The 56547-nt window shown below is 73.8% G+C and carries 54 protein-coding genes; 32 read left to right on the top strand and 22 right to left on the bottom strand.

Going from position 1 to position 56547, the window contains the following annotated elements; genetic code table 11:
• Positions 1–166: 166 nt before the first annotated feature.
• On the top strand, positions 167–997 hold the full coding sequence (locus tag IQ279_RS09785; RefSeq protein WP_206347986.1) for an NAD-dependent epimerase/dehydratase family protein: 831 nt from the start codon (positions 167–169) through the stop codon (positions 995–997).
• 72 nt (positions 998–1069) lie between these two features.
• Here IQ279_RS09785 and IQ279_RS09780 read toward each other — a convergent pair whose 3' ends face one another.
• The gene (locus IQ279_RS09780) at positions 1070–3982 is read right to left on the bottom strand and encodes a SpoIIE family protein phosphatase (RefSeq protein WP_206347985.1); all 2913 of its coding nucleotides are present in this window, start codon (positions 3980–3982) and stop codon (positions 1070–1072) included.
• Positions 3983–4280: 298 nt separating this feature from the next.
• Here IQ279_RS09780 and IQ279_RS09775 point away from each other — a divergent pair, with 298 nt between their 5' ends.
• Entirely contained in the window at positions 4281–5324 is a 1044-nt protein-coding gene (locus tag IQ279_RS09775) for a S66 family peptidase (RefSeq protein ID WP_206347984.1), read from the top strand.
• Here the strand turns inward: IQ279_RS09775 and IQ279_RS09770 are convergent.
• On the bottom strand, positions 5314–5706 hold the full coding sequence (locus IQ279_RS09770; RefSeq protein WP_206347983.1) for an SCO4225 family membrane protein: 393 nt from the start codon (positions 5704–5706) through the stop codon (positions 5314–5316). The genes IQ279_RS09775 and IQ279_RS09770 overlap by 11 nt on opposite strands.
• Before the next feature lie 158 nt (positions 5707–5864).
• On the opposite strand from IQ279_RS09770, the gene IQ279_RS09765 reads away from it, so the two are divergent.
• The 4 genes from IQ279_RS09765 (at position 5865) to IQ279_RS09750 (ending at position 7523) form a co-directional block, all read left to right on the top strand.
• Positions 5865–6227, top strand: a complete 363-nt coding sequence (locus IQ279_RS09765; RefSeq protein ID WP_206347982.1) for an SCO4225 family membrane protein — start codon at positions 5865–5867, stop codon at positions 6225–6227.
• Between the two features lie 154 nt (positions 6228–6381).
• The gene (locus tag IQ279_RS09760; protein WP_206347981.1) at positions 6382–6801 is read left to right on the top strand and encodes a PPOX class F420-dependent oxidoreductase; all 420 of its coding nucleotides are present in this window, start codon (positions 6382–6384) and stop codon (positions 6799–6801) included.
• Between the two features lie 121 nt (positions 6802–6922).
• Complete coding sequence (locus tag IQ279_RS09755) at positions 6923–7120, top strand: hypothetical protein (protein ID WP_206347980.1); 198 nt, start codon at positions 6923–6925, stop codon at positions 7118–7120.
• 88 nt (positions 7121–7208) lie between these two features.
• Entirely contained in the window at positions 7209–7523 is a 315-nt protein-coding gene (locus IQ279_RS09750) for a hypothetical protein (protein WP_206347979.1), read from the top strand.
• A 33-nt stretch (positions 7524–7556) separates the two neighbouring features.
• Here IQ279_RS09750 and IQ279_RS09745 read toward each other — a convergent pair whose 3' ends face one another.
• Both IQ279_RS09745 and IQ279_RS09740 read right to left on the bottom strand, forming a co-directional pair.
• On the bottom strand, positions 7557–7778 hold the full coding sequence (locus IQ279_RS09745; RefSeq protein ID WP_307792285.1) for a hypothetical protein: 222 nt from the start codon (positions 7776–7778) through the stop codon (positions 7557–7559).
• Between the two features lie 75 nt (positions 7779–7853).
• Positions 7854–8306 (bottom strand): NUDIX domain-containing protein, encoded by a 453-nt coding sequence (locus IQ279_RS09740; RefSeq protein WP_307792284.1) that lies wholly within the window; start codon positions 8304–8306, stop codon positions 7854–7856.
• Between the two features lie 265 nt (positions 8307–8571).
• Here IQ279_RS09740 and IQ279_RS09735 point away from each other — a divergent pair, with 265 nt between their 5' ends.
• The 3 genes from IQ279_RS09735 to IQ279_RS09725 are packed head-to-tail and all read left to right on the top strand — an operon-like array spanning position 8572 to position 10461.
• A complete protein-coding gene (locus tag IQ279_RS09735; protein ID WP_206347977.1) occupies positions 8572–8979 on the top strand; it encodes a hypothetical protein in 408 nt (135 codons plus the stop codon).
• A 5-nt stretch (positions 8980–8984) separates the two neighbouring features.
• Positions 8985–9536: a thiol-disulfide oxidoreductase DCC family protein gene (locus IQ279_RS09730; protein WP_206347976.1), complete on the top strand. Its 552-nt coding sequence runs from the start codon at positions 8985–8987 to the stop codon at positions 9534–9536.
• 10 nt (positions 9537–9546) lie between these two features.
• Complete coding sequence (locus tag IQ279_RS09725) at positions 9547–10461, top strand: TetR/AcrR family transcriptional regulator (RefSeq protein WP_206347975.1); 915 nt, start codon at positions 9547–9549, stop codon at positions 10459–10461.
• Positions 10462–10544: 83 nt separating this feature from the next.
• On the opposite strand, the gene IQ279_RS09720 is transcribed toward IQ279_RS09725, so the two are convergent.
• Entirely contained in the window at positions 10545–11309 is a 765-nt protein-coding gene (locus IQ279_RS09720) for an NADPH-dependent F420 reductase (RefSeq protein WP_206347974.1), read from the bottom strand.
• Positions 11310–11453: 144 nt separating this feature from the next.
• Here IQ279_RS09720 and IQ279_RS09715 point away from each other — a divergent pair, with 144 nt between their 5' ends.
• The 7 genes from IQ279_RS09715 (at position 11454) to IQ279_RS09685 (ending at position 20454) form a co-directional block, all read left to right on the top strand.
• Entirely contained in the window at positions 11454–12311 is an 858-nt protein-coding gene (locus IQ279_RS09715; RefSeq protein WP_206347973.1) for a TIGR03084 family metal-binding protein, read from the top strand.
• Positions 12308–14044 carry an acyclic terpene utilization AtuA family protein gene (locus tag IQ279_RS09710; RefSeq protein ID WP_206347972.1) on the top strand — a complete coding sequence of 579 codons (1737 nt, stop codon included), beginning with the start codon at positions 12308–12310 and terminating at the stop codon, positions 14042–14044. Before IQ279_RS09715 ends, IQ279_RS09710 begins: the two co-directional genes overlap by 4 nt.
• Complete coding sequence (locus IQ279_RS09705; RefSeq protein ID WP_206347971.1) at positions 14041–15645, top strand: acyl-CoA carboxylase subunit beta; 1605 nt, start codon at positions 14041–14043, stop codon at positions 15643–15645. Before IQ279_RS09710 ends, IQ279_RS09705 begins: the two co-directional genes overlap by 4 nt.
• Positions 15646–15654: 9 nt before the next feature.
• Positions 15655–17745, top strand: a complete 2091-nt coding sequence (locus IQ279_RS09700; RefSeq protein WP_372445111.1) for an ATP-binding protein — start codon at positions 15655–15657, stop codon at positions 17743–17745.
• Positions 17742–18932: an acyl-CoA dehydrogenase family protein gene (locus IQ279_RS09695; protein WP_206347970.1), complete on the top strand. Its 1191-nt coding sequence runs from the start codon at positions 17742–17744 to the stop codon at positions 18930–18932. Before IQ279_RS09700 ends, IQ279_RS09695 begins: the two co-directional genes overlap by 4 nt.
• 134 nt (positions 18933–19066) lie before the next feature.
• A complete protein-coding gene (locus IQ279_RS09690) occupies positions 19067–19870 on the top strand; it encodes an enoyl-CoA hydratase family protein (protein WP_206347969.1) in 804 nt (267 codons plus the stop codon).
• Positions 19855–20454: a TetR/AcrR family transcriptional regulator gene (locus IQ279_RS09685; RefSeq protein ID WP_206347968.1), complete on the top strand. Its 600-nt coding sequence runs from the start codon at positions 19855–19857 to the stop codon at positions 20452–20454. The genes IQ279_RS09690 and IQ279_RS09685 overlap by 16 nt, the downstream gene beginning before the upstream one ends.
• A 64-nt stretch (positions 20455–20518) precedes the next feature.
• On the opposite strand, the gene IQ279_RS09680 is transcribed toward IQ279_RS09685, so the two are convergent.
• Positions 20519–22552: an NADPH-dependent 2,4-dienoyl-CoA reductase gene (locus IQ279_RS09680; RefSeq protein ID WP_206347967.1), complete on the bottom strand. Its 2034-nt coding sequence runs from the start codon at positions 22550–22552 to the stop codon at positions 20519–20521.
• Positions 22553–22644: 92 nt separating this feature from the next.
• Positions 22645–23037 carry a nuclear transport factor 2 family protein gene (locus IQ279_RS09675; RefSeq protein WP_206347966.1) on the bottom strand — a complete coding sequence of 131 codons (393 nt, stop codon included), beginning with the start codon at positions 23035–23037 and terminating at the stop codon, positions 22645–22647.
• A gap of 170 nt (positions 23038–23207) precedes the next feature.
• Between IQ279_RS09675 and IQ279_RS09670 the strand changes: the two genes are divergently transcribed.
• Entirely contained in the window at positions 23208–23825 is a 618-nt protein-coding gene (locus IQ279_RS09670; RefSeq protein WP_206347965.1) for a PadR family transcriptional regulator, read from the top strand.
• 31 nt (positions 23826–23856) lie between these two features.
• Here the strand turns inward: IQ279_RS09670 and IQ279_RS09665 are convergent, their stop codons facing one another.
• From IQ279_RS09665 to IQ279_RS09620, 10 genes are all read right to left on the bottom strand, one after another.
• Positions 23857–24228 (bottom strand): MmcQ/YjbR family DNA-binding protein, encoded by a 372-nt coding sequence (locus tag IQ279_RS09665; RefSeq protein ID WP_206347964.1) that lies wholly within the window; start codon positions 24226–24228, stop codon positions 23857–23859.
• Between the two features lie 59 nt (positions 24229–24287).
• A complete protein-coding gene (locus tag IQ279_RS09660) occupies positions 24288–24926 on the bottom strand; it encodes a GNAT family N-acetyltransferase (RefSeq protein ID WP_206347963.1) in 639 nt (212 codons plus the stop codon).
• On the bottom strand, positions 24923–27142 hold the full coding sequence (locus IQ279_RS09655; RefSeq protein ID WP_206347962.1) for a penicillin acylase family protein: 2220 nt from the start codon (positions 27140–27142) through the stop codon (positions 24923–24925). Before IQ279_RS09655 ends, IQ279_RS09660 begins: the two co-directional genes overlap by 4 nt.
• Positions 27143–27144: 2 nt before the next feature.
• The gene (locus tag IQ279_RS09650) at positions 27145–28689 is read right to left on the bottom strand and encodes a DHA2 family efflux MFS transporter permease subunit (RefSeq protein ID WP_206348094.1); all 1545 of its coding nucleotides are present in this window, start codon (positions 28687–28689) and stop codon (positions 27145–27147) included.
• A 9-nt stretch (positions 28690–28698) separates the two neighbouring features.
• On the bottom strand, positions 28699–30522 hold the full coding sequence (locus tag IQ279_RS09645; RefSeq protein ID WP_206348093.1) for an IucA/IucC family protein: 1824 nt from the start codon (positions 30520–30522) through the stop codon (positions 28699–28701).
• A gap of 20 nt (positions 30523–30542) precedes the next feature.
• Positions 30543–31115 (bottom strand): GNAT family N-acetyltransferase, encoded by a 573-nt coding sequence (locus IQ279_RS09640; RefSeq protein ID WP_206347961.1) that lies wholly within the window; start codon positions 31113–31115, stop codon positions 30543–30545.
• Positions 31112–32413 (bottom strand): lysine N(6)-hydroxylase/L-ornithine N(5)-oxygenase family protein, encoded by a 1302-nt coding sequence (locus IQ279_RS09635; protein WP_206347960.1) that lies wholly within the window; start codon positions 32411–32413, stop codon positions 31112–31114. The genes IQ279_RS09640 and IQ279_RS09635 overlap by 4 nt, the downstream gene beginning before the upstream one ends.
• Positions 32414–32444: 31 nt before the next feature.
• The gene (locus IQ279_RS09630) at positions 32445–33941 is read right to left on the bottom strand and encodes a pyridoxal phosphate-dependent decarboxylase family protein (RefSeq protein ID WP_241027891.1); all 1497 of its coding nucleotides are present in this window, start codon (positions 33939–33941) and stop codon (positions 32445–32447) included.
• 211 nt (positions 33942–34152) lie between these two features.
• Positions 34153–35073 carry a siderophore-interacting protein gene (locus tag IQ279_RS09625; protein WP_206347958.1) on the bottom strand — a complete coding sequence of 307 codons (921 nt, stop codon included), beginning with the start codon at positions 35071–35073 and terminating at the stop codon, positions 34153–34155.
• Between the two features lie 96 nt (positions 35074–35169).
• Positions 35170–36207, bottom strand: a complete 1038-nt coding sequence (locus tag IQ279_RS09620) for an ABC transporter substrate-binding protein (protein ID WP_206347957.1) — start codon at positions 36205–36207, stop codon at positions 35170–35172.
• 138 nt (positions 36208–36345) lie between these two features.
• On the opposite strand from IQ279_RS09620, the gene IQ279_RS09615 reads away from it, so the two are divergent.
• The 3 genes from IQ279_RS09615 to IQ279_RS09605 all read left to right on the top strand — a co-directional run bounded on the left by IQ279_RS09615 (position 36346) and on the right by IQ279_RS09605 (position 39568).
• Positions 36346–37416, top strand: coding sequence for a FecCD family ABC transporter permease (locus tag IQ279_RS09615; protein ID WP_206347956.1), 1071 nt, complete (start codon positions 36346–36348; stop codon positions 37414–37416).
• Positions 37413–38525 (top strand): FecCD family ABC transporter permease, encoded by a 1113-nt coding sequence (locus IQ279_RS09610; RefSeq protein ID WP_206347955.1) that lies wholly within the window; start codon positions 37413–37415, stop codon positions 38523–38525. The genes IQ279_RS09615 and IQ279_RS09610 overlap by 4 nt, the downstream gene beginning before the upstream one ends.
• Positions 38526–38626: 101 nt before the next feature.
• The gene (locus IQ279_RS09605) at positions 38627–39568 is read left to right on the top strand and encodes an ABC transporter ATP-binding protein (RefSeq protein WP_206348092.1); all 942 of its coding nucleotides are present in this window, start codon (positions 38627–38629) and stop codon (positions 39566–39568) included.
• Here the strand turns inward: IQ279_RS09605 and IQ279_RS09600 are convergent.
• Positions 39483–40895: an AMP-binding protein gene (locus tag IQ279_RS09600; RefSeq protein ID WP_206347954.1), complete on the bottom strand. Its 1413-nt coding sequence runs from the start codon at positions 40893–40895 to the stop codon at positions 39483–39485. The two genes, IQ279_RS09605 and IQ279_RS09600, sit on opposite strands and share 86 nt — an antisense overlap.
• A gap of 328 nt (positions 40896–41223) precedes the next feature.
• On the opposite strand from IQ279_RS09600, the gene IQ279_RS09595 reads away from it, so the two are divergent.
• Together IQ279_RS09595 and IQ279_RS09590 are read left to right on the top strand one after the other, a co-directional pair.
• Positions 41224–42501 (top strand): PucR family transcriptional regulator, encoded by a 1278-nt coding sequence (locus tag IQ279_RS09595; protein ID WP_206347953.1) that lies wholly within the window; start codon positions 41224–41226, stop codon positions 42499–42501.
• 203 nt (positions 42502–42704) lie between these two features.
• The gene (locus IQ279_RS09590; protein WP_206347952.1) at positions 42705–43409 is read left to right on the top strand and encodes a ribonuclease H family protein; all 705 of its coding nucleotides are present in this window, start codon (positions 42705–42707) and stop codon (positions 43407–43409) included.
• Positions 43410–43461: 52 nt separating this feature from the next.
• Here the strand turns inward: IQ279_RS09590 and IQ279_RS09585 are convergent, their stop codons facing one another.
• A complete protein-coding gene (locus tag IQ279_RS09585) occupies positions 43462–44223 on the bottom strand; it encodes a CAP domain-containing protein (RefSeq protein ID WP_206347951.1) in 762 nt (253 codons plus the stop codon).
• Between the two features lie 513 nt (positions 44224–44736).
• Between IQ279_RS09585 and IQ279_RS09580 the strand changes: the two genes are divergently transcribed.
• The 3 genes from IQ279_RS09580 (at position 44737) to IQ279_RS09570 (ending at position 48071) form a co-directional block, all read left to right on the top strand.
• Complete coding sequence (locus IQ279_RS09580) at positions 44737–45252, top strand: LysE family transporter (RefSeq protein ID WP_241027875.1); 516 nt, start codon at positions 44737–44739, stop codon at positions 45250–45252.
• Positions 45253–45368: 116 nt separating this feature from the next.
• Complete coding sequence (locus tag IQ279_RS09575; protein ID WP_206347950.1) at positions 45369–46325, top strand: AurF N-oxygenase family protein; 957 nt, start codon at positions 45369–45371, stop codon at positions 46323–46325.
• An 18-nt stretch (positions 46326–46343) separates the two neighbouring features.
• Complete coding sequence (locus IQ279_RS09570; RefSeq protein WP_206347949.1) at positions 46344–48071, top strand: FAD-dependent oxidoreductase; 1728 nt, start codon at positions 46344–46346, stop codon at positions 48069–48071.
• Between the two features lie 119 nt (positions 48072–48190).
• Here the strand turns inward: IQ279_RS09570 and IQ279_RS09565 are convergent, their stop codons facing one another.
• The gene (locus tag IQ279_RS09565) at positions 48191–49126 is read right to left on the bottom strand and encodes an NAD(P)-dependent oxidoreductase (RefSeq protein WP_277402531.1); all 936 of its coding nucleotides are present in this window, start codon (positions 49124–49126) and stop codon (positions 48191–48193) included.
• A gap of 200 nt (positions 49127–49326) precedes the next feature.
• Between IQ279_RS09565 and IQ279_RS09560 the strand changes: the two genes are divergently transcribed.
• Together IQ279_RS09560 and IQ279_RS09555 are read left to right on the top strand one after the other, a co-directional pair.
• Complete coding sequence (locus IQ279_RS09560; RefSeq protein ID WP_443742654.1) at positions 49327–49923, top strand: TetR/AcrR family transcriptional regulator; 597 nt, start codon at positions 49327–49329, stop codon at positions 49921–49923.
• Positions 49924–50027: 104 nt separating this feature from the next.
• Complete coding sequence (locus IQ279_RS09555) at positions 50028–51440, top strand: FAD-dependent oxidoreductase (protein ID WP_206347947.1); 1413 nt, start codon at positions 50028–50030, stop codon at positions 51438–51440.
• A gap of 75 nt (positions 51441–51515) precedes the next feature.
• Here the strand turns inward: IQ279_RS09555 and IQ279_RS09550 are convergent, their stop codons facing one another.
• Positions 51516–51740: a hypothetical protein gene (locus IQ279_RS09550; RefSeq protein WP_206347946.1), complete on the bottom strand. Its 225-nt coding sequence runs from the start codon at positions 51738–51740 to the stop codon at positions 51516–51518.
• A gap of 159 nt (positions 51741–51899) precedes the next feature.
• On the opposite strand from IQ279_RS09550, the gene IQ279_RS09545 reads away from it, so the two are divergent.
• Together IQ279_RS09545 and IQ279_RS09540 are read left to right on the top strand one after the other, a co-directional pair.
• Positions 51900–52784: a septum formation family protein gene (locus IQ279_RS09545; protein WP_206347945.1), complete on the top strand. Its 885-nt coding sequence runs from the start codon at positions 51900–51902 to the stop codon at positions 52782–52784.
• A 183-nt stretch (positions 52785–52967) separates the two neighbouring features.
• Positions 52968–53537 (top strand): snapalysin family zinc-dependent metalloprotease, encoded by a 570-nt coding sequence (locus tag IQ279_RS09540; protein WP_206347944.1) that lies wholly within the window; start codon positions 52968–52970, stop codon positions 53535–53537.
• Positions 53538–53676: 139 nt separating this feature from the next.
• Here IQ279_RS09540 and IQ279_RS09535 read toward each other — a convergent pair whose 3' ends face one another.
• Entirely contained in the window at positions 53677–53991 is a 315-nt protein-coding gene (locus IQ279_RS09535; RefSeq protein WP_241027873.1) for a hypothetical protein, read from the bottom strand.
• Between the two features lie 370 nt (positions 53992–54361).
• On the opposite strand from IQ279_RS09535, the gene IQ279_RS09530 reads away from it, so the two are divergent.
• From IQ279_RS09530 to IQ279_RS09520, 3 genes are all read left to right on the top strand, one after another.
• Entirely contained in the window at positions 54362–55309 is a 948-nt protein-coding gene (locus IQ279_RS09530; RefSeq protein ID WP_307792281.1) for an ATP-binding protein, read from the top strand.
• Positions 55306–55860 (top strand): hypothetical protein, encoded by a 555-nt coding sequence (locus IQ279_RS09525; protein ID WP_206347942.1) that lies wholly within the window; start codon positions 55306–55308, stop codon positions 55858–55860. Before IQ279_RS09530 ends, IQ279_RS09525 begins: the two co-directional genes overlap by 4 nt.
• 78 nt (positions 55861–55938) lie before the next feature.
• Positions 55939–56421, top strand: a complete 483-nt coding sequence (locus IQ279_RS09520) for a single-stranded DNA-binding protein (RefSeq protein ID WP_206347941.1) — start codon at positions 55939–55941, stop codon at positions 56419–56421.
• The last annotated feature ends 126 nt before the right edge of the window (positions 56422–56547 follow it).

Here is a 56547-nt window from a genome sequence, read left to right as displayed (position 1 = left end):
AAGTGCCCGGAGGAAAGCCGAGAAAGCGCTTTCCCTTACACTTGACGATGCCGAAGTGAGCTCCTACCGTCTCCACAGTTGTGAATGACGTTCGGTGAATCGCTCCCTCGACGACCCCGCCCGGCGTGTACGCGCCGACCTCCCCACCGCACCGAGGAGACAGCCCATGCCCGCCCCCAGAACCGTCCTGCTCACCGGTGCCGCGGGCGGCCTCGGCACCCTGATGCGGGGACTGCTCCCCTCCTACGGCTACACCCTCCGGCTCCTCGACGTCGCCCCCGTCGAGCCGCTTCCCGGAGCGGAGGGGCGGGCCGAGGAGGCGATCACCGCCGACCTCGCGGACCGGGCGGCACTGCGCGAGGCGGTGCGGGGCGTGGACGCCGTCGTCCACCTCGCCGGGATCTCTCTGGAGGCCCCCTTCGAGAAAATCGTGCGAGCGAACATCGAGGGCACCTACAACCTCTACGAGGCGGTTCGCGAGGAGGGCGTCGGACGCGTCGTCTTCGCCTCTTCCAACCACGCCGTCGGCTACACCCCCCGTCCACGCGAGGGCGATCCGCTGATCGGTGTGGACACCCCGCACCGCCCCGACACCTTCTACGGGCTGTCGAAGTGCTTCGGCGAGGACCTGGCCCAGCTCTACTGGGACCGGCACGGCATCGAGACCGTCTCCATCCGCATCGGCTCCTGCTTCCCCGAGCCCACGACGGTGCGGATGCTCTCGGTCTGGATGAGCCCCTCCGACGGTGCCCGGCTGCTGCACGCAGCCCTGACCGCCGAGGGCGTCGGGCACACCGTCGTCCACGGCTCCTCCGCCAACACCCGGCTGTGGTGGGACCTCTCCTCGGCGCGGGCGCTGGGATACGAGCCGCAGGACGACTCCGAGCCGTACGCGGCCGAGCTCATCGCCGAACAGGGCGAACTCGACCCGGACCGGCCGGAACACGGCTGCCTGGGAGGCCACTTCACCACCGAACCGCCGATCTGGACGCACTGACACGTACCGACCCGCTGCTTCACGGTCCCGCCGGCCCGGTGAGCCGCCGGAGCGGCGGCTCACCGGGCCGCCTCAGCCCAGGTCGTCGAACATGGCCAGCAGGGCCTGCTCGTCCGCCTCCTTTGGGACGGGCTCCTCCCGGCGGCCGGAGTCCCCGGGGTGCGGCACCTGCTCGGCCCACACCGTCTTCCCCCGCGGCATGTAGCGCACCCCCCAGTTCCTGGTGAACTGCGCCACCAGGAACAGGCCGCGCCCGCCCTCCTCGGTCACCCCGGCACGCCGGATGCGGGGAGAGGAGTTGCTGCGGTCGGAGACCTCGCAGAGCAGGGACGCGCCGCGCAGCAGCCGCAGCCGCACAGGCCCCCCGCCGCCGTACCGCACGGCGTTGGTGACCAGCTCGCTCACCACCAGGCCGGTGCCGTACTCCAGTTCCGGCAGGCTCCACTCGTCCAGCTGACGCCGGGCCAGAGCCCTGGCGTCGGACACCACCGACGGGTCGGCGGGCAGCTCCCAGGACGCCACCCGGTCGGCGGGCAGCGCGTGCACACGGGCCAGCAACAGGGCCACGTCGTCCCGGGGGCCGCCGGGCAGCAGGGTACCGGTGACCCGGTCGCAGATCCGCTCCAGGGACGGCTCCGGGGACGGCCCCGGCGGTGAACCCGCCGGCGAATCCGGCGAGGAGTCCCGCGGCGGTTCCGGGCCGCGCAGCGCGGAGGTGAGCAGCCCCATGCGCGCCTCGGCGTCGCCGTAGCCGCGGTCCTCCTTGAACAGGCCGTCGGTGTACAGCGCCAGCAGGCTGCCCGCGGGCAGTTCCACGGTGGCCGACTCGTAGGGCTGGAGCCCGCCGAGCCCGAGCGGCGGGCCGGACGGCAGGTCCAGCGTCCGGGCCCTGCCGCCGGGAAGCACGGCGACGGGCGGCGGATGCCCGGCCCGGGCGGCCGTACAGCGGCAGGTCACCGGGTCGTACACGGCGTACAGGCAGGTCGCGGCCGTGGCCGGGTCGTCAGGAGCGCGACCGACCAGGTCGTCCAGATGGGCCAGCACCTCCTCCGGCGGCATGTCCAGATCGGCCAGGGTGCGCACCGCCGTGCGCAGCCGGCCCATGGTGGCCGCCGCCTCCAGTCCGTGGCCCGCCACGTCCCCGACGACCAGCGCCGAACGCATCCCGGACAGCGGGATCGCGTCGAACCAGTCGCCGCCCACCCCGCTCCTGGCGTCGGCGGGCAGATAGCGGTGGGCGAGGTCGACCGCGGCCAGCCGCGGTGTGTCACGTGGCAGCAGGCTGCGCTGCAGGGTCAGGGCGGCGTCGCGCTCCCGGCTGAAACGGCGGGCGTTGTCCACGCTGATCGCGGTGCGGGCCGCGAGCTCGCCCGCCAGGGCCAGGTCGTCCTCCTCGTAGGGGTGCGCCCTGCCGCGCCGGTAGAAACCGGCCAGACCCAGGACGGCGCCCCCGGCACGCAGTGGCGCGGCCAGATACGAGTGCTCTCCCTCGCCGAGCAGATCGCGCAGCAGTTCGCCGGGGTGGGCGCCGCTCAGGGAGGGCGCCGTGAGGATCTCGGTCCGCACCGAGTCCGCGACCGGCCGTCCGGCTTCCAGGCACCGGGCCTGCGGTGTGCCGGGTGCGTAGCCGACCCGGGCGTCCGTGCCTCCGGTTCGCCCGCCCTCCGCGTCCTCGCCGCCCCGCACGGTCACCCGGCGCAGCGCCGTCGCGGCGCCAGGGGTTCCCGGGCGGGGCTCCTCGCCGGCCAGGACGTTCTCGGTCAGGTCCACCACGACGATGTCGGCGAACCTCGGAACGGCGATCTCCGCCAGCTCCCGCGCCGTGCGCCGGATGTCCAGCGTGGTGCCGATCCGGGTGCCCGCCTCGTTCAGCAGCGACAGCCGCCGACGGGCCTCGACGGCCAGACGGCCGACGCCCGGCTCGCCCACCATCAGCAGCCACGCGTCGGGGCCGCCGCCCTCCGTCCCGCCGGGCCGCCGCTCCGATTCCGCCTCCCGCGGTCCTTCGGTCTCCTCCCGGGCGCCGTCCGGCGCGCCCGGCTCCTTCCGAGCCCCTGCGGGCCGCTCTGCGGGGGACGGCGGAAGCAGCAGCGGCACCCGCCGGCCGTCCGGGCCGCCTGCCACGGCCGCGGGCGCTCCCGGTGCGGTGGCGGCGGGACGGCCCTCCCGGAAACTGATCTCGACGGCGGCGCCCTCCGCGTCGCCGTGGTGCAGGAGTTTGCGCCGCAGTGTCGCCACCCGCCCACCCGTCAGCGGCACCTCGGCGAACGTCTCGCCACCGGAGGAGATCAGCTCGGTGGCGGCCTCCAGCAGCGCCAGTTCCTCCCGCGGGACCAGCCGGGGCGCCGCCTCGCCGCGCCGGGCCGGCGTCCCCGAGGCGGGGTCGATCTCGGCGTGCTCGCCGCGCCGCCTGGCCCGCAGGAAGGACTCCATCAGGCCGCGTTCCCGGGCCGATCCCATCTCCAGCAGCCGCTGGCCGATGCGGTCGGTGGCCTTCTGGAGCGTCAGAGCCATCCCGGACCTGGCCAGCTCCATGGGGACGGAGAGGTTCACCGCGCCCTGCACGGTGCCGCCCACCGGGTCGCGCACCGGGGCGGCCATGCAGGTCAGCGTCTTGAGGCTGTGAAGGAAGTGCTCGTGTCCGACGACCACGAACGGGGCACGGGTGCTCAGCACCATGCTGACGCTGCTGGTGCCCATGAACCGTTCGTCGACATTGGCGCCCGGGACGAGGGAGGCGGCATCCATCAGATCCAGCCCCCCGGTCTCCCCGAGCCGGTCGACGATGTTGGCCCGCGAGTCGGTCAGGACCACGGTGACGGGCATTCCGGAGAACCGCTCGTACAGCCGCCGCAGCACCGGCATGGCCGCCCTGACCAGCCGGGAGTCGGGGTCCAGGTCGCTCTCGACGGGTAGCGCGGGGTTCTCCTGGTCGACGCCGAGCAGGCGCGAGCGCTGCCAGGAGGCGAGGATCTCCGCACGCACCTGGGGGGAGGGCGGCCGGTCGGCGGGGCCGTCCCTCTCGGATACCGGGAAATCCGAGAAAAAATTCACTAGAACGGAATAATAGGACAAAAGGGGTGTCTGTTCATGTCGGTGCGCGGAACGGCCGGGGAGCCCCGATAAGCGGCGCGGGCTCGCCCCCTCGTCCGGTCCCCGGGGGAGCGCCTCAGCCCCTCGGCCGCGGACAGCGGGGCTGAGGAGGGGAGGGAGCGAGTCCTGCCGGGACGGGCCCTGCGATATTCGCTGCGGCGACGGGCCCGCCGACTTCTATGATCGGCGGATGACGGATCCCGTGTACCCGGCGAAACCCCGGCCCGGTGACATGGTCGCGGTGCTGTCCCCCTCGTCCGGCCTTCCCGGCGTCTTCCCCATGCCGTACGAGCTGGGCCTGCGCAGACTGCAAGAGGAATTCGGGCTGAAGACGGTGGAGTACCCGGCCTCCAGGAAGATGGGGTCGACGCCCGAGGAGCGGGCCGCGGACATCCACGCGGCCTTCGCGGACCCCCGCATCAAGGCCGTGTTCGCCAGCATCGGCGGTGACGACCAGATCACCGTCCTGCCCCACCTCGACCGCGACCTCCTCCGCGCCAACCCCAAGCCCTTCTTCGGCTACAGCGACAACACCAACCTGCTGCTCCTGCTGCGGAACCTGGGCATCGTCGGCTACCACGGCAGCACGGTGATGGTCGAGCTCGGACGCCCCGGCGCGATGCACCCGCTGACCGCCGACTCGCTCAGGGCGGCGCTGTTCACCTCCGGCGAGTACGAACTCACCGCGGCGGACGCCTACGGGGACGTCAGCCGCCCCTGGGACGACCCGCGCACCTTCGACTCCGAACCGCGGATGGAACCCGCCGACGGCTGGTCCTGGCACAACGGCGACCGGGTGGTCGAAGGGATCGGCTGGGGCGGCGAACTGGAGATCGTCTCCTGGCTGCTGATGGCCGACCGCGAGGTCCTTCCGGTCGACTCCTACGCCGGCGGCGTGCTCTTCCTGGAGACGTCCGAGGAGATGCCGCGCGCCGAACAGGTCTACCGGATCCTGCGCAACATGGGCGAACGCGGTCTGCTCAGGCAGTTCCCCGCGCTGCTGATGGGCAGGGCGAGGAGCTGGTCGTTCGAGAACCGGTTCACCGCCCCGGAGAAGGCACGGTTCCGCCGGGACCAGCGAGAGGCCGTCCTGCGGGCCCTTCGGCAGTACGCCCCCGACACCATGGCGGTGTTCGACGTCGATCTCGGTCACACCGACCCTCAGTTCGTCGTCCCCGTCGGAGGACGGATCCGGGTGGACGGCCCCGCGCGCCGTATCACGGTCACCTACTGAGCCGGTCCCCCCGGCCACCGGGGTACCGGTCCCGGGCGGGGCGCCGGCTCAACGGGTGCCACCAGTGCTCCGCCCGGCCCGCCCCGGCACGGACGCACCAGTTGACCAGGGCGGCGTTCGCCAGGGCGCTCACGACGACGACCGACACATAGGCGAAGATCCCCTTCCAGGGCACCAGGAGAAGCAGCACACTCAGCGGCACGGTGGCCGGCAGAGGAAGGACCCCCGCCATGGAGGCGTCCTCGTGGCTCACGAGGAAGGCGTCCGCCGACCCCCATATCAGCAGGGCGCCGCACACCGCCAGATAGGCGCGGGCGGCCCGCGTCCCGGCCAAGGCCGAGGCGACGCGCCGCACACGCCGCCGGTGTCCTGCGCGGTCCATACGCCCCACCCCCCCCGTATGCCCGCCCCCGTGTCCCGTTCCCGCCGCTCCGCCTTCGGCACAGCGGCCCACCGGCCGCCGGGCGCCGCGAACCCTCGTGGAACGCGCGGCACGAGGGCGGCGGACGACGAGCGGGACGGAAGAGACAGGTGAGCGAAATGGCCGTGCACGATGGCACGCGGGGCGACGGGGACGGGAGCGGCAGGGGGCGGATCCCCGCACGGATCTCGGGCATCGCGGACAACCGGCCCGCCCGGATCTATCTGGCGGTGTGCGCCGCGCTGGTGCTGTGGGCCGCGCTGGACGCGGCGTTCGTCCCGCACGAGGACGCCTCGCTGGCAGGGGTGTGGCCCGTGGCGGCCACCGCCCCGACCAGCCTGCTCGCCCTCGCCGTGCCGCTGCCGGACGGTCCCGTGGGAGCGGTGCTCCTGCTCGGCCTGGTCTGCCTGGCCGCCGTGGTCAACGCCGGGGTCCTCAGCGCCGTGCTGCGCCGCTTCCGCACCCGCGCCGCCCGGGCCTGAGGCGCCCCGCGGGCGGTGGCGCGACGCCGCCCGCGCGGAGTGCGTGCTCCCGCGTTCGGCGCCGGCGGTGTGTGATGCTGGGCGGAGACATGCCGGTCGAATGACGTACGACGGCGTACAGCGACGTGCAGCGATGTGCCGAGGAGTGCCACCCATGTCGAAGCCACCGCTCCCCGAAGCGGCCGTGACCATGCTGAAGAAGGCCAACCCGGCCGTCATCACGACCCTGCGGCCGGACGGCCAGCCGGTGTCCACCGCCACCTGGTACCTGTGGGAGGACGGCCGGGTGCTGGTCAACATGGACGAGGCCCGCAAACGGCTGCGGCACGTGCGCGACGATCCCCGTGTCACCCTCACCGTGCTCGACGAGGGCAACTGGTACACGCACGTCAGCCTCATCGGCCGGGTGGCCGAGATCCTCGACGACCCGGAGCTCGCCGACATCGACCGGCTGGCCCGCCACTACCTGGGCGAGCCGTATCCGCGGCGGGACCGCCGCCGCGTCAGCGCCTGGATCGAGGTCGACCGCTGGCACGGCTGGGGCTCCCTGAAGGACAGCGACCAGCCCGGGTGACGCCCCCGGCCGCGACCGCGCCGCGAGGCACGGCCGAGGCGGACGCGAGCCGGCAGGAGTGTTCTCCTCCGTACGGGGCACCGGTCGATGACAGCCCGGTTCGGTTGTTTCAGGAGGCACCGTGACGGAAACCGTCGTTCTCATCCTCGGCCTGGTGGTCGCGCCCATCGCCGCCCTCGCCCTGCTCACTTGGGGCCTGAACGGCACCGTGTGGCTGCTGGACCACCTCGCCGGCCGGAGGCGGCCGGCGGCACGGACCGTGCGGTGGCGGGCTCCGGAGACGAACCCGGGCGCCGGCGCCGGCACCCTTCCCCGCTGACTCCCCGCCGGTCCCCGCGCTGACCCTGCCGGGGCATGGAGGGGCGAATCGGGCATGGCATCCGGCCCGGCCGGTCACACGTCGGAACATGAACGATTCACCGAGCACACCCCCCGCCGGCGACCCGGCGGACGAACAGGCCGTCCGGCGCCTGGTACCGGTCTGGCTGGAGGAGGCCGCCCGCCATGATGCGGAGGCGGCCGGGCGGGCCCGGCAGGAGTGGGAACAGGGCCGCCTGTCCTCCGACGGCGCGAGGGAACTGGCCGACTGGGTGACGGCCCGGGTCACCGACACCGGGTTCAACGAGGACGAGGGGCCTTCCAGGCAGGGGCCCGCGCACGTCAGCGTGGCCGACAAGGCCGCGGTCCACCGGTGGCTCGCCGCCCGGGGCCACGACGTGTGAGGCGGCGCCTGGCTGCCGGAGCGGGACGGCGGCTCAGGTCCAGGTGTACTTGTCCCCGCCCACCCACCGCACGGTGGCCGGGTCGTCCAGGTCCACCGGACTCAGCCCCGCGTCGTACGCCAGCCGGACCACGTCGGTGATGTCGTGGGCCAGGCCGACCGTCCCGTCACCGAGCTGGACCGTGCGGAACGGCCGGTCCCCGTGTGTCACGCCCCAGACGATGATCGGGGGCCGCGACGGCTTCTCGTCGGTCACGCCTTCCATCGTGGACCGGACCGCCCCGCTTCGCACCCCGGACCGCGGTCCGGGGTGCGAAGCGGGGCGGCCGGATCAGCCGGACCCGCTTCCGATCAGCGACCGGTGGGAATCCTGCAGCCCCTCGGGCAGGTCTCCGGGCGCGAACCACCTCGCCTCCAGGATCTCGAGGGGATCGGCCCGGAGGGTGCCGCCGGTGAGCCGGGCCTCGTAGGCCACCTCCGCCCGCAGCCGGTACCCGCTGGTGAGACGGACGAGTTCGCCGACGCGCACGTCGAGTCCGGTCTCCTCGCGCACCTCGCGGACGACGGTCTCCTGGAAGGTCTCGCCCTTCTTCGCATAGCCCGTCGGCAGGCCCCACGGGCGGTCCTCGCGCCACATGCGGTGCCGCAGCAGGAGCACGTTGCCGTCCGCATCGCGTACGACGCCGGTGACGCCCACCATGAACTTCGGGTTGGCCAGCCACAGCAGACGCCACTGCAGCGGGCCGCCGATGCGGTGCCAGATCCGGGCGACGATCCTCTTCACGGCCTCTTCTCCTTCGGCAGGTCCGGCGCGGACCGCCCTCCGCGCCGCACCGGTGCGAAAGGCGCCGCCGCCCACGATGGCGCATCCGCCGCCCTCCGTGCGTCAGGCACTCGGGACGGGGCGCCGCGCGCCACCTGCCGAAGAGGGCCTCCGGCCCCATCCTCCTTGCCGGGCAACGGACTTGAACGTGTTCAAAAACAGGTCTACAGTCCATGGCAGCAGATTTTTGAACACGTTCAAAGAGCGCTTCACGAAGGGGCGGGGCATGGATCTCACCGTGGTCACGTATGTCGTCTACCTGGCCGTCAGCATCGGTCTGACGGTCTGGGTGGCACGCACGCTCAGCAGGAACGGGCAGATCTTCCTGGAGGACGTCCTGTGCGGGAACGAGAAGCTCGCGGACGCCGTGAACCACCTGCTGGTGGTCGGGTTCTACCTCGTCAACCTCGGCTTCGTCGCCCTGTACCTGCGGGTCGGGGCCCCGGTTCACGACACCAGGGGTGTGTTCGAGGCGCTGTCGAGGCAACTGGGCGTGGTGCTGCTGGTCCTCGGCGTGCTGCACCTGGGGAACGTCTACGTGCTGAACCGGATCCGGCGGCGGGGCGCGATGGAGCGGGAGCAGACGCCCCCGGTGCCGCCGCAGGGCTGGACCGCTCCGGCCGCCGGGGCGTGACGGACGTGGCGGGCGTGACGGGAACGGCCGCCGGGCACCGGGGCGCCCCGGTACGCCGGCTGACGGTGCTGTACGACGCGGGCTGCCCGCTGTGCCGGCACATCCGCGACTGGCTTGCGCGGCAGCGCAAACTCGTCCCCCTCGATCTGGTGCCCGCCGGCTCGGACGAGGCGCGGCGCAGGCTGCCGGGGCTCGACCACGGCCGCACCCTGGAGGAGATCACGGTCGTGGGGGACGGGGGACAGGTCTACCGCGGGCCGGCCGCCTGGATCGTGTGCCTGTGGGCCCTGGCCGGGTACCGGTCCGCGGCCCACCGGCTCAGCACTCCGGCGGGCGCACCGCTGGCGCGCGCGGCGGTGCTCGCCGCGGCGAAGTACCGGCGAGCGGTGCGGGGGCCGGACGGGGACGGCGACCGGGAGGGCGGCTGGGGCGGGACGGCCTACCGCGCGGACGACGGATGGAGTTACGACCCCGGCACGGGCTGGACCTTCACCGGCCGGGCTCCGGCCTCCTCCCTCCCCCCGGCCTGCGGGGGAGACTGTCCGGCGCCCGATTAGGCTCACCCGTGTGGAAGCAGCACCGAGATCCGTACGCGAGGACGCCGCGGCCGGCTCCTCCGAGCCCACCGCGGCCCCCGGAGCCGGGAGGCGGGGCGAGCCGGAGAAGGCCGCCGGGCCCGCCCGGCGGCCCAGGAGCGAGCAGACGCGGGCCCTCATCCTGGAGACCGCCCTGCGCCTGTTCCGCGAGCGCGGCTACGACCGTACGACGATGCGCGCCATCGCCCAGGAGGCCGGAGTCTCCGTCGGCAACGCGTACTACTACTTCGGCAGCAAGGAGCACCTGATCCAGGGCTTCTACGACCGGATCACCGAGCAGCACCAGGCGGCCGCCGAGGCCGTCCTGGACGGCGAGAGGGACCTCGCGGCACGCATCCGCGGGGTCCTCCTCACCTGGCTGGACATCGCCGAGCCTTATCACGAGTTCGCGGCCCAGTTCTTCAAGAACGCCGCCGACCCCGACAGTCCGCTCAGCCCCTTCTCCGCGGAGTCCGAGGGCCCGCGGGAGGCGTCGATCGAGGTCCACCGCAGGGCCCTGGCGGGTGCGGACACCGCCTACGATCCCGAACTCGCCGAGCAGTTGCCCCGGTTGCTCTGGCTCCAGCAGATGGGCATGGTCCTGTTCTGGGTCTACGACCGTTCCGAGGGCTCGGCCAACAGCCGCCGCCTGGCCGAGCGCGTGGCGCCGATCGTCGCCCGCGCGATATCCCTGACCCGCTTCCGCCTGCTGCGGCCCCTGGTGCGCGAGACCCACGAACTGCTCAGCGACTTCATGCCGACGGCGGCGGGTATGGCCGCGAACGGGCCGCAGCGCGAGGAGCCGGAGAAGGCGGGCAGGCGGGCGGGGCGGCGGAGGGAAGGGAAGACGGAGGAGAGGAGGGCTGCGGGCGGACGCGAGGCCGGGGAGCGGGACGGGGAGGGCTGACGGCCCCCGGCGCGGGGAGCCCGGCCCGTGGCGTACCGGTCTCCCCGCCCCGCCCCAGCCCCGGCCCCCGGCGCGGCGCGGCGTCAGGCACGGAAGTCGTCCGGCCGCTCCGGGGACGCCTCGGCCAGCGCGGCGGCGACCTCCCCGGCGCCGGCCCGCAGTCCGTACACGGGCGTGCCGGGCTGCTGGCGCCAGGAGTCGTCGATGCCGCCCGCGTCGACGGTGTCGAAGCCCATCTCCTCGACGAGGTCCCGCACACGGCGCTTGGCGCCCTCGTCGTCCCCGGCCACCGGCAGGGCCATGCGTCCGGGATCGCCCGCGGGGCGCGGCCTGTCGACGATGTCCTGGGCGTAGGTGCCGTTGAACGCCTTGACGACCGGGTGGCCGATCTGCCGCTCGGTCCAGCGGCTCTCGGTCAGTCCCTCGTCCTCGATGGCGTCGATCCGGCCGTCGCGCTGCCGCGGGTAGTAGTTGCCCGTGTCGATGACGGCCACCCCGGGCGCGGCCCCGTCGAGCAGCCCGGAGGGCAGGTCGGGCACGGCCTTCAGCGGGACGGTGACCACCACGATCTCCGCGCCGCGTGCCGCCTCGGCGGCGGTCACGGGGGTGGCTCCGGTCTCCTGGGCCAGTTCGGTGAGGGTGTGCGGTCCGCGCGAGTTCGCCACCGACACCTCGTGGCCGAGTGCGGTCAGCCGCCTGGTCAGGTTGCCGCCGATGTTGCCCGCGCCGATGATGCCGATCTTCATCGCTCGCCCTTCCGTTTCCGTCGGTCGGAGCGGCCGGCGGCCGCCTCGTGCCGGCCCGGTGAGGACCGGGCGGCTTCCTGCGGAACCCCGTCGGCGGGGCATCTGTTCCCCGGCCCACCGCGTGTCCCCGTCCGGTGCCGGCAGTGCGGCCGCAGAAAACCATGCATGCGTGCTTGCTTGTTTCTGTCGTCCCTGTCACGCTCACCGGACGGGGAAGCCCACACGGCCGAGGTGAGGGAGAGCGGCATGCCGGGCACGGCTGCGGACGAGGTGCTGGATGACCTGCGGCGCGAGGGCGAGGAGCTGGACGCGCTCGTCGCCCCCCTGGCCGGGAAGGCCGATGAGCGGTGGACGGCCGCCACCTCGGCACCCGGCTGGACCGTCGCCCACCAGATCGCCCACCTGGCCTGGACCGACGAGCGCGCCCTGCTCGCCGCCCGCGATCCCGAGGGGTTCCGGCGGGAGGCCGAGGCGGCGTTCTCGGCCCCGGCGGCCGTGGACACCTACGTCGACGACGGAGCCCGCCGCGGCGCCGCGCTGCCGCCCGGCGCGCTGCTGGCACTGTGGCGCGCGGGGCGGCGGAGGCTCGCCGGTGCGCTTTCGGAACTGGCCGGGCACCCGGGCAGGCGCCGCGTCCCCTGGTACGGGCCGCCGATGAGCCCCGTCGGCATGGCCACGGCCCGGCTGATGGAGACGTGGGCGCACGGTGAGGACGTCGCCGGGGCGCTCGGCGTGCGGCGCGAGCCGACCGCCCGGCTGCGCCATGTCGCCCGGCTCGGCGTGCGGACCCGGGACTTCGCCCATCTGGTGAACGGACTGGAGCCGCCCGCCGAGCCGTTCCGCGTCGAACTCACCCCGCCCCCGGCGGCCGCCGGCGGCCCCGGCGAGCTGTGGACGTACGGACCCGCCGACGCCCCGCAGCGCGTGAGCGGACCCGCGCTGGACTTCTGCCTGCTCGTCACCCGGCGCGTGCACCGCGACGACACCGCCCTGCGTGCCACCGGCGCCGGAGCCGAGGGCTGGCTCTCCATCGCCCAGGCCTTCGCGGGGCCTCCCGGCGCCGGACGGGCGCGGGGCGAACGCGGGTACGGAACCGCGCGGTGACCCCCGGCCCGGCCGGCGGGGTGCTGCGGATCGGGAACGCCTCCGGCTTCTACGGCGATCGCTTCGACGCGGTGCGCGAGATGCTCACCGGTGGTGAGCTGGACGTCCTGACCGGCGACTACCTGGCCGAGCTGACCATGCTGATCCTGGGCCGGGACCGGACGAGGGACCCCGGCCTCGGCTACGCGAAGACCTTCCCGCGGCAGCTGGAGGACACCCTCGGTCTCGCCGTCGAGCGCGGGGTGCCGCTGGTGGTCAACGCCGGCGGGCTCAACCCGGCCGGACTGGCCGGTGCCGTCAGGGAGTTGGCCGGCCGGCTCGGCCTGCCGGCGAGGGTGGCGCACGTCGAGGGCGACGACGTCACCGCCCGCGGCGGCTGGGGCGAGGGCGTCCTCACCGCCAACGCCTACCTCGGCGGCGCCGGCATCACCGCCTGCCTGGAGGCGGGCGCCGACGTGGTGGTGACCGGCCGGGTCACCGACGCCGCACTGGTCACCGGGGCAGCCGCCGCCCGCTTCGACTGGGACCCCGGCGACCCGGCCGACCGCGACGCGCTGGCCGGCGCCATGGTCGCCGGGCACGTGCTGGAGTGCGGCACCCAGGCCACCGGCGGCAACTACGCCTTCTTCGCCGCCGAGGGGATCGACGTGCGCCGCCCCGGCTTCCCGCTGGCCGAAATCCACCGTGAGGGCAGCTCGGTGATCACCAAGCACCCGGGCACCGGCGGGGCGGTGACCGTCGGCACCGTCACCGCCCAGCTGCTGTACGAGACGGCCGGAGCGCGCTACGCCGGGCCCGATGTGACGGCACGTCTGGACACCGTACGGCTGCGGGCCGACGGACGGGACCGGGTGCGGATCGAGGGCGTGCGCGGCGAGGCGCCGCCGCCCGCGCTCAAGGTGGGCCTGACCCGCCTGGGCGGCTTCCGCAACGAGGTGGTCTTCGTCCTGACCGGCCTGGACGTCGAGGCCAAGGCGGCGCTGGTGCGCCGGCAGATGGAGGACCGGCTGGACGCCGCGCCCGGCGGCCGCCCCGCCGAGGTCCGCTGGACCCTGGCCCGCACCGACCACGCGGACGCGCCCGTACAGCAGGAGGCGAGCGCCCTGCTCCACCTCGTGGTGCGGGACGCGGACGCCGAACGGGTGGGGCGGGCCGTCAGCGGCGCCGCCGTCGAGCTGGCGCTCGGCAGCTACCCCGGCTTCCACGTCACCGCCCCGCCGGGCAAGGGGGCGCCGTACGGCGTCTTCGAGACGGCGTACCTGGACGCGGCCGAGGTGCCGCACACGGCCGTACTGCCCGACGGGCGGCGGATCGCGGTGCCGCCGCCCCGCACCACCCGGCCCCTGGAACCGGTGGCCGTGCCCCCGCTGCCCGAGCCCCTGCCGAGGCGGAGGCCGGGCGCCACCCGCCGGGCCCCGCTGGGGGCGGTGGCCGGGGCGCGCAGCGGGGACAAGGGCGGCAGCGCCAACATCGGCGTGTGGGTGCGCGACGAGCGGACCTGGCGCTGGCTGGCACACACCCTCACCACCGCCCTGCTGCGCGAACTGCTTCCGGAGGCCGCCGAGCTGCCCGTCACCCGGCATGTGCTGCCCGGCCTGCGCGCCCTGAACTTCGTGATCGACGGCGTCCTCGGCGAGGGCGTGGCCTCCCGGGCCCGCTTCGACCCGCAGGGCAAGGCGCTGGGGGAGTGGCTGCGCTCCCGACGCATCGACATACCCGAGGAGTTGCTGTGACCGTTCTGCGCTCGGCGCTGGACACCACGGCGCCGGAGTACGCCGCCAACCGCGAGGCGATGCTCGCGAAACTGGACGCACTGGAGGCCGAGCACGCCAAGGCCCTGGCCGGGGGAGGGGAGAAGTACCTCGCCCGCCACCGCGGGCGCGGCAGACTCCCGGCCCGCGAGCGCACAGAGCTGCTGCTCGACCCCGACACCCCCTTTCTGGAACTGTCCCCGCTGGCGGCCTGGGGCAGTGACTACACCGTCGGCGCCTCGCTGGTCACCGGTATCGGCGTGGTCGAGGGCGTCGAGTGCCTGATCACCGCCAACGACCCGACCGTGCGGGGCGGAGCCAGCAACCCCTGGACGCTGAGGAAGGCCCTGCGGGCCAACGAGATCGCCCGGGCCAACCGGCTACCGCTCATCAGCCTGGTGGAGTCCGGCGGGGCGGACCTGCCCGGCCAGAAGGAGGTCTTCATCCCCGGCGGAGCCCTCTTCCGCGGCCTCACCCGGCTCAGCGAGGCCGGCATCCCCACGATCGCGGTCGTCTTCGGCAACTCCACCGCCGGCGGCGCCTACGTCCCCGGCATGTCCGACCACGTGATCATGGTGGACGGAGGCGCCAAGGTGTTCCTCGGCGGCCCGCCGCTGGTGAGGATGGCCACCGGCGAGGAGGCCGACGACGAGGAACTGGGCGGGGCCGGCATGCACGCCCGCGTCTCCGGCCTCGCCGACCACTTCGCGGTGGACGAGCCCGACGCGCTGCGCCAGGCCCGCCGCGTCGTCGCCCGCCTCAACCGGCCCAAGGCCCACCCCGCCCCCGACCCGGCGGCCGTACGCCCGCCGCGCCACGACGAGGACGAACTGCTGGGCGTCGTGCCCGGCGATCTCAAGATCCCCTTCGACCCGCGCGAGGTGATCGCCCGGATCGTCGACGACTCCGACTTCGACGAGTTCAAGCCGCTGTACGGCACCAGCCTGACCACCGGCTGGGCGGCCCTGCACGGCTACCCCGTCGGCATCCTGGCCAACGCCCGCGGCGTGCTGTTCAGCCAGGAGTCGCAGAAGGCCGCCCAGTTCATCCAGCTCGCCAACCAGCGCGACATCCCGCTGCTGTTCCTCCACAACACCACCGGCTACATGGTCGGCACCGAGTACGAGCGGGGCGGCATCGTCAAGCACGGCGCGATGATGATCAACGCGGTCTCCAACTCCAGGGTGCCGCACCTGTCGGTGCTGATGGGGGCGAGCTACGGGGCCGGCCACTACGGCATGTGCGGCCGGGCCTACGACCCGCGCTTCCTGTTCGCCTGGCCCAGCGCCAAGTCCGCCGTCATGGGCCCGCGGCAGCTCGCCGGAGTGCTCTCCACCGTGATGCGCGAGTCCGCGGCGGCCAGGGGCAGGCCCTACGACGAGGAGGACGACGCGGCGCTGCGCGCCATGGTCGAGCAGCAGATCGAGGCGGAGTCGCTGCCGGTGTTCCTGTCCGGGCGGCTCTACGACGACGGCGTCATCGACCCGCGCGACACGCGCACCGTGCTCGGCATGTGCCTGTCCGCCGTGCACACCGCGCCGGTGGCGGGCGCGCGCGGCGGCTTCGGCGTCTTCCGGATGTGAGGAGTGGACGTGTCGATACAACCGGACGCGGAGCGGACCATCGGCTCCGTCCTGGTCGCGGGCCGCGGCGAGATCGCCCGGCGCGTCTTCCGTACCTGCCGGGAGACGGGCGTCGCCACCGTCGCCGTCCACTCCGACGCGGACGCGGACGCCCCCCACGCGCGGGAGGCCGACACGGCCGTGTCGCTGCCCGGTGACGCACCCGCCGACACCTATCTGCGCGGCGACCTGATCGTGGCGGCCGCCCTGGCGGCGGGCGCGGACGCCGTCCACCCCGGCTACGGCTTCCTCTCCGAGAACGCCGGCTTCGCCCGGGCGGTACTGGAGGCGGGACTGGTCTGGATCGGCCCGCCGCCCGGGGCGATCGAGGCCATGGCGTCCAAGACCCGCGCCAAGGAGCTGATGAGGAAGGCCGGGGTGCCGCTGCTGGAGCCGGTGCGGCCCGGTGAGGCGTGCGAGGAGGACCTGCCGTTGCTGGTCAAGGCCGCGGCGGGCGGCGGCGGACGCGGCATGCGGATCGTGCGCGAGGCGGCCGCGCTGGAGAGCGGGATCCGAGCCGCGTCGGCCGAGGCGGAGGCGGCCTTCGGCGACGGCGAGGTCTTCACCGAGCCCTACGTCGAGCGCGGCCGCCATGTGGAGGTGCAGGTGCTCGCGGACGGCCACGGCACGGTGTGGGCCCTGGGCACCCGCGACTGCTCGCTCCAGCGCCGCCACCAGAAGGTGATCGAGGAGGCCCCCGCGCCGCGCCTGACCGGGGAGCAGCGCGCCGCACTGCACGGTGCGGCCGAGCGCGCCGCCCGCGCGGTCGGCTACCGGGGCGCGGGCACGGTGGAGTTCCTCCTCGCACCGGACGGGCGGGCGTACTTCCTGGAGATGAACACCCGCCTCCAGGTCGAGCACCCCGTCACCGAGTGCGTGTACGGCCTCGACCTCGTCGCGCTGCAACTGCGGATCGCCGAGGGCGCCACGCTGCCCGCTGCCCGGCCGCCCGAGCCGCACGGCCACGCCGTCGAGGCCCGCCTCTACGCGGAGGATCCGGCCCGGCAGTGGCGCCCGCAGACCGGACGGGTGCACCGTCTGGAGGTCCCCGGCGGCCCAGGAGTGCGGCTGGACGCGGGGGCGGGCGACGGCGACGAGGTCACCGTCCACTACGACCCGATGCTCGCCAAGGTCATCGCCTGGGCGCCCACCCGCGCCGAAGCCGTGCGGAAACTGGCCCACGCGCTGGAGCGGGCCCGCGTCCACGGCCCGGCCACCAACCGCGACCTGCTGGTGCGCTCGTTGCGGCACCCCGACTTCGCCTCCGCGCGCATGGACACCGGCTTCTACGACCGGCATCCGGCACTCCTGTGCCAGGAGCCCCCGGACGGGGAACGGCGCCTGCGCGCAGCGGCGTTCGCGGCGGCCCTGGCGGACGCCGAGGCGCGCCGCGCGGCCGCGCGGACCGTCTCCGGACGGCTCGGCGGCTGGCGCAACCTCCCCTCCGGCCCGCAGACCAAGCGCTACCGGGCCGAACCCGGCGGGGCGGAGCTTCAGGTGCGCTACCGGCCCGCGCGCGGCGTCCCGCCGCTCGCCGAGGACCTGCCGGGCGTACGCGCCCTGCGCGTCGCCGCCGACCGCGTCGAACTGGAGATCGACGGTGTACGGCACCGCTTCGACGTCGCGGCGTACCCGGACGGGCCGGGCGGCGGAACCGGCCCGGGAGGCGGAGAGGAGCGGACGAGGGTCTTCGTGGACTCGCCGCTGGGCGCGTACGCCTTCACGGAGCTGCCGCGCTTCCCCGACCCGGCCGCCCGCACCGAACCGGGCTCGCTGCTGGCTCGGATGCCCGGCACGGTCGTACGCCTCGCCGACCACCTCGCCGCAGGCGACGCGGTGACGGCCGGACAGCCGCTGCTGTGGCTGGAGGCGATGAAGATGGAGCACCACGTCACGGCGCCGGCCGACGGGGTGCTGCGGGAGCTGCGGGTGACCGCAGGACAGCGCGTGGAGGTCGGCGCGGTCCTGGCCGTCGTCACCTCCGGGGAGCAGGTCCGCGACGGCACCGGGGAACCACCGGCGAGTTCGGCGACCGACGAAGGCGAAGGGGCGGGCACTTGACCACCGATCAGCACGCCGGGCACACGGCGGCCGCACTGCTGGAGACCGACGAGCAGCGGGCGCTGCGCGCGGCCGTCGCCGCGCTCGGCGAACGCTACGGCCGCGAGTACTTCGAGCGGGTGCGCCGGGCCGGCGGGCAGAGCGACGAGTTGTGGCGGGAGGCCGGAAGACTCGGCTACCTGGGCGTCAGCCTCCCCGAGGAGTACGGAGGAGGGGGCGGAGGCATCACCGAGCTGTCCATCGTGCTGGAGGAACTGGGCGCGGCGGGCTGCCCGCTGCTGATGCTCATCGTCACCCCCGCCATCACCGGCACCGTCATCGCCCGCTTCGGCACCGAGGAGCAGAAGCGCGCCTGGCTGCCCGGACTGGCCGACGGCAGCCACAGGATGGCCTTCGGCATCACCGAGCCGGACGCCGGGTCCAACTCCCACCGCATCACCACCACCGCCCGCCGCGACGGCGGGGGGTGGGTCCTGACCGGCCGCAAGGTCTTCGTCTCCGGTGTGGACATCGCCGACGCCACCCTGATCGTGGGCCGCACCGAGGACGCCCGCACCGGCCGGCTCAAGCCCTGCCTGTTCATCGTCCCCGGGGACGCCCCCGGCTTCTCCCGCAACATGATCGAGATGGAACTGTCCGCCCCCGAGAAACAGTTCGAACTGGTGCTGGACGACGTGCGGCTGCCCGCGGACGCGCTCGTCGGCGACGAGGACGCCGGACTGCTCCAGCTCTTCGCCGGACTCAACCCCGAGCGGATCATGACCGCCGCCTTCGCGCTCGGCATGGGCCGCTTCGCCGTCGCCCGGGCGGTGGACTACGCCCGCACCCGGCAGGTGTGGAAGGAGCCGATAGGAGCCCACCAGGCCATAGCCCACCCGCTGGCCGAGGCGCACGTGGAGATCGAGCTGGCCCGTCTGATGACGCGCAAGGCGGCCCTGCTGTACGACGCGGGCGACGACGAGGGGGCGGGCGAGGCGGCCAACATGGCCAAGTACGCGGCGGCGGAGGCCTGCGCGAGGGCCGTCGACCGCGCCGTGCACACCCTCGGCGGCAACGGCCTGACCAGCGAGTACGGACTGGGCTCCCTCGTCACCGCCTCCCGCGTCGCCCGGATCGCGCCGGTCAGCCGGGAGATGATCCTCAACTTCGTCTCCCACCGGACCCTGGGACTGCCCAGGTCCTACTGAGACACCCACCCCCTGGGGGACACCGTGTTCCGCGGAGAGTACGCCGGTGTCCCACACCTCGACCGGGCCCTCCACGACACCGCATGGCGCGAACCGGGGGCCGGTGAACGGGAGCAGGAGAGGAGTACCACGGTATGAGAGGCACGGAGGCCGGCGAGGGCAGGGGCGGCGGCGAGCGCAGCCCCCTGGTGCGGAGTTCGGCGTGGCGGGGCGTCACCAACCTCACCCTCGACTCGCCGCACAACCGCAACGCGCTCTCCGCCCGGCTGGTGGGCGAGCTGTACGCGCACCTGGAGTCGGCCGGGCGCGACCCGGGCACCCGGGCGGTGCTGCTCACCCACACCGGCACCACCTTCTGCGCCGGTGCCGATCTGAGCGAGGCCGGTGCGGCGGCCGGGCCGACCGACGCGCCCCTGGGCCTGGCCCGGCTGCTGCGCACGGTCGTGGCCTTCCCCAAGCCCGTCGTCGCCCGCGTCACCGGACACGTACGGGCGGGCGGGGCGGGGCTGGTGGGCGCCTGCGACATCGCGGTGGCCGGCCCCGGAGCGACCTTCGCCTTCACCGAGGCGCGCCTCGGGCTGGCCCCCGCGGTGATCTCCCTGCCGCTGCTGCCGAGGCTGGACGCGCGGGCGGCCGGACGGTACTACCTGACCGGCGAGCGGTTCGGCGCGGCGGAGGCGGCCCGCATCGGGCTGGTCACCGTCGCCGCCGAGGACGTGGACGCCGCGCTGGAGCCGGTCCTGGACGGGCTGCGGCGAGCCTCGCCGCAGGGCCTGGCGGAGTCCAAACGCCTGGTCACGGCGGAGGTGCTACGGGCCTTCGACCGGGGCACCGATAGCCTGGCGGAGCTCTCCGCGCGGCTGTTCGCCTCAAGTGAGGCGCGCGAGGGCATGTCCGCCTTCCTCGAACGACGGGACCCCCGATGGGTGCACCACTGACCGCACGGGGCAACGCGCCCAAGCAGGACCGCAGCCGCGCCACCCGGCGGCGTCTGCTCCAGTCCGCGGTGGCCTGCCTGGCCGAGCGCGGCTGGACGGGCAGCACGGTCGCGGTCGTCGCCGAGCACGCGGGCGTCACCCGCGGGGCGGCCCAGCACCACTTCCCCACCCGCGAGGACCTGTTCACAGCGGCGGTGGAGTACGTCGCCGAGGAACGGTCGGCCGTTCTGCGGGACCTGCCCAGGCCGGCCGGCGTCCGGGAGGCCGTCGAGGCGATCGTCGGCCTCTACACCGGCGAGCTCTTCCGTGCCGCGCTCCAGCTGTGGGTGGCCGCCTCCAACGAACCCCAGCTCGCGCCCCGGGTGGTCGCGCTGGAGGCGCGCATCGGCCGGGAGACGCACCGCATGGCGGTGCGTCTGCTGGGCACGGACGAGAGCGTGCCGGGGGTGCGGGAGACCGTGCAGGGACTGCTCGACATGGCCCGCGGCCTGGGTCTGGCCAACCTCCTGACCGACGACGGCGCCCGCCGCGAGCGGGTCGTGGCCCAGTGGGCGGCCGTCGTCGAGGCGGCCCTGCGCGGCTGACGGCCGCCCCTCCCGCCCCGCACGGGAGGAGTGGAACGGACGGGGACGGCCACCGGCCCGTGTCCTACAGGGCGGCCGCCAGGCGGGTGCCCTGGTCGATCGCGCGCTTGGCGTCGAGTTCGGCGGCGATGTCGGCGCCACCGATGAGATGGGCCTTCACGCCGCGCCCGGACAGCTCGTCGTACAGGTCGCGCCGGGGCTCCTGCCCGGTGCACAGCACGACGGTGTCCACCGGCAGCACCCGGGGCCGTCCGTCGACGGTGATGTGCAGGCCCTCGTCGTCGATGCGCTCGTAGGCGACACCGGGGAGCATGGTGACGCCGCGCTGCCTGAGCTCGGTGCGGTGGATCCAGCCGGTGGTCCTGCCCAGGCCCGCGCCGACCTTGCTCGTCTTGCGCTGGAGCAGGTGGACGGTGCGCTCGCCGGCGGGGCGGACGGGCTCGGCCAGGCCACCGGGGGAGCGGTGCTCGGTGTCGACGCCCCAGCGGGTGAGGAACGCCTCGGTGCTCTCCGGTTCGCCCGGTCCGCCGTCCGGACCGGGGTGGGTGAGATAGGCGGCGACGTCGAAGCCGATGCCGCCCGCGCCCAGGATCGCCACGCGCCGGCCGACGGGCCTGCGGCCGTGGAGGACGTCGAGGTAGCCCACCACGCTGGGGTGGTCGATGCCGGGGATCCCGGGGACGCGGGGGGTGACGCCGGTGGCCAGGACGATCTCGTCGTGGCCGGCGTCCGCGAGCTGCTCCGCGGTGACCTCGGTGCCCAGGCGAAGCCGGACGCCGAGGGTGTCGAGCCGGTGGCGGTAGTAGCGCAGGGTCTCGTCGAACTCCTGCTTGCCGGGGACGCGGCGGGCGGTGTTGAGCTGCCCGCCGACCTCGGATGCGGCGTCGTACAGGGTGACGGTGTGGCCGCGCTCGGCCGCGGAGACGGCGAAGGCGAGCCCGGCCGGTCCGGCGCCGACCACCGCGAGGTCCTTGACCCGGCGGGTGGGCTCCAGGACCAGCTCGGTCTCGTGGCAGGCCCGGGGGTTGACCAGGCAGGAGGTGATCTTGAGGCTGAAGGTGTGGTCGAGGCAGGCCTGGTTGCAGCCGATGCAGGTGTTGATCGCCTCGGGGGTGCCGGCGGCGGCCTTGGCGACGAAGTCGGCGTCGGCGAGCATGGGGCGGGCCAGGGAGACCATGTCGGCGTCGCCGTCGGCGAGGATCCGCTCGGCCAGTTCGGGGTTGTTGATGCGGTTGCAGGCGACCAGCGGGACGGAGACGGACCCCATCAGCTTGCGGGTCACCCAGGTGAAGGCGCCGCGGGGTACGGAGGTGGCGATGGTGGGGACACGCGCCTCGTGCCAGCCGATGCCGGTGTTGATGATGGTGGCGCCCGCGGCCTCGACGGCGCGGGCCAGCTCGACGACCTCGGGGAAGGTGGAGCCGCCGGGCACCAGGTCGAGCATGGACAGGCGGTAGACGATGATGAAGTCCTCGCCGACGCGCTCGCGGACCCGGCGCACGATCTCGACGGGGAAGCGCGTGCGGTTGGCGTACGAGCCGCCCCAGCGGTCGGTGCGGTGGTTGGTGGCGGAGGCGATGAACTCGTTGATCAGGTAGCCCTCGGAGCCCATGATCTCCACGCCGTCGTAGCCCGCGGACCGGGCGAGTGCGGCGCTGTGGGCGAAGTCCTCGATGGTCTGCTCGATCTCGGCGTCGGTGAGTTCGCGCGGGGTGTGGGGGCTGATCGGGGCCTTCAGCGGGCTCGGGGCGACGAGGTCGGGGTGGTAGGCGTAGCGGCCGAAGTGGAGGATCTGCATCGCGATGCGGCCGCCCTCGGCGTGGACGGCGTCGGTGACGGCGCGGTGGCGTTCGGCCTCCTCCTCGGTGGTGAGCATGGCGCCGCCGGGGTAGGGGCGTCCGGCCTCGTTGGGGGCTATGCCGCCGGTGACGATCAGGCCGACGCCGCCGCGGGCGCGCTCGGCGTAGAAGGCCGCCATCCGGGAGAAGCCGTCGGGGGCCTCCTCCAGACCGACGTGCATCGAGCCCATGAGGACCCGGTTGGGCAGGGTGGTGAAGCCCAGGTCCAGCGGCCGGAGCAGATGGGGATAGGCGGTCATGCGGTCGGTCTCCCGGTTCGGTGCGGGTGAGGGCGGTGCGGCGGAAGGAGGGAAGGGGGGGTGGTGGCAGGAGGAGCGGGACGGGCCGGAGGTCAGCGGCCGGCGGCCTCGCGCGAGATCCGCTCGAACTGCGCGCCCATGGCCTCGGCCAGCGCCTGGGCGGCGGACAGCGGGCGGACCATGACGGTGAGGTCGTCGATCCTGCCGTCCTCGTCGAAGTGCAGGAAGTCGCAGCCCTGGATCCGCCGGCCGCCGACCGTGGCGGTGAAGACGAGGGCGTGGTCGCGGCCGTCAGGACCGGAGAACTCACGGGTGTAGGAGAAGTCCTCGAAGACCCGCATCACACCGCGCAGGATCGCCGCGGTGATCGCCCTGCCCTCGTAGGGCCTGAACGCGACGGGGCTGGTGAAGACGACGTCCTCGGCCAGCAGGTCCGCCAGCGCCTGCTCGTCGCGGGCCTCCACGGCGCGCCGGAAGGGGTTCATGCCGACCACCTCGATAGACAAAAAGTTTACTAGGTGCGTTGGAGAGTAAATCCTGGCGGGGAGCCTGTCCACACCGGGCCGGGGCCGCGCCCGCCGGCACGGATCCGAAGGGGGAGCCGACGCGGAACAGTCGATTTGTCGGCAGGTCGCCCCCGTGCTCCAATACGGGGATGGCTCTGCGCAACGCGGTGATGGCGGCCCTACTGGAAGGCGAGGCGTCGGGCTGGGACCTGGCCAAGGGATTCGACTCCTCGGTCGCCGACTTCTGGACCGCCACCCCCCAGCAGCTCTACCGCGAACTCGAGCGCATGGAGCGGGAAGGGCTCGTGGAGGCCCGCGTCGTCCAGCAGGAACGCAGGCCCAACAAGCGGCTGTTCTCCCTGACCGAGGCGGGATACGCCGCACTGCGCGACTACACCGCCGCCGCCCTCGCCCGGCCCACCGTCATCCGCGACGAGCTGCTGGTGAAGGTCCAGAGCGCCGACGCGGGCGACATCGAGGGGGTCAGGGCCGCCGTCGAGACGCAACTGAAGTGGTCGACGGCCAAACTGGCCCGCTACGAGCGGGGGCGCGCCAAGCTGCTGGACGGGCGCACCGAGGAGGAGTACTTCGCGCGGGCCGAACGCGTGGGCCCCTACCTCACACTGCTGCGCGGCATCGCGTTCGAGCGCGAGAACCTTCAGTGGTGCGAGACCGCACTGAAGGTCCTGCGGCAGCGCGGCGCCGGTGCGGGCACCGGCGCCGGCGGACGCGGACGGGGGGCGGAGGCGTCCGGCCGCCGGCGGTGAGCGGCCCCGCGCCCGCCGGCCGGGCGCCGGACTATCCCCCGGAGCCCACCGCACCGCCGGGCACCAGATCCGGATGCGCCTCCAGCAGCCGCTCGGGAGCCGCCTGCCGCCAGGAGTCGACGAGAATGTCCCGCAGCTCGGCGACGTCCTCCAGGGCGGCCAGCCTGACCCGCACCCACGCCGAGGACGCCTCGTGGGGCGGCACCCAGAACTTCTCCGGCTCGGCCGCGATCAGTTCGGTGCGCTCATGGCGCGGGCAGCGCACGGCGAAGGAGGTCTCGTCGTCGGGGACGGTGATGTACATCTTCCCGGCCACCCGGAAGGTGGGCATGCTCCACGCCTCCTTCTCCACGGTCTCCGGGAGGGACAGCGCGATACGTCGGACGTCGTCGGAATCGATCACGGCGATACCGTAGCCGCACCCACCGGCACAGCCGGGCCGCGCCGGGGACGCCCGGCCCCTCAGAAGGGCCGGGAGTCGGTGCGGGAGAGGAAGGCGTCCCGGTCCAGGAAGACCAACCGGGCCCGCTTGTGCGGCAGCTCGATCTCGGGACCGAGGACGAAACCGGTCCGCAGCAGCCGGGATACCGCCTTCTCGTTGCGGGCGTCCGGCTCGGCGACGATCCGCCTGCGGCCGGGGTCCTCGGCCAGCAGACGGGACAGGAAGACGGTCAGCAGGGTGCCGGTGAAGCCCGGCCGCGCCCCGCCGTCCGCAGGGCCGATCATCAGATGGAGACCGTAGTCCCCCGGCCGCACCTCGTAGTACTCGCCGACCGGGTCGGCGTCCGGCTCGTAGGTCTGGAAGAGGGCGACCGGCCGGTCGTCGAGGTGGATCAGGTAGGCGTGGTGCGTGGACAGGGAGTCCAGGTACTCGTAGATCTCCAGGACCTGTTCGCGGGTGTGGTCCGCCATCCCCCAGAAGCGGGCCCGCTCCCGGGTCACCCAGTCGTGGATCAGATCGATGTCGCGGGCGGGGTCCACGGGGACGACGCGGACCGTGCCGAAGCCCTCGACGCGGGCCTCGTGCACGGCCTCGCGGCACCGGGGAGCCGAGGGCGCGGAGGGGGCGGAGGCGCCGGAGGGCGCGGCCGGGTCGGTCACTTCTCTCCTCGGTCGGAGGCTGCGGACGGTACGGATGGTACCGGCGGCGCGGCGGGCTCCTCGGTGAGCTGGCCCCAGTCGGTGACGACCGGGACCAGCTCGCAGCGCGCCCACAGCGAAAGCTGGTCGCGGTGGTGCGGGTCCCCGGGCACGCCCGAGGCGCCGAGCGGCACCACCCAGGCGCTGTCCTCGCGGCGGGCGAGGTCCCACACGTAGCGGGCGGCGGAGGCGCGGGCGCTGAGATCGGTGACCCCGGGAACGCTGGAGGTGGCCAGCACGCAGTCGTGGTCGCCCGCCAGGGAGGGCCAGGGCTCGCCGGGATCGGCCGGCAGCGCCTGCCAGGGCGCGAGCCGGTGGGCGTCGCCCCACCGCGCCGGAGGGCCCTGGACGGCGGCCTCGCCGGCCGCCACCTCCTCGACGGCCGCCCGTACGGCCCCGGCCCGGTCCGCGAGCGGCAGCCGGTCCGTGGTCAGCAGGTGCTCCAGGGCGTATCCGACACGGGGTACGAGCGCGAGCCAGGGACGGAAGACCTCCGGCGCGGGCGGCGGCTCCGCCAGCGGCCGCAGCAGCGGATGCTGCGCCAGCAGCCTGACCGTAGCGGTGCGCACGGCGGCGAAGGAGGCGGCGCCCACGCTGTCGGCGTCCATACGGCGGTCCCAGTCCAGCAGCCGCTCCCGCAACCGCCGTGCGTCCGGCCCCAGTTCCCCGGGGCCGGTACGCGCCAGCAGGTCCAGCAGGGGCGCGGCCGAGGCCAGCAGGGTGTCGCGGTGGACGGCCGCCATGTCCTTCGCGGACCACACGGCCCGCTCCGCCAGCAGCTCCCGGATGCGTTCGGCCCGGTGCGGCGGCGCGAACTCCACACCGAGGGGTCCGGCGATGCCGCGCTGGTTGGCCATGACCGCGACGCCCTCCACGCGTTCGCGCGGCATCGGCCCGTACCGGGCCCGCCAGGCGTGCCGGGGCTCCCAGGCGGGCACGACCTGTATCCGGTTGTCCGGATGGCGCACGGGAACGGCGCCCGCCACCCGGTGCAGCGTCCCGCCCGCGGTGTCGGCGGCGAGGACGACGTTGACGGGCTCCACCCAGCCGTCCAGGGCACGGTCGACGTCGGTGACGGAGCGGGCCCGCAGCAGGGCGGGAAGCACACCGAAGCCGAGGTCCGCGCTCACCCGAGGGGGGTGGCGCAGGGAGAGCGCGCCGAAGACCTCCGGGACCGGGGCACCGGGGGCGGAGGAGCCATGAGCCGGGGAGTCCTGTACCGGGAGGCCCGGATCCGCCCAGTGCGCCGCCTCGTCACCGTCGGCTATGACGGGCCCGCGCTCGGTCTCGATCACCTCGACCGTCACGGGCTCGCCGCCGGCCACCTCGATCGTCTCCACGCGGCGCTCGGCGGGCCGCCACCCGTCCGGTCCCAGCGCCTCCACCCGTTCCCCGCCCGGCCCGGTGCGCCGCAGCCGTTCGCGGTAGAGGTCCTGGTAGTCGGCCATGGCGTTGGTGATGGCCCAGGCCACCCGGCCGGCGTGGCCGAAGTGGGCGATGCCGGGGACGCCGGGGACGGCGAGGCCGATGACGTCGAACTCCGGGCAGGCCAGCCGGATCTGCTGGTAGACCCCCGGGGCCTCGATGAACCGGTGGGGGTCGCCCGCGACGATCGCGGAACCCGTGGTGGTGCGCTCCGCCGGAACGAGCCAGCCGTTGCTGCCGGAGGTGCCGGGCCCGTCGGTGGCGAACACCCCCACCCACTCGGGGCCGAGCCGGCGGGCGACGGCGTCGCGCCAGAGCTTGGCCGGGAAGCCCGCGAACAGGATGTGCGCCGACAGCCAGACGCCCAGCGGCGTCCACGGCCGCCAGCGGCCGGGGGCCAGGCCGGTGGCGGCGAACTCCGGGGCCCGGGCGGCCCCTTCCGCCAGCCCGTCGTTGACCCCGTCGACGTAGGAGCGGACCCAGGCGGCGGTGCCGGGATCCTCGCGCTCCAGGGCCTCCATGCACCGCCGGGCGGTGTCCTCCAGCCGCACCCGCCGCGCGAACCGGTCCCAGGAGACGGCCTCCGCGCCGAGGAACGACGCGGTGGTGCCCTGCGCGCGGTGCCGCTCGACCTCGATCTGCCAGGCGCGGTCGGCCGCCGCGTTGCGTCCCTGGGCGTACGCCAGCTCGTCCGCGCCGTCCGCGCGCAGATGCGGTACGCCCCAGGCGTCCCGGTAGACCCTCACGGCCATGCTCAGCTCCCCTTCCCGGCGCCGGACCGCCCGGCGCGGCCCAGCAGCAGACCGGCCGCGCAGCCGCCCGCGAGGACCGCCGCGGCGCCGGCCAGCTGCCCGGTCCGCAGGCCGGAGGCGAACGCCTCGGCGACCGCGGCCAGATCCGCCTCCCGGGAGACCCGGGCCAGCGCGGCGGGCAGCGACCGCGCGGTGCCGGCCGAGTCCGGCAGCAGGGCGGCGAACCGGGAGGCCAGGACCGCTCCCAGGACGGCGACGCCCAGACCGGCGCCCATCTCCGTGAGGGTGCCGTTGACACCGGCCCCCGCGCCCGCCTTCTCCCTGGGGATCGAGCTCATGACGGCCTCGGCGATGGCCGGGTTGGCGCAGCCGCAGCCAGCCCCCATCAGCACCAGGCCGAACAGGATCCCGCCGTAGCCCCCGCCGCCGACGAGGGCGACGACCGCGAGGCCGGCCGCCATCACGGCCATGCCCGAGGCGATCATCACCGGCAGGCCGAAGCGCGTGATCAGCCGTGCGGAGACACCGGTGAAGTTCACCAGCACCACCGTCAGCGCGAAGGGCGCCACGGCCATACCCGCCTGGAGCGGGCTGTCGCCGCGGACGAACTGGAACTGCTGCGTGAGCAGGTACAGGGCACCGCCGCTGCCGAAGGTGATCAGCACGACACCCGTCACCGCCCCGGTGAAGCGGCGGCTGCGGAACAGGGCCGGGTCCAGCATCGGATGGTCCGTGTGCCGCTCCCAGCGCAGGAAGAGCGCCAGCACGGCGGCGCCCAGCACGGCCGGCACCAGGATGCGGGGAGAGCCCCAGCCCTCCTCCGGCCCGGCGATGACGGCGTAGACCACACAGGTCATGCCGGTGACGGAGAGCACCAGGCCCGGCAGGTCGAGGCGGCCGCCGCGCGGGTCGCGGCTCTCGGGGACGAGGACCGCCACGGCGATCAGGCCGATAAGCACCACCGGGATGTTGATCAGGAAGACCGCACCCCACCAGTAGTGGCTGAGCACCAGCCCGCCGACGACCGGCCCGGAGGCGAAACCCAGGGCGTTGACGGCGGCCCACAGGCCGATGGCCCTGGGCCGCTCGCTCGCGTCGAAGACCTGCATGACGACGGCGAGGGTGGTCGTCAGCAGCAGCGCCGCGCCCACGCCCATGCCCGCGCGGGCCGCGATGAGCTGGGCGGCGGAGGAGGCGAGCCCCGCCGCCAGCGAGCCGGCCCCGAACAGGGCCAGCCCGGCCAGCAGCATCCGCTTGCGTCCGTAGCGGTCGGCGGCGTTGCCCGCCGCGAGCAGCAGGCCCGCCTGCACCAGGGCGTAGGCGTTGATCATCCACTGGATGTCGGCGGTGGACGCGCCCAGCTCGCCGGTCAGCGACGGGATCGCCACGTTGAGCACGGTGTTGTCGAGCACCACGACGAGCTCGGCCAGGCAGACCACGGCCAGGATCGCCCAGCGTGCGGGGTGCCCTCCGGGCGGTCCGGCCGCCGCCGGATCGGGTGCGGGACCGGGCGCCGGGCCGGCGCCGGTGACCGGGTCGGTCGTCACCACGGTGGGTCAGGCCCTCCCCGGGGCGTAGGGGGCGATGGGGTTCCTCAGGCTGCCGACGAGCTGGAGCGCGCCGGAGGGGTCCGCCAGGTCCACCATCTGCCGGTTGTCGCGCAGCTGGAGCCGGTTGAGGCAGGACAGCGCGAACTCCTCGGCGAAGATGTCGTACCGCTCGAACCGCCCGGCCAGCTCCGGCACGGACTCCTGGTAGCGGACCACCGCCTCGGCGACGGTGCGCCAGAAGGCGTCCTCGCTCAGCACGCCCCGGTCGGCGAGGATCGCGCCGAGGTGGCGCAGGAAGCAGTCGAAGACGTCGGTGAGGATCGCCAGCAGCCGCATGTCCTCGGGTGTCTCGGCGCGGACGCGCTCCACCTCGGGCGGCAGCTCCACGCCGGAGTCCATCACGACGATCTCCTCGGCGATGTCCTTGAACACCGCCCGCGCCACCGTGTCGTCCTCCAGGACGAGGATGACGTTCTCGCCGTGCGGCATGTACGCCAGGTCGTAGGCGTAGAAGCTGTGCAGCAGCGGGGTGAGGTAGGCGTCCAGGTAGCGGCCCAGCCAGACCTCGGGGGTCAGGCCCGAGCGCTCGATCAGCGCGGCGGCCAGCGAGCCCCCCTCGGTGTCGGTGTGGAGCAGGGACGCCATGGTGGCCAGGCGCTCCCCCTCCTCCAGGGCGGGGACGGGGCTCTCGCGCCACAGGGCCGCGAGCATCTTGCGGTAGGGCGAGTAGCGGTCGGTGGCGGCCTCGTAGCCGGGGTGGCGGTAGCCGACGGCGGCGCGTTCGCGGATGATCTCCAGCCCGGTGGCGCGCAGTACGGGGTCCTTGGCCACCAGGTCGGCCAGCCAGTCGTTGATGGCGGGGGTGGCCTCCATGTAGGCCGCCGACAGACCCCGCATGAAGCCCATGTTCAGCACGGACAGGGCCGTCTTGACGTAGTGCTTGCCCGGCGCTGAGGTGTTGAAGAAGGTGCGGATGGACTGCTGGGCCAGGTACTCGTCCTCGCCCTCGCCCAGCAGCACGATCCGGCGCTGGGCGACCTCGGCGGAGAAGGTCACGGCGAGCTTGTTCCACCACTGCCAGGGGTGGACGGGGATCAGCAGGTAGTCCGCCGGGTCCAGGCCCTGGCCGCGCAGGACGGAGTCGAACCGGTCCAGGGCGGCCTCGCCGAGTTCGGCGCGCAGCAGTGTGCGGTAGTCGGTGTCGGCCGAGCAGGTGAAGGTGGTGTGGTCGCTGTGGGCGGCCACCCACAGCAGCCGTACCGGGGCCGCGGTCTCGGGCGCGTAGGCCAGGTACTCGTGGATCCCGAAGCCCAGGCGGCCGTTGTTGGCGACGAAGCAGGGATGACCCTCGGTCATACCGGTCTCGATCGCCTGGAAACCGGAGCCGGCCAGCTCGGCGGCGGTGACCGGCTCCTTCGCCAGTTTGTACGCGGTGCTCGCCAGGGTGGAGCTGATCTCCTCCAGGTAGACGGGCAGGATCTCGTCGCTCAGGCCCAGGGCGCCGCGGAACTCGGTGAAGAACGCGAAGGCGTCCAGGGGAAGTTCGGTGTCGCCGCGGTGGCGGGTGATGCTGCCGGCGTCGATCTGCCAGTGGTCGAGCGCCATCAGGCGGGCCGTGAAGCGGTACTCGGTCCCCTCGCGGCCGTCCCCGTCCCCGCCGCCGGTGACGGCGTAGCGTCCGCCGCCCAGTTCGGCGGGGACCAGCAGGCGCTCGTGGGAGAACTCCGACAGGGCCTTGCGCAGCAGCAGCCGTACGGCGGTGTCCCAGTTGCCGGGGGTCAGATGGGCCACGGCCCGGTGCGGATCGGACTGCGGACCGGGCTGCGGCACGGCGTGGGGGAAGGCGGCGGTCACAGGGCGGCTCCTCGTGTGGCGGCCTCGAAGCTCTCGCGGGTGCAGAAGCTCAGCAGGGCCTCCTTCTCCGGCTTGGCGATCGTGCCGGCGACCTCGAAGCCGACGGCGGCGTTGAGGGCGTGCACGGCGGTGTTGCGGGCGTCGGGCTCGACGACCACGCGGCGGGTGGCCGGGTCGTCGAAGAGCATCGCCATCACCGTGGTGATGACGGCGAGGGTGAACCCGCGGACCGGGGTGTCGGACGGCGCGGTGAGGAAGTGCATCCCGACGTCGCCCGCCCGGTGGTCGTACAGCCCGGCCAGCTCCACGTGCGCGGGGTCGTAGCGCTCGACGAGGAAGGCCGGGCTGCCGCGGTGCAGGCCCAGGAAGGCTTCGTGGTGCGGGTGTTCGGCGATCCGCCGGTACTCGTCGGCGACCTGCCGCTCGTCGGCGTCCTGCATCATCCAGTACACGGCCTTGGGGTGGGTCACCCAGGAGTGCAGCAGGGGCGCGTCGGCGGCGGGATCGAGGGCGACCACGGAGAACCCCCCCAGCTCGCGGTCCTCGCGGTGGAAGAGGACGTCGCTCACGCGATACCTCCCTCGGGGGCGCCGAAGTCCTGGAAGGTGATGGACTTCTCCACGGGGTAGACCTCGTGGCCGAGGATGTCGCGGATGATCCAGGAGTTGCGGTACGGGCCCATGCCCAGGTCCGGCGAGGTGACGCTGTGGGTGTGGACGGCGCCGTTCTGCAGGAAGACGCCGCGGCCGGTGACGTCGACGCTGTAGTTGCGGGCGACGTCGAAGCGGCCCGAGGAGTCGAAGCGGAGGCGGTCGCGGATCCCGTCCAGGAAGGCGGGGACGCGGTGGCGGTAGCCGGTGGCCAGGACCAGGCCCTCGGTGGTGAGGGTGAACTCCTCGTCCTGTTCGACCTGGTGCAGGCCCAGGGTGTAGGTGCCGCTGGCCTCGTCGTGGGAGGCGGAGGTCAGCGCGGTGTTGGTCAGCAGCCGGGTGGGGACGGGGCCGGCGGCGCTCTTGGCGTACAGCAGGTCGAAGATGTCGTTGATCAGAGCCTCGTTGATGCCCTTGAACAGGCCCTTCTGCTCGCTCTCCAGCCGGTGCCGGGTGGTCTCGGGCAGGGCGTGGAAGTAGTCGATGTAGTCGGGGGAGGTCATCTCCAGGGTCAGCTTGGTGTACTCCAGCGGGAAGAACCGCGGGGAGCGGGTGACCCAGTTCAGGCGGTAGCCGTGGGTGTCGATCTCCGAGAGCAGGTCGTGGTAGATCTCGGCGGCGCTCTGCCCACTGCCCACGACGGTGATGCTCTTCCTGGCCTGGAGCGCCCTCTTGTGCTCCAGGTAGCGGGAGTTGTGGACCACGTCGCCGCCCAGCCCCTCGCAGGACTCGGGGACGTACGGCGGGGTGCCGGTGCCCAGGACCAGATGGCGGGCCCGGTGCTCGCTGAGCTCGCCGGTGGAGGTGTCGCGGGCGGTGACGGTGTACAGGCCCTCGGCCTCGTCGTGGGAGACGGCTGTGACCTCGCGGCCGAAGCGGACGCTGGACAGCCGGCCGGCGGCCCAGCGGCAGTAGGCGTTGTACTCGGCGCGCAGCGGATAGAAGCTCTCGCGGATGTAGAACTGGTACAGGCGCCCGGACTGCTTGAGGTAGTTGAGGAAGGAGTAGGGGGAGGTGGGGTCGGCCATGGTCACCAGGTCGGCCATGAAGGGCGTCTGCAGGGTGACGCCGTCCAGCAGCATGCCGGGGTGCCAGTCGAACTCCGGGCGGCTCTCCAGGAAGAGCCCGTCGAGGTCGTCGACCGGCTCGGTCAGGCAGGCCAGCCCCAGGTTGAAGGGGCCCAGTCCGATGGCTATGAAGTCGTGAGGGGTGGACACGTCGTCTCCGTGGGTCTGGTGATCCGGTGGTTCAGGCGGCCGGCGAGCCGCTGAGGCGGGCGGAGGAGGAGGCCAGGTGCTCCTGGGCGTGCCCGGCGATCAGGTCGAGGACGGCGCGGATGTCGTCCGTCGTCGTCTCCGGGTTGAGCAGGGTGAACTTCAGGTGGTGGCGGCCGTCGACCACCGTTCCGGCGACCACGGCCTCGCCGGAGGCGGCCAGGGCCTCGCGGGCGTGCAGGTTGGCCAGGTCCACGGCCGTCTCGTCGGCGTCCGCGCCGGCCTCCGCACCGGGGGTGCAGCGGAAGACCAGGGTGGACAGCGTCGGCCTGGTGACGACGGTGAAGCGGGGGTCGTCCTCCAGGATCCGCCAGGTGTCGGCGGCGAGGTCCACCACCTGGTCGAAGAGTGAGCCGACGGCGTCGGCGCCCATGATGCGCAGGGTCAGCCACAGCTTGAGCGCGTCGAAGCGCCGGGTGGTCTGCAGGGACTTGTCGACCTGGTTGGGGATGCGCTTCTCGGCACTGCGGGCCGGGTTGAGGTAGTCGGCGTGGTAGGTGGCGTGCCGCAGGGTGGAGCCGTCGCGGACGAGGACGGCGCTGGAACTGACCGGCTGGAAGAAGGACTTGTGGTAGTCGACGGTGACCGAGTCGGCCCGCTCGATGCCGTTCAGCAGATGGCGGCGCGTGGTGGAGGCCAGCAGCCCGCAGCCGTAGGCGGCGTCGACGTGGAACCAGGTCCCGGCCCCCTGGCACAGCTCGGCGATCTCGGGCAGGGGGTCGATGGAGCCGAAGTCGGTGGTGCCGGCGGTGGCGGAGACGGCCATCACCGTCAGGCCTTCCTCCCGGCAGCGGCGCAGCTCGCGGGCGAGGGCGTCGGCGCGCATCCGGCGGTCGCCGTCGCAGGGCACGGAGATGACCGATCCCGGCTCCAGACCGAGGAGTTTGGCGGCCTTCAGCACGGAGAAGTGGCCGGCCTCGGAGGTCAGGACGCGCAGTTTCGGCAGCATCTCGCAGACCGGCGGCGGGGTGGGGGAGTTCTTCCGCAGCAGCCGGAGGGCCTCCTCGCGGGCCAGCAGCAGCGCCTGGAGGTTGGACTGGGTGCCGCCGCTGGTGAAGATGCCGTCGGCGGCGCGGCCCAGGCCGATGCGGGCGGCGGTCCAGTCGATGAGCCGGCGCTCCATCAGAGTGCCGCCGGCGCTCTGGTCCCAGGTGTCCAGGGAGGAGTTGACGGCGGAGAGGACGGCCTCGCCGAGCAGGGCGGGAAGCACCACCGGGCAGTTGAGGTGGGCGAGGTAGCGGGGGTGGTGGAAGTAGACCGCGTCGCGGAGGTAGACCCGCTCCAGCTCGTCGAGGGCGGCGGCTGGGTCGTTCAGGGGGCGGTCGAGGTCGATGCCGTCGACCACCGGGGCCAGTTCGCCCGGGGTGACGCCGGTGAACGGGCGGCTGGTTCCGGCCACGGTCCGGGCGACCCGCGCCACGCCTTCGGAGACCAGCCGCCGGTAGTACTCGGCGGTGGAGCCGTTCAGCAGGTGGGAGCGGGGGTCGCCGCCGACGGTGCCGGCGGTGCCGGTGGTGTCGGCAGGAGCGAGAGGGGAGGCGGATCCCTGGGGGCTCACGCGCGGGTCCTCCGAATCGGGGGAGCGGGAAACTTAGGTAAGGCTATCCTAACTTACTCTGATCATGCGAGAGCCCCTCGCACCGCGGGTGGTACGTGGGGCTCTGTGCGGGGCTGACCCCGTGTCAGGCGGCGCCGGCGAGCGCCTCGGTGCGCAGATCCTCCTCCGAGGCGCCCAGCCGCCAGTACCCGGAGAAGGCCACCCGGCCGCGCTCCAGGCCCCGTTCGGACACCAGATGGCGGCGCAGCGCCCGCACCGCGGCGGCCTCGCCCGCCAGCCACGCGTACGCGCCGCCCCACGTCTCCCCGGGCAGAGCGGCCCCGCGCACGGCGTCGACCACCGCGCCGTGCCGCCGGAAGTCCTCCCGGACCAGCCAGGTGACCTCCGCGTCGGCCGCGGTGGGCAGCGGCCGTACGTCCCCGGCCCGGGGCACCTCCACCCACGCCCGCACCCGGACACCGGCCGGCAGCCAGGCCAGGATCCCGGCGACGGCCGGCAGCGCCGTCTCGTCGGCGGCGAGCAGCACCCGGTCCGTACCGGCGGGAGGACGGAAACCGACGCTCTTGTTCTCCGGGGTCACCGGGCCCAGCAGGCGGACCCGGTCACCCGGCCGGGCGCGCCGCGCCCAGCGGGTCGCGGGCCCGGTGTCGCCGTGCAGGACGAAGTCGACGTCCACCTCGCCCGCCTTCGGGCGCTGCGCGGCCACGGTGTAGGAGCGCATGACCGCGCGCACCTCCGGGTCCATCGCCCGCCAGGCCGCGAACCAGCCGTCGCCCAGCCCCACCGGGACGACGGGCTCGCTCTGGCCGGGCTGCGGCAGGAAGAGCGAGAAGCTCTGGTCCCTCCCGCCGCCCGCGAGCCGCCCGAGCCGCTCTCCGCCGAAGGTGATCCGGACCAGGGACGGCCCCAGCCGCGCGGTGCGCACGACCGAGGCCTCGAAGAAGCCGAACGGCGAGGCCGGGCGTGCGGCGGGAGCGCGACGGGGAGTCGGCCGCCGGTGAACGGCGGCAGAGGCGGCCGGAGGGGCGGCGGTGCGCGGTGTCATCTGCGGGCTCTCCTTCTCGGAGGTTGCTGTCCTGCGCGGTCTCGGGGCGGCGCGATCAGGGCCGGTGAGGCGCCGCGGCGCCTCACCGGCCCCGACTCAGCCGAGCTTCTTCGCCTTGGAGATGGCGTCGGCGAGGTTCTCCATCAGCGGAGCGGCGCCCTGGTAGGAGAAGCGCGGCACCGGGTCCCACTCGGCGACCTGGCCGGCCTTCACCGCCGGCAGCGCGTCCCAGGTGGGCTTGGACTTCAGGTCCTTGGGCTGCAGGGCGGTGCTGCGGTTGTCGAGGATGATCAGGTCGGCCTCGTACTGCCCGGCGTTCTCCCAGCTGAGGCTCTCGAAGTAGCCGCCGCTGGCCTTGACGTCCTCGGGGATGACGAATTCGACGCCCAGCTCGGCGAAGTACTTCAGGTCGGCCGCGGGCGCGGGGGTGGAGACGTAGAAGTAGTCCGCGCTGCCGGAGGCGGCCAGCACCCGCAGCCCGCCGCTGGCCTTGGCGGCCCTGCGGAGCTTCTCGGCCGCCGCCTCGAAACGGGCCTTGCCGTCGGTGACCTGCTTGGACTTCAGGTCGGCGCCCAGGGACTCGGCCAGGGCGGCGTAGCGCTGGATGGGCTTGAGCAGGGAGACCTCGGCGACCTGGACGGCGACACTGGGGGCCAGCTTGAGGATCTTGCCCGAGCTCTCCTCCGGCACGTACCACAGCGAGCCGGCGTCGTACTGGTGCGTGACCAGCAGCTCGGGGCTCAGGGCGGCGTACTTCTCGATGTCGAACTCGCCCCAGGCGTTGCCGATGACCTCGATCTTCTTCACGTCCAGGTCGCCGGCCTGGGGGTGCGCCGAGCCGTCCTCCAGGAGCGTCTCGCCGAAGACGCCCACGATCCGGTCCTTCAGGCCGAAGTCGGCCAGGGCGGCGGCGGTGCCGGTGAAGGCGACGATGCGCTCGGGGGTCTTGTCGGCGGTGACCTTCTTCTTGCGGTCGTCGGTGAACGACCAGGGGCCGCCGTCCTTCCCGGCGGTCTTGTCCGACGTCTGCGAACCGCCGTCCCCGCAGGCCGCGAGCAGGGCGCCCAGACCGAGGGCGCCGCCCGCCGCGAGGATGCCCCGGCGGGAGGGGTTGGCGGTTCTTGCGTAGGACATGACTGGGCCTCTCTGAGCAAACACACAAGGATGCGACAGGTATTCAGACGACCGGCCGCGGCTGTTAGGTTAACCTAACCAAAGTTCGAGCCCAAGGGGGCGGTCACCGATCTCCCCCCGGCACACCGGAGTCCGCACGTGTCACTCATCAAACCGAGCCCCGCGGGGGAGAGAACGGAGCCGGCGCCGCCCCCCGCCGTCGAGGGGCCGCCGACGCGAACCCGTACCGCCCTGCGCTCCGCCGGGTTGGCGGGCGCCGTGGCCCTGCTGCTCGTCCTGCTGGCGCTGAGCCTCGGTTTCGGCGCCCGGCCGCTGTCGGCGGGGGAGGTCTGGTCCGGGCTCTTCGACAGCGGCTCCGCGACCTGGAGCGTGGTGCACGAGATGCGGCTGCCGCGCACCCTGCTCGGACTGCTCGTCGGCCTCGCCCTCGGTCTGGCCGGCTGCGTGATGCAGGCGCTGACCCGCAACCCGCTGGCGGACCCCGGGCTGCTGGGCATCAACGCCGGCGCCTCGGCCGCGGTGGTCACCGCCATCGCCTTCCTCGGAGTGACCGGCTTCACCGGCTACGTGTGGTTCGCCCTGGCCGGTGCGGCGGTCGTCTCCGTCGTCGTCTACGCCGTGGGAGGCGGGCGCGGGGCGACCCCGGCGCGGCTGGCGCTGGCCGGGGCGGCGCTCAACGCCGCCCTGTACTCCTACGTCAACGCCGCGATGATCCTGGACGCAGCCTCGCTGGAGCGGATGCGTTTTTGGACCGTCGGCTCGCTGGCCTCGGCCCGGATGGACGCCGTGGAGCAGGTGCTGCCGTTCATCGCCACCGGCGCCCTGGCCGCCCTGGCCCTGGCCCGGCCGCTCAACGCCCTCGCGCTCGGCGACGACCAGGCCCGCGCCCTGGGCGCCCGGCCGGAGAAGGTCCGAGCCGCCTGCATCGTGGCCGTCACCCTGCTGTGCGGCGCGGCCACGGCCGCCGCCGGCCCCATCGTCTTCGTCGGGCTGATGGTGCCGCACCTGGTCCGCGCGATCACCGGCCCCGACCTGCGCTGGATGCTGCCGTACTGCGCGGTGCTCGCCCCCGTGCTGCTGCTCGGCTCCGATGTGCTCGGCCGGCTGCTGGGCCGCCCCGGCGAACTCCAGGTGGGTGTCGTCACCGCCGTTCTCGGCGGCCCCCTCTTCCTCTACGTCCTGCGCCGGCGGAAGGTGGCCGCCGCATGAGGACCGCCGTGAAGACCGCCTCGAGGAACGCCTCGAGAACCGCTGCGGGAGCAGGCGAGGGGGCCGGCGCGAGGACCGGGACGAGAACCCTCCGCGCCGGGTCGGTGCTCAGCCTCCGCTTCCGCCCCCGCGCCCTGGTCGCCGCCGCCGTCTGCCTGCTCGCGGCCCTGGCCGCCGGAGTCGTCACCATCGGCAGCGGCGACTACCCCATGAGCCCCGCCGAGGTGCTGACCACGCTCACCGGTGGCGGCACCCCCGCCCAGGACTTCATCGTCAACGAGCTGCGGCTGCCCCGGGTGCTCGCCGCCCTCCTCGTCGGCGCCTCGCTCGGCCTGGCCGGCGCCGTCTTCCAGTCCGTGGTGCGCAACCCGCTGGGCAGCCCCGACATGCTCGGCATCACCCAGGGCGCCTCCACCGGCGCGCTGCTCGTCGTCCTCGCCGGCGGCAGCAGCGCGGCCCTGGCCGGCGGCGCCATCGCCGGAGGGCTGCTGACCGGACTGCTCATTTACGCCCTCGCCTGGCGTCACGGGACGCACGGCTACCGGCTGGTGCTCACCGGCATCGGCGTCCTGGCGATGCTCACCGGTGTCAACGGCTACCTGCTCACCCGCGGCAAGCTGATGGAGGCGGCCCGCGCGGTCCTGTGGATCACCGGCAGCCTCGACGGACGCGGCTGGCCCGAACTCACCCCGCTGCTGATCGCCCTGGCGGTGCTGGGCCCGGTCACCGTCCTGGGCTGCGGACGGGCCCTGCGGATGACGGAGATGGGCGACGACGCGGCCCACGCCCTCGGGGTGAGCGTCGAGCGCGCCCGCACCACGGCGCTGGGCTCCGCCGTCGTCCTGGTCTCCTTCGCCGCGGCCTGTGCCGGCCCGGTCTCCTTCGTCGCGCTCACCGCGCCCCAGCTCGCCAAGCGCCTCACCCGCGCGCCCGGCCCCAACCTGCTGCCCGCCGCCTGCATGGGCGCGGCCGTGCTGGTGACCGCCGACTGGGCCGCCCAGAACCTCTTCACCGGACGGCAGATCCCCGTGGGCGTCGTCACCGGCCTCCTCGGCGGCTGCTACCTGGTGTGGCTGCTGGCCACCCAGCGGAAGGCGGGACGGATATGAACACCCACGCGGTGGTCCGCGACCTCCACGGTCCCAGGGCCCCCAGGACCCCCGGGCAGGACATCGCCCCGGTCGGACACCCCCAGGACGGAGCAGAACGGATGACGCAGGGCAACCACCGCGACCACGGCGCCCCGGCGGCCGGAGGGACGAGGCTGAGCGGCGAGGGTCTGACCCTCGCCTACGACCGGCGGACGATAGCCGAGGACCTCACGGTCGCGATACCGGACCACTCCTTCACCGTCGTCATCGGCCCCAACGCCTGCGGCAAGTCCACCCTGTTGCGCGCTCTGTCACGGATGCTGAAGCCGGCCGCCGGGGCGGTCCTCCTGGACGGCAGGGACATCTCCTCGGCCAATGCCAAGCAGGTCGCCCGCACCCTCGGCCTGCTGCCGCAGTCCTCCGTCGCCCCCGAGGGCATCTCCGTCTCCGAACTGGTCTCCCGGGGCCGTTACCCGCACCAGAGCCTGCTGCGCCAGTGGTCTGCCGAGGACGAACGCGTCGTGGCGGAGTCGATGTCCTCCACCGGCGTCGCCGAACTCGCCGACCGCTCGGTGGACGAACTGTCCGGCGGGCAGCGGCAGCGGGTGTGGATCGCCATGGCGCTGGCCCAGCAGACCCCCCTGCTGCTGCTGGACGAGCCGACCACCTACCTCGACCTCGCCCACCAGATCGACATCCTGGACCTGTGCGCCCGCCTCCACCAGGAGGAGGGCCGCACCCTGGTCGCCGTCCTCCACGACCTCAACCACGCCGCCCGCTACGCCACCCACCTGATCGCCATGCGCGACGGGCGGGTGGTGGCCTCCGGACCGCCGGAGCGGATCGTGACCGCCGAACTGGTCGAGGAGGTCTTCGGCCTGCCCTGCCGGGTCATCGACGACCCGGAGACCGGGACCCCGCTGGTGGTGCCCGCGGCGCGGCGCGGCGCCGCGCCCGCAAGCCGCAGGCGGCCGGTCACCCCTCCTGACCCGTCGGCCCTCCCGGCCCGGACTCCGGTCCCGCCCCGCCGGACGGTGCGTTCCGCAGGCGGGCGGGCATGACGGCCGCCGGCCCGGCGTAGGGTGCGTGCGGTCCGCGATCCAGGAGGGTGACGAATCCGTCCGGGCCGGCCACCGCCGCCCGCCCGGTGCGCAGCCAGCCGCCCGGCAGCAGCCGCCGCTGCGTCGCCGCCCCGTCCCGCCAGTAGCCCGGGCACACCTGGGGGCCGCGCAGCAGCAGCTCGCCCGCGCGCCCCGGCAGGGCCTCGGCGTGCGGAAAGCCCTCCACCGCGACCCGGACCTCCGCGCCCGGCACCGCGATCCCCGCCGTTCCGGCGCGCGCGTTGGGACCGCGGGGATTGGCCAGCGCGATGCCGGCGGCGTCGGCGGGTCCGTAGCTCTCCACCAGCGGGGCGTCCACCAGGCTCCGCAGCCGTCGGCCCGACTCCTCGTCCAGCTGCCCCGACACCAGGGTGCGCACCCCGGACAAGGCCTCCCACTCGTGCTCCGGCCGGGCCAGCAGCCGCCGCAGCTCGCCGGCCGGGGCGGCCAGGACCACCGGGCGGTACCGGCGGGCCGCCCACAGCACGGCCTCCGGCTCCGGTCGCGGCTCCAGGATCACGCGTGCGCCGGCCAGAGCCGCGCCGGTCACGCCGAACAGCAGCCCGGACGCCCGCCACGGCGGGTTCAGGCAGAGCACGGTGGCGCGGCGCCGGGTCAGTTCCGGTAACCATGCCAGGAGTTGGTGAGCGGCTGCCACGAGATTGCGGTGGGTGAGCATCACGGCCCAGCCGTCCTCGTACAGCAGCACGGCCGGATCACCGGGGGAGGGCGCGGCCCGGGGGCCGTGCGCCCGCGCCGGGCTCCGCACGGGCCGGCGGGCGCGCCCCAGGCGCCACGGCGGCGCCCCGCCGCCGGCCGGCACCTCGATGACCTGGACCGAGCGGGTGCGCGACCGCACCGTTCCCGCACCGACCTCCGCTCCGGCGGCGCACAGCACCACCACGGCGCCGCTGTGCGCCAGACGGCGGCGGATCCCCTCCGGGGCCGTCCCCGGGTCGAGCGGCACCACCACCGCGCCCAGCAGCCACACGGCGTGGCAGGCGGTGACGGCCTGAGGCCCGGCCGGCAGCAGCAGCGCCACCCGGGCGCCGCGGCACACCCCCGCCGCGGCCAGCGACGAGGCCAGGCGCACAGCGCGGTGGCGCAGGACGGTGTAACCGGTGCGCCGACCGCCGCAGACCACGGCGGTGCGCCGGCCGCGGCGGCCGGCGGCCGCGTCGAGGAGGGCGGGCAGGGTGGTCTCGGGAACCCTCAGCGCCACGGGCACCCCGGGCGCGTAGAAGCGCGTCCGGGCCGGCGGGACCTGGTACCTCAGCAGTTCCGTCATGGACGGATGGTCGCGCAGGAGGGCGGGCGGCCACTTGTGCCGTACGGACAGTTCCGTCGCCGCGGATTGTCAGACGGATTACTACCGAACGCTTGTTACTCGGCCGTAACTTCAGCGCTCGTCCCCTTTACCGGGCCGCCGCCGTCCGCGGCCGTCCACCGGCGAGAGGAGAGGAGCCCCGGGTGAGAAGCGTGCGAACGGAGCGGACCGGACACGGGGACGGCGGTATCGTCACCGGACCCCGCGCCCGCCGACGCCGTTTCCGCTGCCCGCCGCCCCGTCCTCCGCGCCTCTTCGGTGCCACCCCAGTGTCGTGAAGGGAGCCGCCATGCCGAACGGAAGCGCCCGGCCGCAGCAGGACGAGCGGAGCCGGGGCAGGAACGCCGCCGACGGCAGAGCCGCCGACTCGTACGCGACCTTCAGTGCCTTTCCCGCCGAACTCTCCGGCCACCTCAGCCCCCACCTCGACGAGATCGTCGGGGAGGTCGTCGAGGCGATCCGCACCGAGATCGCCGAGTACGCGCGCCCCGAGGACGGCACCTACATGCATGTGGTCCGCACCGGCGCCCGGCAGGCCTTACACGACTTCCTGGCCCGGATGGCCAGACCGGACGCCGATCTGGAGGCCGTCCGGGCCACCTACCGGAGCATCGGCCGCGGCGAGGCCGAGGAGGGCCGGAGCCTGGAGCCCTTCCAGGCCGCGCTGCGGGTCGGGGCCCGCGTCACCTGGCGCAGGGTCAACGCCCTGGTGGACGCCGGAAGACTCCCCCGGGAGATCCTGGGGGCCTTCGGCGAAGCACTGTTCCTGCACCTGGACGAGATGGCGGCCGCCACCACCACCGGCTACACCGAGGCGCGCCTGCACGCCGCCGGGGAGATGCAGCGGCGCCGCAACCGCCTGATCGACCTGCTCACCGCCGACCCCCCGGCACCGGCCGAGGCAATCGGCGACCTCGCGCACACCGCCCGGTGGCCCCTGCCGCGCGAGATCGCCGTCGCCGTCACCGAGCACACGGACCAGCCGAAGGCGTCCCGGCCCATTCTGCCGCCCGAGTGCCTGTCACGGCTCGACACCAGGCCGGGCGTCGTCGTCGTGCCCGACCCCGAGGGGCCCGGCCGCACCCGCGCCATCGCAGGTGCGCTGAGCGGCACCCGCACCGCCCTCGGGCCCACCGTCCCCCTCACCGAGGGCGCCCGCTCGCTGCGCTGGGCCACCGAGGCGCTCGGCCTGTCCCGGCGCGGCATCCTGCCCGGCACCGGGCTGGTGCGCTGTGCCGACCACCTCACCACGCTGCTGCTCTTCCGCGACGAGGAACTCGTCGACGCGCTCGCCGACCTCCGGCTGCGCCCCCTGCGCAGGATCCGTTCCCCGCAGCGCGAACGCCTCGCCGAGACGCTGCTGTGCTGGCTGCGGCACGGACACAACGCCAGCGAGGTCGCCACGCACCTCAACGTCCACCCGCAGACCGTCCGCTACCGGCTGCGTCAGCTCGACGAGGTCTTCGGCGACCGGCTCTACGACCCCGCGGTCCGGTTCGACATGCAGCTCGCCCTGCGGGTGTGGAGCCTGCGGCGCGCCGCCGGGGAGGAGCCGCCCCCGGAGTAAAGCCCCTTCCCCGGCCGGGCCCGGCCGGGGAAGGGGCACCCGGCCGTTTCGCACGCAGGGCGTTCGCGCCGGTGGCCGGGACCCCCGCCCGGCAGGGGGCGCAGTGCCCGCCGGCGTGGGCGGCGGTGCGGGCGATCGCCGTGAGAGGAACGGACGCCGGGCCGGTGACCGCGACGACGGTGCGGGGATGGCAGGATCGCAGGGTGCTGGAAAGGACCATCGCCGCATGTGACGGCGCATCGAAGGGAAACCCCGGGCCCGCGGCCTGGGCATGGGTCATCGCCGGAGCGGACGGCGGAGTGGAGCGGTGGGAGGCCGGCCCGCTGGGCCGGGCGACCAACAACGTGGCGGAGCTGACCGCGCTGGAGAGACTGCTCCGGGCCTTGGACCCGGCCGTACCGGCACAGGTGCGGATGGACTCCCAGTACGCGATGAAGGCGGTCACCACCTGGCTGCCGGGCTGGCGCCGCAAGGGCTGGAAGACCTCGGCCGGCACACCGGTGGCCAACCGGGACCTGGTGGTGCGCATCGACGGACTGCTGGCCGGACGGGACGTCGAATTCGTCTACACCCCCGCCCACCAGGTGGACGGCGACCGGCTCAACGACGCCGCCGACCGCGCCGCGAGCCACAGCGCCCGCACCCAGCGGCCGGCCGGCTCCGCAACGGGGGACGACCTGCCGCCGCCCGAGCCCGGCGCCGCCCCCGCCGGCGGGCGTTCCCGCCCGGCGGGGGCGAAGCCGGCGCGGAAGTCCGGGGCTTCGGGCCGCCCCTCCGGGAGGCCGCTCAAGGCCCGTTTCCCGGGCCGGTGCCGCTGCGGCCGGCCGTACGCGAAGGGCGAGACGATCGCGAAGAACCCCGACGGCTGGGGCCACCCCGCCTGCGCCGCCGGAACGGGCGGGGCGTGACACCGGTCGTCGGATGATCCGGACGCCGGAGAGCCCCCCGGTGCGCCCCGCCCTATCGGGCGGCGCCGAAGGTCTGCGTCCAGTAGTCGCCGGGCTGGGCCAGGCCGACGCCGATCTCCTCGAAGGAGCAGTTGAGGATGTTGCGCTTGTGGCCGGGACTGGACATCCAGCCGTCCATCACGCTCTCGGGGGTCCGGTAGCCGTGGGCGACGTTCTCGCCGTAGGTCCGCCACTCGTAGCCGGCCCGCTCGATCCGGTCTCCGGGGCCGGAACCGTCGGAGCCGGTGTGGGACATGTTCCGGTGGTCGGCCATGTCCTGACTGTGGGTCCGGGCGGCCTCGGTCAGCTTCTCGTTCACCTTCAGGGGAGCGCATCCGGCTTTGGCGCGCTCGCTGTTGACGAGTTCCACGACGCGGGCCTCGGCATCGCCGGCCGGGGCGGGCGAGGAGGGCGCGGAGGTGCTGGGGGCGGAGGAGGAAGGAGTGGAAGGCACCGAGGTGTCGGGTGCGGGCGAGGAGGGCGCGGAGGTGCTGGGGGCCGGGGAGGCGCTCGGGGGAGCGGCGGGTGTACGGGTCTTCTCCGCCTCGGGCCGCGAGGTCGACCTGGAGACGGGCGACCGGTCCTCGGAGCGCCGGTTTCGCCAGGAGCGTTCCCGGTCGTCGTATGAACGCTTCTCCCACGAGTGGGAGCGGTCCTCGGCGGTCGTCGGCCGGTCCACGCACGCCAGGGCCGCGGTGGGCACTCCCAGGGCGGTCACGGCGATGGCCGCGACGGATATCCGCCGGTAGCGCCTCGTTCTGCGGTGCTTGCTCATGTGTGACCCCAATCGTCGGATCGCGGATCCCCCCGGGACATGGACGACCCGCACGGAACCCACCTCTGATCTGCGGGAACGCGTGCGGGCCGTCATTGTCGGAAGCGTTCGGCCGACGGGGCAACGAGCCCTGGTACTACGCCGCCTCGTAGGCCCCCGCGCCCCTTGCGGACAGCGCGGGACCGTGCCGGGGCGGGCGCCGGGGTGTGCGGCGGCGCCGTGTCGCTCCGTCAGGAGCCGCCCCGTTCAACCGTGCACGGAGGAGTGAGCGAAGGGGGGCGGAGTCCACCGAACCGGGCGGACGGTATGACCGTTTCGGGTGGGACGGGCATCTATGTCCGTCGAGCGCCACCTACTATCCGGCAGGCGTAGTACCGATATGCGGTGTGACGGATGTCACGGAACCAGCGGGTGTGCGGCCTTCCGGGTGAGAGGCGCGGCCTCCTGGGGGGAGCCGGCACCTCTGTTCGGGAGGCCGCCCGAACGGGACGGCGGCCGGGGAGGGGGGACCGGATGGACTCCGTGGACCTCGCGGGCTTTCTGGGCGTGGTGCTGCTCGCCCATCCGATCCCCGGACCGGATTTCCTCGTGATCACCAGGGCGGCGGTCCGGCGCCCCGGGCTGGGGCGGGCCGCGGCGATGGGGGCGCGGGCCGGACTGTGTGCGCATATGCTCGCGGCGGTTCTCGGCCTGTCCGTCGTAGCGGCCCGGTCCTCGGCCGCCTTCACCGCGATCAAGCCGGCCGGCGCGGTCCACCTGGTCTTCCTGGGTGTACGCGCCCTGGTCACGGTCCGGCGGGGTGCCGCCGAGCGGGACCGCCGCGCTGCCGTCGAGCACCACGCACCGCGTGCCGCAGAGGGGGCGGACGCCGGCGGGGAGGGTCTGGCCGAGGCGGTCCGCGAGGCCCCGCGCACCGCGGTCCGCGGGTCCGGCCGGCACCGTACGCGGGCGCGTCGCTTTCCCCGGTCGGCCATCGGAAGTGTTACCAGGGGTAGCATGCACGGCGCCCTTGATTTACATTCTGTCTAACAAGCGTGGCGGGCGTCTTCGGCAGGCCGCGGGACGCGGAAGCGGACCGGCGGCACCGCGGCCGCCCCGGCGCAGCGGGCGGACAGGGAACGTCGCACACGGTTCGAGGAGCGCACATGGCGAGCAGCACCGGCATCGTCCGACCGGCGGGACGGCCGACGGGACGACAGGCGGAACAACCGGCGGAACACGGCCGGCACGACGAGCAGGACGTCGCCCGCCGGCTGCTCGACTCGGCGGCGAGGCTGGCCTACGACCCGGCCGTCGAGGTGGACTGGGAGACGCCGCTGGACAAGGACTTCCACGGCGCCAGCCCCGAGTGGAGCACCCTCTACGGCACCCCGTACTGGGACGAGCTGACCGAGGAGCAGCGCAAGGAGCTGACGCGGCAGGAGGCCGCCTCGGTGGCCAGCACGGGCATCTGGTTCGAGATGATCCTCCAGCAGATGGTGCTGCGCGACATCTACTCCAAGGACCCCACCAGCGCCGAGTTCCAGTGGGCGCTGACCGAGATCGCCGAGGAGTGCCGGCACTCGATCATGTTCGCCCGCGGGGCCCGGAAACTGGGCGCCCCGCCGTACCGTCCGCACCGGTTCGCCCTCGAACTCGGCCGGGCGTTCAAGACGCTGGCGTTCGGCGAGGCGGCGTACGCGGCGATCCTGGTCGCCGAGGAGGTCCTCGACGTCATGCAGCGCGACTGGATGCGCGACGAGCGGGTCGTGCCGTTCGTCCGCACCATCAACAACATCCACGTCGTCGAGGAGTCCCGGCACATGAAGTTCGCCCGCGACGAGACGCGCAAGCGCCTGGCGGGCGCCGGCCGGCTGCGCCGCAGGATCCACGCCCTGGTGATCGCGATCGCGGCCTACGTCATCGTCACCAGCATGGTGAACCGCAAGGTGTACGCCAACGCCGGGCTCGACGAGAAGCGCGCGGTCCGGGAGGCGAGGACCAACGAGCACCACAGGGCGATGATGCGCTCCAGCTGCTCGGGCCTGATGGAGTTCCTCGCCTCCGCCGGCCTGCTGACGAAGCCGGCGCTGATGTTCTACAAGCGCGCCAACCTCATCTGAGACCGGACGGGCCGCGACATGACCCACGTCATCACCCAGAACTGCTGCGCCGACGCCGCCTGCGTCGCCGTCTGCCCGGTCAACTGCATCCACCCGACCCCGCAGGAGAGGGACTTCGGCAGCACGGAGATGCTGTACGTCGACCCCGGGACATGCATCGACTGCGGCGCCTGCGCGGACGCCTGCCCGGTGGACGCGATCATTCCGGAGGACCGGCTCTCCGGGGCGCAGCGCGAGTACGCCACCATCAACGCGGCATTCTTCAAGAACGCCGAGAACGCCGAGAACGCCGAGAACGCCGAGAACGCCGAGGGCCGCGTGGACGCCGCGAACCGCGCGGACGGCGGACCCGGCTCCGAACCCGCCGACCACGGGCCGAACTTCCACGCCTGGGGCGGGCCCGCGTTCGAGCGTGTCCTGCCCTCCGACTTCGCGCCGCCGCGGATCGCCGTAGTCGGCACCGGCCCGGCCGGCATGTACGCCGCCGAGGACCTGCTGCTCCACACGGGTGCCGAGGTGACCCTCATCGACCGGATGCCGGTGGCCGGCGGCCTCGTGCGCTACGGGGTGGCCCCCGACCACCCCGGGACCAAGGGGGTCGGGGACACCTTCGCGCGGCTGTACGCGCACCCGCGGGTCCGGATGTACCTGGGTCTGGAGGTGGGCGCCGACGTGACCGCGCGGGAGTTGGCCGCGCACCACGACGCGGTCGTCTACGCCGTCGGCGCCCGCGCCGACCGCCGCCTCGGGATTCCGGGCGAGGACCTGCCCGGAAGCATCTCCGCGACCACGCTGGTGGCCTGGTACAACGCCCATCCGGAGACGGCCCCGGATGCCGTCGACCCGTCCGCGGAGCGGGTGGTGGTGGTCGGCAACGGCAACGTCGCCCTCGACGCCGCCCGGATCCTGACGGCCGATCCGGAGGAACTGGCCGGCACCGACATCGCCGCCCACGCGCTCGGCGCGCTGCGCGCCGGAGAGGTGCGGGAGGTGGTCCTCCTCGGACGCCGGGGCCCGGCGGAGGCGGCTTGCACCAGGCCGGAGTTGCTCGCCCTGAGGCATCTGCCGGGTGTGGAGCTGGTCGTGGACGACCACGACCCCCGCGTCGCCGGGAGCATCGACTCGGCCGGTCCGGGGGACAAGGCGGCCGTACTGCGGGACGTCTCCCGGCAGGCGGTCGACTGGTCCCTCCCGCCCGCACCGGGGCGGCGCATCGTGCTGCGCTTCCACAGCGCGCCGACGGAGGTGCTCGGCGGCGGGCGTGTACGGGCGGTGCGCACCACGGCTGTGCAGGGGCAGTCGGAGATACCGGCGGGCATGGTGGTGCGGGCGGTCGGCTACCGCGGCGCCCCGGTCCCCGGGCTGCCCTTCGACGAGGCCACCGGCACCGTCCCGCACGAGGGCGGGCGCGTGACCGGACGGCCGGGGACGTACGTCGTGGGCTGGATCAAACGCGGCCCCTCGGGCGGCATCGGAGCCAACCGCGCCTGCGCGGCCGAGACGGTCGGCACCCTGCTCGCCGACGCGATAGAAGGTGCCCTGCCCGCGCCCGAGCACGGTGCGAGGGCCTTCCGCCGGCTGGTGAGGAGCCGCAACCGCCGCCTGGTCGACGCCCGCGGCCAGGCCGCGATCGACCGGGCGGAGGTGGCCCGCGGGCTGCGGGCCGGGCGGCCCCGGGAGAAGCTGGCCACCGTCCCCGAACTGGTGGCGGCGGCCAGGAGCGGCCGCCGGCGGCTCCTGGGCTGAGAGGCCCGTGCCGCTCCGGGCCCGCCTTCAAGCTTCCGGCCCGGAGCGGCACGGGTGGCGGCCCCGCGCGGGGGCTCGCGAGGGGGTCTTGCGAGGGTGGCGGCCTCGCGCGGGAAGCGTCAGGGAGCGGGTCGCCGACCGTGGTCGGTCCTGGCCTCGAGAGCGTGCAGAACGGCCACCATGTCGCGGTCGCCGTGCCCCAGCGCGACCGTCTCGCCGAAGAGAGCGTGGCAGACGTCCAGCAAAGGAGAGGCCAGGCCGGCCTCCCGGGCCGCCTCGTGGATCAGCCGGTTGTTCTTCAGCACGTCCAGGGCGGCGGCCTGGACGCCGAAGTCGCGCGCCAGCAGTTTGGGCGCCTTCATACGGGAGACGCCGCTGGCCATCGGGCCGGCGTCGAGCACGTCCAGGAACAGCCGCCGGTCCAGACCATGGCGGTCGGCGAAGTGGAACGCCTCGGTGAGACCGGTGACCAGGGTGATCAGGAACAGGTTCACCGAGAGCTTCGTCAGCAGCGCGTTCGGAGCGGGCCCACACACGAACACCTCCCGGCACATCGGCCGCAGCAGCGGGCGCACCGGCTCCACGACCGCCGGTTCCCCGGCGACCATCGCCACCAGCTGTCCCGCCTCGGCGGGCACTCGGGAACCGGAGACGGGGGCCTCGACGTAACCGCCGCCGGCCGCGCGGACATCGGCCTCCAGCCCGCGCGAGTAGTGGGGCGAGGTCGTTCCCATGTGCACGACCGTGCGCTCGGCGACGCGCGGGGCGAAGTCCGGTGTGCCGCGGCCCAGTACGGCGTCCGTCGCCGCCTCGTCGGCCAGCATCAGGAAGACGGTGCCGGCCCGCTCGAAGACCCCGGAGGGGCTCGCCGCCACCTCGGCCCCGGCCGCGCGCAGCGGCTCGCTCCTGGCGGTGGTGCGGTTCCAGACGACCGGCGCCGTGCCGGCGCGGGCCAGATTCAGTGCCATGGGCTGTCCCATGACACCGAGACCGATGAAACCCACGTCCACGCTGTGCCGCCCTTCCGGCCGAGAGGCCGTGGCCCTCGCCCGCATGCCCGCCTGCTCCACCCTCTATGACAGCCGTCATAGTAGCGGTCGTTATGACGTGTGTCATAGCACCGGGTGCGGGCCGTTCGGGGTGGAGCGCACGGAGCCTCTCCCACACCGGTGCGGCCGGTGCGGCACCGATAGGCTGGCCGGACCGGCGGGGCGGGTGCCGCTCGCCCCGTTCGCCAGGGGAACGGAGGTCGGCGGTGACGGTTTCCCGGCGGGGACCACGCGAGCGGATGGTCTTCAGCGCGGCCCAGCTCATCCGGCGCGACGGAGTCGCCGCGACCGGTCTGCGCGATGTCGTCGAGCACGCGCAGGCCCCGAGAGGGTCGCTGCGGCACTACTTCCCGGGCGGCAAGGAGCAGCTCGTCAACGAGGCCGTGGAGTGGGCCGGCCGCTACGCGGCCAAGCGCGTGGACCGGTTCCTGGCCGAGATGCCCGAGCCGTCACCGAGCCGCCTGTTCGAGGCGATGGTGCGCCAGTGGACCGACGAGTACCGGTCGGCCGGGTTCGCGGCGGGCTGCCCCGTCGTCGCAGCGACGGTGGACCGCGCCGGCTCCGCCGAGTCCACCGGGCAGGCCGCCGCCGCCGCGTTCGCCGCATGGAACCGGCCGGTGGCGCGGGCGCTGACACAGATGGGAGTGCCGGCCGGCCGGGCCGCCTCGCTGGCGACCCTGATGATCAGTGCGCTGGAGGGGGCGATCGTGATCGCCAGGGCCGAGCGCGACGTACGCGCCCTGGAGACGGTGCTGCGGGAACTCGGCCCCCTCCTGGACTCCGGCGTGGCCCCGCGGGACTGACGTCCGCGCCGCGAGGAGCCGGGCGGCTGTGGTGGCGGAGCGTAGCGTGGGCATACGGAGGCCGGGGCCGACGCGTGCCCGGTACGGCGAAGGGAGCGCACACCATGGCGACCGCACAGCGCATGGTGGTCATCGGAGGCAATGCGGCGGGCATGTCCGCCGCCTCGCAGGCACGCAGACTGAAGCGGCCCGGGGAACTGGAGATCATCGCTCTCGAACGTGGCGGTCACACCTCCTACTCCGCCTGTGGCATCCCCTACTGGGTCGGCGGCGATGTCACGGCCGCCGACGACCTGATCGCACGGACCCCCGAGGAGCACCGCGAGCGGGGCATCGACCTGCGGCTGCACACCGAGGTCACCGAACTCGATCCGGACGGCTGCCGAGTCCGCGTCCGCGGCGGCGGTGACGGCGGCGATGGCGGCGGTCCCGGGAAGTGGCTGGGCTACGACCACCTGGTCATCGCCACCGGTGCCCGTCCCCTGCGCCCCGGCCTGCCGGGCATCGACGCGCAGGGCGTGCACGGCGTGCAGACTATGGACGACGGCGGATCCCTGCTGGAGGCACTGGAGGAGACCGAGTCGGCACACACCCGGCGGCGCGCGGTGGTGGTCGGCGCCGGTTACATCGGTGTGGAGATGGCCGAGGCGCTGGTCCGCCGCGGTTACCGGGTCACGGTGCTGGACCGGGCCGAGGAGCCGATGACCACCCTGGACCCGGACATGGGCCGGCTGGTGCGCGAGGCGATGGCCGGTATGGGCATCGAGACGGTCACCGAAGCCGCCGTCACCGCCGTCCGCACCGGCGAGGACGGCCGGGTGCGGGCGGTCGCCACCGAGGACGCCGAGTACGAGGCCGATCTGGTGGTCCTCGGGCTGGGCGTGCGGCCCGAGACCGGGCTCGCACGCGAGGCGGGACTGCCGCTGGGGGAGTCCGGCGGCCTGCTCACCGATCTGGCGATGCGGGTGCGGGGCAGGGAGAACGTCTGGGCGGGCGGAGACTGCGTCGAGGTCCTGGACCTCGTCTCCGGCCACGACCGCCACATCCCGCTGGGCACGCACGCCAACAAGCACGGCCAGGTCATCGGCACCAACATCGGCGGCGGCCACGCCACCTTCCCCGGCGTCGTCGGCACGGCCGTCAGCAAGGTCTGCGACCTGGAGATCGCCCGCACCGGCCTGCTGGAGAGCCAGGCCAGGGCCGCGGGACTGCGGTTCGTGACCGTGACGATCGAGTCGACCAGCCGCGCCGGCTACTACCCGGGCGCCGCGCCGATGCATGTGAAGATGCTCGCCGAGCACCGCACGGGCCGCCTGCTGGGCGTGCAGATCGTCGGGCGCGAGGGCGCGGGCAAACGCGTGGACGTGGCCGCGGTCGCCCTGTCCGCGTCCATGACGGTCGAACAGATGACGTTTCTGGACCTGGGGTACGCGCCGCCGTTCTCCCCGCTGTGGGACCCGGTGCTGGTGGCGGCGCGGAAGGCGACCGCGGCGGTGCGCCGGGCCGGCGCGCACTGACGACACGGGCACCGCCGCCGGATGCGGGAGGGTCCCTGCTGACGTGCCGGGGCCGAGGCCGGGCGCGGTGATCTCTCAGACGGGTTGCCGCGCGAAGAGCTCCAGATGACCGCACTTCGGGCAGCGGTAGGCGTCGATCTGCCACCGGGGTCGGCCCATGCGCCTGGCGCCACCGAACGGGCCGAACTCCAGCGGTCCGGCGATCCAGCGGGCGTATCCGCGGGAGTTGTCGCCCGAGTCCTCGATGAATCCCGGCTCCAGGCCGGTCGTGCCGCACTGGGTGCACTTCACGGTGTCCACCGCGGGAGTCTATCGAGCCGTCGCGAGGGCCGGTCGGGGGACGGAGGGCGGCCCCGGCGCCCCGACTGACCTGGAGTGCTCTCCGCGTGCGAGCTTGTCATGACGGTGACATAAGATGCGCGCACCATTCACGAATTTTCCCCAGAGGATGTACGCGTCATGACAATCCGTGCACCGTCCCGCTTCCCGCGCGGCATATCCGCCGCCGTCGCCCTGCTCGCGATCGGGGCGGCGGGGTGCTCCGACGTCGTCGACAGTGCCAAGAACGGCGCGACGAAGGTGGCCCGCCAGCGGTCGGTGTTCTCGCTGTCCACCGGAGACTGCTACAACCCCAACAGCGAGAAGCTCGAGGGCGAGGCGCTCGCCATCGAGCTCGTTCCGTGCGAGGAGCCGCACCGGGGTCAGGTCGTCGGCGAGTTCGACATCGAGGAGAAGGGGAAGTTCCCCGGTGACGAGGCGGTCACGGCGATCGCCGACGAGCGGTGTCCCGCCGAGGCGGGCGAGTTCGCCCCGGACACCTGGGCGCTGCCCGAGGGTGTCGGTCTCTCCTACTACACCCCCACCGCGGAGAGCTGGGCCACCGGCGACCGTGCCGTGAGCTGCACCTACACCAAGGAGTCGGGTGAGTTCACCGGCTCGCTCAAGGTCGGCGCGAAGTCGCTGAAGCCGGGCCAGAAGACCTATCTGAACGGCGCGAACGCCGTCTACGAGGCCCTGTGGACGAACCAGCCCGAGGCGGAGACCGTAGAGGAGGACCTCGACGGCTACAGGGCACAGGCCGACGCCGTCGCCACCGCCCTCGACGCACACCTCGACGGCCTGCGCGGTATCGAGGGGACGGAGACCGGCAAGCTCCGCACCCGGCTGGAGAAGACCGCCGGCCACTGGAAGGACGCCGCGAAGGCCGGCGACGCCGACGCGTTCTACATCGCCTATGACCCCGCCTTCACCGGTCTGGACCCCGGTGACACGGTCGCCGCCCGCAAGGAGCTCGGCCTGGCCACCACCGTCCCGGCCGACGACGCCGAGGTCTGGGCGAACTGACCCCTCGCCGGCCGGCTGTGATCGGGCGGCGGTGCCGGTCCGCAGCGGTCGGCCCCGCCACCCGGCGACGGCCCCGCCGCCCGGCCGGGGCCGCGCGGATTGACGGATTGGGGTGCGCCGCGGCTGGGCAGGGAGCTTGCAGTGTGTCATGAGCACGCTCAACCCCCCACAAGGAGGACGACCATGCACGTCCGCACACTCGTCCGCGGCCTCACCGCGGCCCTGGCGGCCACCCTCGCGCTGGCCGGCGGCCAGGCCGCCGCCGCACCGGCCGTCCCCGCCGCCGAGGACCGCGCCCTCGCCCCGCGGATCCTCACCTACGATGCGAGCGGGGCGGCGGAGTTCAGGGCCGCGGTCGACCGGGGCGCGGCGATCTGGAACGAGAGTGTCGACGCCGTCGAACTACGGCCGGTGGCGGCCGGACAGCGCGCCAACATCCGGATCCTCGCCGACAACGGCTGGCCCCGCGCCTACACCTATTCGCTGGGCAACGGCGTGGTCTACATCGGCCGGCAGGCCGTCGACCAGGGCTACAACACCGTCCGCATCTCCTCCCACGAGCTGGGCCACATCCTGGGGCTGCCGGACCGCAAGCCCGGTCCCTGCTCCAGCCTGATGTCCGGTTCCAGCGCCGGCACCGCGTGCACGAACCCCTATCCGAACGCGGCTGAGAAGGCGGAGGTCGAAAGCGACTTCGGCGGGGCGTTCGCCTGGCCGGCCGGGGCGCCGCGCAACGTACTGACCGTGGACTGACGCGCACGGGCGGGAACGCTCCGCACCGCGCCGCCCCGGTGCCCGCTTCGGCAGGGAGGGTCCCGCCGCGCACCTGCGAAGGTGCGCGGCGGGACCCTCCGTCCGTGCCGGTGTGCCGGGGCGGCGCTGCTGTCCCCGGTCAGCCGTCGCCGTGGCGGATCAGGGAACGGACCATGCGGCAGGTCGCCCTGGAGGGCGGGTGAACGCCGATCCGCTCGGCCGTGGTGCGGATCCTGCGGTCGGTGGCCCGCTCCGGGCGGTGGACGCCGGTGTCGAGCAGGGCTATGGCCAGGCGCATGGCCTTCAGGCGGCGGTTGTGCGAGACGTACCACTCGCGGGGCCGGCCGGCCGGGAGCGGCTTCTTCGGCAGGGTGGGCAGGGTCGTCAGCGCGGTGGCGGCGGGTGTGGTCGGAACCTTCGAGGGGTGCTTGGCGGCGAGCGCGGCAGAGGCCATCGGCTTCCTCCTGAGGTGGTCGTCCGGCCGTCTCGATCTGCCTTCACTTTACTGCGGGCCACTGACAAAAGGCCTGGTCAAACGGGAGTGAGTGGTTCCGCGGAGCTCTGCCCGCGGGCCTTGCCCCGGAGTGCGCCACGCCCCGGGGTGAGGCGGTGGCCGGGCCGCCGGAACCCGGAGGATCCTCCATCCGATAAGTGTTGATTTATAGACAAGATGTGCATAATCTGTGACTCAGGACAGATTTCGAACATGGATTCGAACTAAAGCTTCGGCCGCGTGGGTGCACGTCTCGCCGGACCGGGACCGCGTCCCGCCAACCGGCGAGCCCACCCCGAACCGCCGTCGAATGCGCCAGAGGAGAAATGGCGTGAACACCCTCACCTTCGCCCCCGCCACCAAGGAACAGGCCAAGGCCCGCATCGCGCTGACCGGACCGACCGGATCGGGCAAGACCTACACCGCGCTCATCACCGGCACCGCGATCGGCGAGCGGGTGGCCCTCATCGACACCGAGCACGGCAGCGCGTCCAAGTACGCCGACGAGTTCGCCTTCGACACCCTCCAGCTCACCTCGTTCGAGCCCACCGGGCTCATCGACGTCCTCGCGGTGGCCGCCCACCAGGGCTACGACACCGTGATCGTCGACTCGCTCTCGCACTTCTGGTCCGGCGCGGGCGGAGTGCTCGAACAGGTCGACAACGCCGCGAAACGCTACGGGACGGGCAGCAGCTTCGCCGCCTGGAAGGAAACCCGCCCCATGGAGCGGGCGATGATCGACGCCCTGCTCGCCTACCCCGGCCACCTCATCGTCACCATGCGCACCAAGACCGAGTACGTCGTGGAGACCGACGACCGTGGGCGCAAGGTGCCGCGCAAGGTCGGGCTCAAGCCCGAGCAGCGGGAGGGCATCGAGTACGAGTTCGACATCGTCGGCGACCTCGACCACGAGAACACCCTGGTGATCTCCAAGTCCCGGGCGAAGCCGCTGTCCGGGCTGGTCATCCGCAAACCGGGCACGGAGTTCGCCGACTCCGTCCTCGACTGGCTCAACGCGGGCAAGCCCACCCCGAGCGCGTCCGACTACCTGGCCACCGTCACCGCGCCGAACACCACCTACGAGGAACTCCGCTCCCTCTACGAGGAGGCCCGCCGGCACAACCTGCTCGCCGCAGCCGTCCTGGACCCGGCGGGGGAGCCCACCACACTGGGCGACCTCATCGTGCGCCGCGGGACCGAGGCGAGGAAGGAGGCCGGGAAAACCGGGGAGCCCCGCAAGGAGCGCAAGGAGACCGAGCGGAAAGCCGTGGCGGCATGAACCTCAAGGAGCACGCGACCAGGGTCGCCGTACTCAAGGTGTTGCGCGACGCGGTGGAGGAGCAGTACCAGGCCACCCGCCGCGAGGTCCTCGACGAACTGCGCGCGGCCCGCGAGGAGTACGCGCTGAAGTCGATACGGGTGACCCTGCGGGACGGCACGCCCATCGCCACCATCACGCTCATCGACCCCAAACCGGAGGTCCTGGTCGCCGACGAGGACGCCTTCACCACCTGGGTGGTCGAGAACCACCCGGACGAGGTGGAGACGCTCGTGAGGGTGCGTCCCAGCTGGCGCAGGCAGTTCACCGCACGGCTCACTGCCTGGCCGGGGCCGGCCACCGACCCGTACACCGGAGAGGTGGTCCCCGGTCTGGAGACGGCCCCGCCGCCGGAGCCGCGCTCCTTCAGCCTCCGGCCCGTTCCGGGCGGAACGGAGCAGGTCGCCCGGGCCTGGCGCACCGGCGAGATCGACCTGCCCCGGCTGCTCGCCCTCGACGGCGGCGAAGGGCGTGGCGGGACCCGGGAGGAGACCCCCGGCGAGGAGCACTGACCGCCGGCGCCGCGCGCCCGGGGCACACCCGCCCCGCCCCGCGTCCGCCGTACACACCTCGCACGAGAGGAGCCACCGATGGCCGGTGAGCCCGTCATCACCGTCGTCGGCAACCTGACCGACGACCCCGACATCCGCACCACCCCGTCCGGAGACATGGTCACCCACTTCACCGTCGCCTCCACACCCCGCACCTTCGACCGGCGGAGCAACGAGTGGAGGGACTCCGCCGAGACGCTGTTCCTGCGCTGCTCGGCCTGGAGGCAGGAGGCGGAGCACGTCGCCGAGTCCCTCACACGCGGTACGCGCGTCATCGTCCAGGGGCGGCTGCGCCAGCGGACGTTCGAGACCCGCCAGGGCGAGAAGCGCACCGTGGTGGAGTGCGAGGTGGACGAGGTCGGCCCCTCCCTGCGGTTCGCCGGCGCGACGGTCACCGGGGGCGGCCCGCGCATGAGCGTCCCCGCGGGCGACCGCTTCGGCGCCGCACCGGCGGCCGGCGGCCCGCCCGTACGGGACGAAGGCGAGCGGCACGCGCCCAGGGAGGGCGAACTCCCCTTCTGACCGCGGCGGTCCTCCACGAGACCGCACACCCGGCGCCACGGCGGCGGGCGGCCGCGACCGACACCTCAGGCCGCCCGCCGCGCCGGCGCAACCCGACCCACCGAGGTGGACCCAGTGAAAGCACAG

Origin of the sequence: Streptomyces verrucosisporus (assembly GCF_017114865.1) — a bacterium.
In the GTDB taxonomy this organism is placed as follows: Bacteria; Actinomycetota; Actinomycetes; order Streptomycetales; family Streptomycetaceae; genus Streptomyces; species Streptomyces fenghuangensis.
Note: the sequence above shows the minus strand (reverse complement) of the source record. Positions and strands in the feature narration are given on the sequence as shown.

Bases quoted from the DNA above. Each gene is read 5' to 3' on its own strand.
- IQ279_RS09785 (WP_206347986.1), top strand. From the start codon at position 167: ATGCCCGCCCCCAGAACCGTCCTGCTCACCGGTGCCGCGGGCGGCCTC.
- IQ279_RS09775 (WP_206347984.1), top strand. From the start codon at position 4,281: ATGACGGATCCCGTGTACCCGGCGAAACCCCGGCCCGGTGACATGGTC.
- IQ279_RS09770 (WP_206347983.1), bottom strand. From the start codon at position 5,706: ATGGACCGCGCAGGACACCGGCGGCGTGTGCGGCGCGTCGCCTCGGCC.
- IQ279_RS09765 (WP_206347982.1), top strand. From the start codon at position 5,865: ATGGCCGTGCACGATGGCACGCGGGGCGACGGGGACGGGAGCGGCAGG.
- IQ279_RS09760 (WP_206347981.1), top strand. From the start codon at position 6,382: ATGTCGAAGCCACCGCTCCCCGAAGCGGCCGTGACCATGCTGAAGAAG.
- IQ279_RS09750 (WP_206347979.1), top strand. From the start codon at position 7,209: ATGAACGATTCACCGAGCACACCCCCCGCCGGCGACCCGGCGGACGAA.
- IQ279_RS09735 (WP_206347977.1), top strand. From the start codon at position 8,572: ATGGATCTCACCGTGGTCACGTATGTCGTCTACCTGGCCGTCAGCATC.
- IQ279_RS09720 (WP_206347974.1), bottom strand. From the start codon at position 11,309: ATGCCCCGCCGACGGGGTTCCGCAGGAAGCCGCCCGGTCCTCACCGGG.
- IQ279_RS09715 (WP_206347973.1), top strand. From the start codon at position 11,454: ATGCCGGGCACGGCTGCGGACGAGGTGCTGGATGACCTGCGGCGCGAG.
- IQ279_RS09690 (WP_206347969.1), top strand. From the start codon at position 19,067: ATGAGAGGCACGGAGGCCGGCGAGGGCAGGGGCGGCGGCGAGCGCAGC.
- IQ279_RS09685 (WP_206347968.1), top strand. From the start codon at position 19,855: ATGGGTGCACCACTGACCGCACGGGGCAACGCGCCCAAGCAGGACCGC.
- IQ279_RS09680 (WP_206347967.1), bottom strand. From the start codon at position 22,552: ATGACCGCCTATCCCCATCTGCTCCGGCCGCTGGACCTGGGCTTCACC.
- IQ279_RS09675 (WP_206347966.1), bottom strand. From the start codon at position 23,037: ATGAACCCCTTCCGGCGCGCCGTGGAGGCCCGCGACGAGCAGGCGCTG.
- IQ279_RS09670 (WP_206347965.1), top strand. From the start codon at position 23,208: ATGGCTCTGCGCAACGCGGTGATGGCGGCCCTACTGGAAGGCGAGGCG.
- IQ279_RS09655 (WP_206347962.1), bottom strand. From the start codon at position 27,142: ATGGCCGTGAGGGTCTACCGGGACGCCTGGGGCGTACCGCATCTGCGC.
- IQ279_RS09625 (WP_206347958.1), bottom strand. From the start codon at position 35,073: ATGACACCGCGCACCGCCGCCCCTCCGGCCGCCTCTGCCGCCGTTCAC.
- IQ279_RS09620 (WP_206347957.1), bottom strand. From the start codon at position 36,207: ATGTCCTACGCAAGAACCGCCAACCCCTCCCGCCGGGGCATCCTCGCG.
- IQ279_RS09610 (WP_206347955.1), top strand. From the start codon at position 37,413: ATGAGGACCGCCGTGAAGACCGCCTCGAGGAACGCCTCGAGAACCGCT.
- IQ279_RS09605 (WP_206348092.1), top strand. From the start codon at position 38,627: ATGACGCAGGGCAACCACCGCGACCACGGCGCCCCGGCGGCCGGAGGG.
- IQ279_RS09600 (WP_206347954.1), bottom strand. From the start codon at position 40,895: ATGACGGAACTGCTGAGGTACCAGGTCCCGCCGGCCCGGACGCGCTTC.
- IQ279_RS09595 (WP_206347953.1), top strand. From the start codon at position 41,224: ATGCCGAACGGAAGCGCCCGGCCGCAGCAGGACGAGCGGAGCCGGGGC.
- IQ279_RS09585 (WP_206347951.1), bottom strand. From the start codon at position 44,223: ATGAGCAAGCACCGCAGAACGAGGCGCTACCGGCGGATATCCGTCGCG.
- IQ279_RS09580 (WP_241027875.1), top strand. From the start codon at position 44,737: ATGGACTCCGTGGACCTCGCGGGCTTTCTGGGCGTGGTGCTGCTCGCC.
- IQ279_RS09575 (WP_206347950.1), top strand. From the start codon at position 45,369: ATGGCGAGCAGCACCGGCATCGTCCGACCGGCGGGACGGCCGACGGGA.
- IQ279_RS09570 (WP_206347949.1), top strand. From the start codon at position 46,344: ATGACCCACGTCATCACCCAGAACTGCTGCGCCGACGCCGCCTGCGTC.
- IQ279_RS09565 (WP_277402531.1), bottom strand. From the start codon at position 49,126: ATGCGGGCGAGGGCCACGGCCTCTCGGCCGGAAGGGCGGCACAGCGTG.
- IQ279_RS09555 (WP_206347947.1), top strand. From the start codon at position 50,028: ATGGCGACCGCACAGCGCATGGTGGTCATCGGAGGCAATGCGGCGGGC.
- IQ279_RS09545 (WP_206347945.1), top strand. From the start codon at position 51,900: ATGACAATCCGTGCACCGTCCCGCTTCCCGCGCGGCATATCCGCCGCC.
- IQ279_RS09540 (WP_206347944.1), top strand. From the start codon at position 52,968: ATGCACGTCCGCACACTCGTCCGCGGCCTCACCGCGGCCCTGGCGGCC.
- IQ279_RS09535 (WP_241027873.1), bottom strand. From the start codon at position 53,991: ATGGCCTCTGCCGCGCTCGCCGCCAAGCACCCCTCGAAGGTTCCGACC.
- IQ279_RS09525 (WP_206347942.1), top strand. From the start codon at position 55,306: ATGAACCTCAAGGAGCACGCGACCAGGGTCGCCGTACTCAAGGTGTTG.
- IQ279_RS09520 (WP_206347941.1), top strand. From the start codon at position 55,939: ATGGCCGGTGAGCCCGTCATCACCGTCGTCGGCAACCTGACCGACGAC.